Genomic DNA, 57,671 nt, shown 5'->3' with positions numbered 1-57,671 from the left:
GCTTGCGCTTGCTTACCAATTTAGAAACTGAGAAACGGAAATTGTTACAGGTGGTGATGCTAGGTCAGCCTGAGTTGGATACTTTGCTTTCTCGCCCAGATTTACGCCAACTAAAACAGCGTATAATTTTTTCGGAATATCTACGGCCATTTTCTCGAGAGGGGGTTGCCGATTATATTCGCCATCGATTAGATTCCGCAGGTGGCGATAAGCATTTGTTTAGCCCTTGGGCGCTCTGGTTATTGGGCATTGGTTCAGGCGGTATTCCACGTTTAATTAATATTCTCGCGCATAAGGCGTTGATCAGTGCTTATGGCAAGGGTTTGACGCGTGTCGGTGTTACGCAGGTGGCAGCTGCGATCGCCGATACATCTGAAACACGTATTACCGGTAAGTTCGTAGCTTGGCATTGCCGCTGGTCGAAGCTAGCTGGTGGGGTGTAATTAATGAGCCTGATAAACGAAGCTCTGAAAGATTTGGATGCGAGAAATACGGCTGCGGCCAGTGGTACACCTATTTCGCCAGCAAATAATTCAACCAACTTAACCCGTGGTATACGCATTCCTGTTATGTTTATGGTTTTACTGTTGGCGGGTTTCGGTCTTTATACCGGTTATCGTTTCTTGTTAGGTGAGCCTGGCCTCGGTGTCAATAAAGCCCAGCAGCCCCTAGGCTCGCTCGGATATAACGCGGGTTCTGCTCTAGAATCGGTAAGTGTTAGCTCGTTGAGCGTGAACGCCACTGAAAGGTTGGTCAAGGCTAACGGCAAGGCTAAAACCGGCAGCGTTCTGGTTGAGGCAAAAACAGCATCCGATGCTCTACCCATAAAAAGTCAACCCAACCCGCAATATGATACCGCAGGCGATAGCTCTAACCTTGGGGAAGGCCATGGGCAGACTTTAGTCCTTGAAGCGTTAGATAAGCAGGAGCTTGCAGAACATCAACGTGTTGAGCCGCCGCAGCGCGGGCAAGGGGATTCTATTGAGGTGCTTTTGCAAAAAATTGATTCAGCAATTGCCGCGCAACGATTAACTTTGCCAGACAAGAACAGTGCGTGGTTTTACTTGGCCGAGTTAAGAGGAATAGCTCCCAGCTCGCAGGTAGTTGACAATCGCTTGTCCTTAATTCAACAGAATTATGCGCAAATAATTGAAGCCAGTATTGCGGTTAATAATCTTACAAAGCTACAGAAGTTACTAGCGCGCGCGGATCAGCTGGGTATGCAGCTACCGCAGAACGATGACTATCAACAACAGTTGATCCAGTTAAGTGAGCGTTCAGGCGCTAATGCTGAAGTTATAGATAGTGTGGTCACTGCAGAAATACAGGGTGGTGCAACCAGCATTTCTATTCGTCGCACACTGGCAACGGTTGATAAGCAAACCTCGGAGCGTGAGCGGGAGCGTTTTATCGCCGGTGATCGTTACCTGGCGATTGCCAGCTTAGAAAAGTTTTTACTCGAGACTCCCGCAGCCGAAAAAAGTCGCCTGACTTTATTTGATTTGTACCTACAGGAAGGCAATACGGCTTCGGCTTCACGCCTTGCGGCGACGGTGCAGAGCAATACACGGTTGCAGCATTATTTGCAGGCCCGAGTGCTGGTGGCTGAAGATAATTTGGCGGCTGCGCGGTTGCTTCTTGAAGCTGACGCTACAGCTATGGTGAAAATGGGGGGCTCTTATTCGAAACAGGAGCGACAGCTCGTTGAGCAGTCGAGTAGTTTGCTCGCGGCCATATATCAACACTTTAAGGAGCACGAGTTGGCGTTAGGTCAATATAGTTACCTTCTTTCACTGGATAGGCAAAAGGTTGATTACTGGTTGGGTGCTGCGGTATCGGCCGATGCGTTGGGTATGCGGGCTGATGCGCTAACGTCATTTCAGCAGGTTTTACGGGCTAGGGATTTGGGGGCGAGTGTCGAAGAGTATGCGCGAAAGCGAGTGGAGGCTTTGCAGGTATTGGCTGAACAACAAAAAATCGCGGGGTCTATGAATAACCGATGAATGCCGAACCAAAAAGAATACGTCTGGGCGACTTGCTAGTTGCACAGCAGCTGATCAGTCAGGAACAGCTGGAGCAGGCGCTAAAGGAACAGAAGACCACCGGGCGCAAATTGGGGCGTCAATTGGTGGATATGGGCTTTGTTGAAGAAAATGCACTGCTGTCATTGTTGTCCCGCCAGCTTGATATTCCCTTTATTGAATTGAAACACTACAGCTTCGATCGTGATTTAGTTTCTTCCTTGCCAGAAACTTTAGCAAGGCGTTACCGGGTTATGATTTTACGCAGTGACGCCGATGGTTACCTGCTGGGAATGTCTGACCCCACGGATATTTTTTGTATTGACGAAATCCAAAAGGTTTTGGATAAGCCGATAAAGCCGGCGGTCGTGCGCGAATCTGAATTGCTCGATATTCTTGATATCGCTTATAGCCGAGCCGATGAAATTGCATCGCTTGCAGAACAGTTAGATGATGAACTCGAGGCTGATTCTGTTGACTTATCCGACATTGTCACAGATGCAACGGATACCGATGCGCCGGTTGTAAAACTATTGCAAAAAATATTTGAAGAGGCGATTAATACCCGTGCTTCTGATATTCACATTGAGCCCGACGAGACCGTGCTGCGTATTCGTCAGCGAATAGACGGGATGTTGGTAGAGCAGGTGATGAACGAAAAACGCATTGCCAGCGCGTTGGTGGTGCGGTTGAAATTAATGTCGAACTTAGATATCGCCGAAAAGCGTTTACCGCAAGATGGTCGGTTTAATCTGAAGGTCGGCGGCCACAACATCGATGTGCGATTGTCTACCATGCCTGTTCAGTTTGGTGAGTCGGTGGTAATGCGTGTGCTAGATCACACTCAAGGTGTTTTACCCCTAGAAAAGGTGGGTATGCCGCAACATTATATAGACCGTTTTCGTCATATTATTACTCGCCCTCATGGCTTGGTGCTGGTTACGGGGCCAACGGGTAGTGGTAAAACCACCACACTCTACGGCGCGCTTTCAGAGTTAAATACACCAGCAAATAAAATTATTACGGTAGAAGACCCCGTTGAATACCGTTTGCCTCGCATCAGCCAGGTGCAGGTGCACGATAAAATTGGTTTGAATTTTGGTACCGTACTGCGCGCCAGTCTCCGACAGGATCCGGATATTCTGTTGGTGGGAGAGATTCGAGATGCAGAGTCTGCGGAAATAGCGCTGCGGGCCGCCATGACGGGCCATATGGTGCTCTCAACACTGCATACTAATGATGCTGTGACATCGGCGTTACGTCTGGTGGATATGGGCGTAGACCCTTACCTGGTTGCTAGCAGTTTAAAGGCTATTATTGCTCAGCGCCTTGTTCGACGTGTATGTGAAAGCTGTGTTAAACCCTATGCGTTGAGCGAACAAGAGCAAAGCCTTGTTAAAGCGATGCTGCCAAGCGTCGATCTTAGCTCAGTAACGTTTAAACACGGTATGGGTTGTGCGCATTGTTATAACACTGGGTACCGAGGTCGAATTGGTGTTTTTGAATTACTGGAAATCAATTCAGTGATGGCGAATGCGTTAAGGGACAATAGCGTAAGAGAATTTAATGATGCCGCACACCGCAGTAAGCATTATCGCCCATTGAGCGCCAGTGCGCTTAACTTCGCTATTGAAGGTGTTACCACACTTGAAGAAGTACTGCGTGTATCGGCACAAATTGAGGATGAAAGCTTGTCTGAAGTGGCCGAGTATACAGAGGACGCTTAATTCGTTATGCCAGAGTTTAGATTCGAAGGCAGATCCAACCAGGGCCAGTCAATAGATGGCCAATTGACGGCGGCATCGGCTGATGCGGTAGCCGCTCAGTTAGCCGGGCGCGGAATAACGCCGTTAAAAATTTCTGAGGTTTCTCTCGGTGAGTCCTATGTAAAAAGAATTAATTCATTTTTGGGGGCCGATAAGGTCCGCGTTGTTGACCTTGTTATGTTCTGTCGACAAATGCTTACGATTACCCGCGCAGGTATCCCCCTAACCCGTGGTATGCGGGGTTTGGCGGCGAGTATTCGGCATGAACATTTTCGTGATGTGCTGAATGATATTGCCGATCGTTTGGAAGCGGGTATGAGCTTGTCGCGAGCGATGCAACACCATTCGACGGTATTTGATTCATTGTTTGTGAGCATGATAAGCGTAGGTGAAACCAGTGGTAAATTAGATGAGGTATTTCATCAAATTGGGTTTTACTTAGAGCGTGATGACGAGACGAGTAAACGGGTGAAGCAGGCGTTACGCTACCCTAGTTTTGTTGTTTTTGCGTTGGTTGTCGCTCTCGGTGTTATCAACGTTATGGTAATTCCGGCTTTTGCTGAGATGTTTAGCAAGTTTGGCGCTGACCTTCCGATCGTGACCAAAATTCTTATCGGTACGTCTAATGTGTTTATCAATTATTGGCCGTACTTGATTGTAGGCACAATAGTTGCCGTTGGCGGAATTGTTTACTACGTTAATACAGAGCAAGGCGAGCTTCAGTGGGGGCAGAAAAAATTGCAACTGCCCATCGTTGGCAGCCTCATCGAGCAGGCATCTATGGCGCGGTATGCACGAAGTTTCAGCTTGATGTTACGGGCAGGGGTACCCATAAATCAGTCTCTTGGGTTGTGCTCCGCCGCTATGGGGAACGTATACTTAGCACGTAAGGTAAATGCCATTCGCCAAGGTGTAGAGCGTGGCGATACCCTACTGAGAACACACCTGCAGGCAGACATATTTACCCCCCTCGTACTACAGATGGTCGCCGTTGGAGAAGAAAGCGGCCAAGTACAGGAGCTTTTAGCCGAGGTGGCCGAATTTTATGAGCGGGAAGTAGAGTACGATTTAAAAACCTTAACCGACCGTATTGAGCCGATACTGATTATTGTCATGGCGATATTTGTAACCGTTCTCGCGCTTGGCATTTTCCTCCCAATTTGGAGTATGTATGAAGTGCAAACGGGGGGGTGATGAAGGTGCCTAGAGTGAGCTCTAGAGAAGGCCTAGGTCTGAAGCCATTTGGGTTCAGTCTATTGGAGTTTTGCTTGGTGCTAATTCTTATAGGTTTTCTCGCAATGATAGGGTTTAGGTATTACTTCGACACAATTGAAGATTCGAAAGAGTCACTTGTCCGTTTTCAGGGGGCAACTTTCTCTCGTACTGTGCAAAACTTATATGGCGAAGGCAAGGTTCGTAAGTCGCGACAACTTCAGCTCGATGGTGTTGTCATCTATTTAAACGAAAACGGCTGGCCGGCCTCTGCGGGTGTTCGAACCTCTGTTCGGTCTACGAATCAAACCCCTAGGGAGTGCGAGGCATTATGGCACGGTGTGTTTAAGAACGCTCCTGGCACAGTTATTGCCGGTTCAATTGAGGAAGATAAAGCAAAAATAGCGAAAGATTTTCGAATTTCCTCTATAAAAGGTCGAATTTGCCGATATGAGTTAGCAAGAGGAGAAAACGAACAATATTTCTTCGACTATGATGTAACTAATGGGAAAGTTAATATTTTTAGTCCAAAAAAATAGTAGTTTAGTCGGACAAAAAGTGTCAGCTAATTGACAATGTACGGTACAATAGTGGCAATTAAATGAATGACTTGCAGTGACTTGTTCATCTAGTTTGTACAGGTTGCAGAAATAGTAATGAATAATTTTTTATTTTTTTAGAACGTGGAGACAACGCTATGCAAAAACAACAATCGGGTTTTACTCTTATTGAGTTAATCGCTGTATTGGTAATTTTGGGTATTTTGGCAGCTACCGCTGTTCCCAAGTTTATCGACCTTTCGGATGAAGCACAGACGGCCGCTACAAACAGCATTGCTGGCAGCTTAGAGAGCGCGTCGGCGCTTAACCACGCGGTGGATATTGCTCAGGAAGCGGGTTTAACGGCCGATGCTCCTGAGACGGTTACTGACTGCACACAAGCTGCGATTCTGTTAGCTGGCGAGGTGATGCCAACGGGCTATGTACTTTCCCCGGCGGGAGTAATTGCCGATAGAGAAATTGCTACTTGCACGGTAACCCACACGGCCTCAGCTGATACGGCTAATTTTGCTTTGATTTCAGCAACGCCTAATCCCTAATTAGGATTGTGATAGTGTACGTTGGAAAAACCAATATTTGAGGCAACTCACAGTTGAAACAACAGGGCTTTACATTAGTTGAGCTGATAGCTGTATTGGTTATTGTCGGAATACTTTCGGTATCAGTATTAACCCGGCTGGTGCCTAGCGACACCCTACAACTGCAAGCAAGCCGTGACACCATTGTCGCGGCTTTTTATTCTGCTCAACAATTAGCGATGACACGTCGCGCCAGCGTGGAAGTGATTACGTCGGCGAATCAGGTCGATATTCAGCTGGGCAACGCCAGCGTATCTTTTGGTGGTGTGCAGTACCCTGTGCAGCTGGTGAACGGCCAAACCTTGTCGGCGGTAACATTCGCGTATGACAGGCTAGGGCATACTACTGGCGCAGGTTTGCAGCTAAGCCAAAACGGCAGAGTTGTTTCTATTTCTGTTGATGCGTCTGGCTATGTGCGTTAACAGCGCCTGCTACATGCGAATCCCTCCACTTTTTGTGATAACGAAAGCACCATGAAAAGTTCTAACATTAACTGCGAATTCGGCGTTACCCTGGTAGAAACCATTATGTTTTTAGTGGTTATGGGGATTGCGCTGACCGCGTTGTTAATGGTGTTTAGTCAAAGCGTTGTCAACTCTGTAGACCCGGTTGTTAGGGTAAAAGCCTTAGAAGTCGCACAATCGCAACTTGACGAAATTATGTCGAGGAAGTTTGACGAAAATACGCCAACGGGTGGTTTTCCAGCATGTGGTTCTGCTGATGGACCTAGCTGTTTAGGCATTTCCCCCGATGGTGATTTTGACGATGTCGGTGATTATGCCGGGTTTTCCGATAACGCCTACCCACTTTACCCGGTTAGCGTAACCGTAGTGAACGCCGGAGATGAGCTGGGTGACCCGGTGTTACCGGTAGAGCAGGCGCGTCGTATAACCGTTACCGTGGGTATGCCTGGTGGCGACACCCTCACTCTCAGTGCTTACCGCACCAATTTTTAACGGAGCGGTGACAATGAAAATCTCCGTTATACATCAACCCCTCAGGGGGCTAGCCAGGTATAAGCAATTGGGCTTTACCTTGGTCGAATTGATTGCTGTTTTGGTTATTGTGGGGATTGTTTCTGTCATTGGCAGTCAGTTTATCGTGTCGGCTGTCGATAGCTATAACGACTCTGAGCGACGCAGTAAAATGATTTCTCGTGGGCGTGCCAGCATTGAACAGATAACGCGTCAATTGCGTAATGCGCTACCAAACAGTGTGCGTGTGAGCGGAACCGGGAATTGCTTGGAGTACCTGCCTATTATGACGGGGGCGAATTATTTAAATCCCGTTGCAGATTCAGTCAATAATGCGCCCCTTACAACCGCTATAAGCACAGCACCTTTTAGCGTTGGAAGTCGCAGCCCCAGCTATGTGGTGATTGGTGCAATGTTGCCCAATGATATTTATGTGGCTACGCTACCGGCCGCCAAAGCGACCGCAGGAACGCTAAGCGCTGGCATTCATTCGTCTGTACCCTTGGGTACTTCGCATCGTTTTATTCGAAATTCAATTAATGGTCGGTTGTTTTTGACCGACTCACCCAACCGATTTTGTTTAATGGGTGGCGGTTTGTATCAATATGGTGATTACGGCATGGACTCGGTTTTAACGGACAGTGACCCGGGCGGGTCCCGTACGTTGCTGTTGGCAGAAGATGTATCCACCAACACCCAGGCATTTTTACTTTCCCCTGGTGTTGAAGAGCGCAATACAGCGGTGATTATAGCCCTAACATTTTCCGAGCGTGGTGATCAGGTAGCGCTAGACGGTAAGGTGCTGGTGAGAAATGTACCCTAATCAAAAAGGCTTTTTAATTCCCTTGGCATTGATACTGATTGTGGGTATTTCTTTTTTGGCTATTGCCGTTAGTCGGCTGAGTGCTCAATCGGGTTCTCAGGCAACAATTGAAGGGCTTTCAGTGCAGGCCTTTTATGCAGCGGAGAGTGGTGCCCAGTACGGTGTATATCAGCTGTTTGATACTGCAAATTCCAGAGCACAAGCTGATAGTAATTGCGGAAATATATCGAGTGGCCCACAAATTGTCTTTACCGCACCAGGTTTGGATTTGTGTCGGGCGACGGTTAGCTGTAGTCGCAGTGTAAATGCTGAAGATACGATCAGTTTTTTTAACATTAGCAGTGTTGCTGGATGCGGTGCGGGCCAGCTGTTGGGTGAGCGTGAAATAGAAGTTTCAACATATTATGAATAGATGGCCTGGACTTCAGGTTTGACGTTGGGTATAGGTGGAAGTAAGACTACTAGCTTAAGTTTGAAAACCGTAATAGAGATGCCCTAAAGTGATTATGGAAATAAAGCGAAAAAAAAATGAGTTAGTACCTTTAGTGCTGATAGGGTGCGTTTGGATTTCCTTGTTATTCATATCCAATGGTGCACTTGCTCAGTATTGTAACGAAGTTTTTTATGGCGCTGCACAAAACTCAACAAACTCAGGAACGGTGACCTTTTACTGGGGTTCAAGTTTGGTAAACACCCCCGGCAATATTATTCAAAGCCAGAGCTTTACTGATTTCGCCGGGCCTAATACGAGTTGTAGTGGTGTTTCCTGTATAGAGTCTGGTAGCTCTGTGCCACAGGTTGATTACAATTCTTTTCCGAATTCAAACAACGACATTACGATAGGCGCTAATCAATCCGCGACTCTGCCGCCTGGGGACTACGATGACCTAACTTTGGGGTCAAATTCTACGCTCACTATTTTCCCCGGGGTCTATCATTTTCGGGACGATATTGTTATGCATTCAGGATCAGAAATTATTGTTTCAGGCCCAGGTACAGCGGTAATTTATGTGCGCGATCAGGTGACGCTGAACGATTCGGCCAGGATTAATACTGCGAACAGTGACCGCTACGTCTTTTTGTTTTCTCGTGATAGGGTACGGCTCGATTCCAATACTTCTGTAAACGGTATTATTTATTCGAGAAACGACATAACGCTTGGGAGTGGTGCGCAGGTAACCGGCGCGATAACGTCCGATGACGACATAGTGCTCAATAGCCCTTCAACCGTCACCTACGATGCCAATGCAGTGGCGAATACAAATTTTGATGGCTTTTGCGATCCCGCCTACACTACTCCAGATTTGATCTCTGAATGGCAGTTGGATGAATCTTCATGGAGTGGTGTAGCCAATGACGTGTTTGATAATTCGGGTAATGGATTGCACGGCCGTGCGCGTGTCGTCGATACCGGGCCACTGCCAACCACTCAATCGTTAAATCCTGCCATTACCGGTAATCCGGGAACCTGCGGTTCAGGTGATTTTAATGGAACAAGCGATGGGTTTGTTCAAATCGACGACCCAGGTACAGGTTCGATATTAGATGTTGACGAATTTTCCGTAACCGCTTGGGTTTACCCTCGTTCTTGGGCAACAGCGGATTTGGCAACCATTGTTTCGAAAGATACACATTTTGAATTTCATTTAAACGGTAGTGGCCGGATAAACTGGTGGTGGGGAGGTGGTGGCCGAGAGCTAACCTCTTCCATTGCGGTTCCACTTAACGGTTGGCACCACATTGCAATTACCTATAGGTCAGGCGAGCAGTTTCTATATATTGATGGTGTCGAGCGTGGCACGAATACGAATACGGGAGGTATAGACTTTAATGATGACCCCGTACATATTGGAACAGATTTAGATTTTCATAGCCGTCGCTTTAATGGGCTAATTGACGAAGTAAGAATGTATGCGGGCCCACTAAGTGTTACGGATGTTGTAGCGGTAATGAATGATACGCATCCTTGTACACTGCTGCCGTCACTCGATCATTTTGATATCGAGGTCGGTGCGGGTACCGCCTCAACCTGCAGCCCTTTTAATATAACCATTACCGCTCGTGACAGTAGCAATAACATATTGACTGACTACGGTGGTTCGATTGATTTGACTACGTCAACGAACAACGGTGATTGGGCTGACGTAACAACCCAGAATGCATTAATCCCTGGTGCGGCCGATTCCGGAGCGGCGAGCTATGATTTTGATTCTGATGCGGCGGATGGAGATGGCACTGACGATGGGAGTATTGTGCTATCTTTGGCAAACAGTCACGCAGAAACCCTGACGATTACCGTGGAAGACAGCGGAGGGGGGGTGATCTCCACGTCCACGGATGTAGTCTTCAGCGATAATGCATTTGTGGTAAGCAGTGTCGGGGTAGACTCTCTCGATAACGATGTGGTGGTGGGCCGTCGTCACGATTTCACTGTGGAGATGTGGCAGCGCAATCCCGCTAACCCGGCGGACGCTCAGTGCAGTGTGGCGACTGAGTACGACGTTGCAAATATAAAAGTATGGATGAACCGTGCGGCGGAAGACCCGGGTACGGCTGCACCTGAAGTGACTAACGCAACGAACACCAGTACGAAAGCTTTGACGAATAGTGCGCCGGCTACCCCTGATTTCACTTTGCCGTTTATTGATGGCTCCGCTAATTTTACCCTGCTGGCTTCTGACGTGGGCCGTTACTCCCTCAGCTTTCGAGATGATGTATCCGGATTTTCGGATGACACTATTGATGGAGCGAGTGATGTTTTTGTTGCTAGGCCATTTGGGTTCTACCTTGAGGTCGTCGCTAACCCTGGTGCTTCCGATGCTAATGGCGATATCTTTACGGTGGCGGGCGAAGATTTTGCGGCTTCCATTTGGCCTGTAGCGTGGCAAACGGCAGATGATCAGGACGATAACGGTATTGCCGATGGGCACGATGATAACGACCCCACGAATAATGCCAACCTGGCCAACAACGCTGTGGTTTCGGGTTACGGTACAGAGTTGCCAACCGGCGCGGGGGCTCAGTTGGCTGCCTATAAAGTTTTACCCGTTGGAGGAGCTGACCCCGGTCTAGGAAGCAGTGATACCCCGCCTGCCGATGGGCGCCAAATATTTTCCTTTGGCCCCGGTGGGGTACAAACCAATACGCTGTATTTTGATGAGGTAGGTATTATTGAATTATCGGCTGGCGTTTTGGCTAGTACTATGGGGATTGACTACCTAGGGGCAGGAACAGCCATTGCTTCTCGTATACAGGGCCGTTCTGGCTATGTAGGGCGTTTTACTCCAGCGCGTTTTGAGCTGTCTTCAGGTACCCTGACACCTGCCTGTAATAGCGGTGGTTTCAGCTATATGGAAGAGCCTTTTGAGGTGGAATATACCTTGTCGGCGCTTAGTGCGCTGGGTACGCAAACACAAAATTACACGGGTGCGTTTGCAAAGTGGAACCCCGGTAGCAGTGTTGGCGTATCGAGCTATGGCGCAATTGATACCGTGGTTCCTACACCGCTGTCTTCGCGCATTAGCGCGACAACATTGGTGGTATGGAATGATGGCAGTGGTGAAGTGGATGCCTTAGTTGCATTACAGCGTAATACTTCTCCAGATGGCCCCTTCAATGCCGTGAGTCTTGGGGTGGACATGGCTGATGCCGATGCGATTGGCTTCGACAGCGGTGATTTCGACCTCGACGTGGATAACGATACAACCGACGATCATGTCTTGCTCGGCCAAACCAGTGTGTATTTTGGCCGTTTGCGTTTGAGCGATGCTTTTGGCCCTGAAACAGCTAATTTACCCGTAGAGTTTGTAACTGAGTACTGGAGCGGTAGTAATTGGCTCGCGAGCGATGACGATAGCTGTACCGCGATAGATCTTACAGAAATAGCCTACCCCTCCGGCTCTATTGCGATACCGGCAAATAGCGTTGTGGCAGTGGGCGGTGGGATCACAACCGGGACTTACGCCAATATTTCCGGTAGCGCGGTTAATTTTCAAAGCGGCTCTGCCGGCCATTTTTTTACCGCTCCCGGCGCAGGTAATACCGGGGATTTTCAAGTGGATGTGGATTTAACGAATTACCCTTGGTTACGCTTCGACTGGAATAGTGATGGTGATTTTTCAGACAGTGCGTTACCCCCGGCGACCTATACCTTTGGCAGTTATCGAGGGCACGACAGAATTATTTATTGGCAGGAGGTTTTAAATTAACGCATGAGCTTTGTTGTTTTATTTCCTCTACTAAGGCCGTTGGGTGTCGGGAAATGCAGGAGGAAGTATGCAAAGCCTAATCGTGAGCAATAGAATGCTGATTCAAATTCTCATCGTACTTCTCACCGCACTTCTCTGTTCATAGAGAAGAAACCTATTGTTAACCTATGCAGAATTGTGTGGGTGATACTTACATGTTAATCCAGCTGTTCAGTGCAGGCATTTTAAATAATTGGTTTTGATAGCGTAGAATTATGCCATCTTGTAAAACGCCGTCTAGCACTAACTCTTTTTCGATTTTTTGTCCGCGCTTCCGTTTAGTGCCATTGATAACCACATAGCCCTGATTGTCTGAAATATAGACATGTTGTTCGTAATTCAGGGTTGGGATTTGTTCTTGTAATGTCCAGGGAAGGGTGCGGATAGAGCCAACTGAATCAAAGTCGGCAAGGGTTGGATGCTTTGTTGTTGCCGGAGCTGGCTTGGGTGTAGGTTTCGGCGCGGGTGGTTTTTGGGTCGTTGTGACCGTGGCTGTGGCTGAGACTTTGGGTGCGCTTGCTACAGTAGTTACCACCTGCTTTTGTTCTTCATATAGCGCACTGACTTCACCGTTGGCTTTTGCTACAGTTTTAGTCTTTGGTTCTGCTGCCGCTGGGTTTGTTTTTATTGCCGGGCTTTTTCGCTCGGCTTTTACAACGTGCTGTTGCTTACTGTTTGATGCGGGTTGCAGTGGAGGCTGTTTTTTAGTTGGGGCTTTTACCTGTTCGGCGGGAGGCGAGTTTATAGTTTGACTCTTTATAGGCTGACTGTTTGTAGCGTGACTATTTTCAGAGGGTGAGCGAACAAAAAAATACACAATTAGGCTAAGGGTTATCAGTAACGCGAGTGAAATCGCTATCGCCATTTTATGGCGAGTCGATAGGCCGCTTGGGGCTGGCGGTATGGAGTTGTGTTGGCTGTCCAAGCCAGGCCGGGTGTCTATTTTTTGGCGTTCGGTTTCAGCTTTGTTGAGTGCGTCGAGAATCAGTGACATAGATGTGGCTACAAGTCGTCGAGTGAGTTTAGAGGCTTGTCGAAGCCTAACACTTCGTTAATTTTCATCAGGGTTTGCTCACCGATAATCCCGTCATCTTTTAAACCATGACTGCGCTGAAATATTTTCACGCGCTGTTGCAGTAGCCGGGTAAAATTCGAACCGGTTAAGGGTTGCTCCCGCTGGTCGAGGGTTGCGAATTGCTCTGCAACCCACTTTACGGTTCGGCTGCGCATGCCCTGAACAATGGGTTCGGAAAAGCCTTCTGGTTTTTTCCATGTGTAAAAAGCTTTACCTGTCCACAGTGGTCCAAGCTCGGCCAGCGGAATACGCAAGCTTTCGCCGTTTTCGGTAACGACTTGCGCTTCGCGTCTACCAATGCCGGTGATAACGGCGTGGGAGGTAAATCGTTCAGGTGTTCGCAGTACAAGAACAGCTGGCCGGTTTAGCTCGGCGAGTGATTCCCAAGTATCGAGTGAAACGGTTTTACACTGAATCTGTTCATTCGCCAGCTCCCAGCATGGATGTTTTTCAGCCGAGGGATTAAAGCCAAGATAAGTAAAAAGACGAAATTGGGCTTCGGTGTAGTTATCTACATTGTAATCACGCGTATCACCAAATTGTCTTGCATGGGTTGGGTCTGTATCGTTCTCGGTTTCGAGCAAAGCGGCTATGGGCTTCGACACAGATAGCTGTTCAGTTGTGGGGGCCTCGGAAGCTGTTTTGCTGAGTGCTGTTTCGACGGCAGCAGGGTTAGCTTTCGGCCAGAACGCCCAAGTCAGCAGTGTAAGTACCAGTACGCCTACAGCACCGGCGCCAGCGGCGAGTAGCGTGGTTTGCAGTGGTGTGCGTTTTACTGGCAGGTGTTCCATACTGCCCACTACTTCACTGCAGGCGAGTTTAAATATTTGGATATCGACTATCGGTTTATTGTGACCATAGGCGCCGATTAACATCCGTTCGCAGACAATATTGATCAGCCTAGGAACGCCGCCGGTAAAGCGGTGAATTTTACGTACCATGGCCTGCGGGTAGGGGTTGCGACCTTCAGGCATCCCCGCAACTTGCAGCCGGTGGGCAATATAGTGGTGGGTTTCCTGAAGGCTTAGGGGTACCAAGTGAAAGCGCGCGGTTATGCGTTGCGATAACTGACGCATACGTGGCTGCGCCAGTAGTTCGTTTAGTTCGGGTTGCCCTACCAAAATTATTTGCAGCAGTTTTTGGGTTGTTGTTTCGAGGTTGGTCAGCAGGCGAATTTGTTCCAATGCTTCGGGCGAGAGCAGCTGGGCTTCGTCGATCAAAAGAACGGTGTTATGGCCGTTTGTATGGTTGTTCAGCAAATATTGATAGAGGGAATCGGTAAGGTCTTTAACGTTTATTTTTGAGTTGTCGTATTCAGCACCTAGCTCTTCGCAGATGGTACTAAGCATATTAGTGACATCTGCCATGGGATTGAGCACGATGGCGATGTCGGTATTGTCTGGCAGTTGCTCCAGTAAGCATTTGATTATGGTGGTTTTACCGGTACCCACTTCGCCAGATAGTAAAACGAAGCCGCCGCCTTTTACGCCATAGAGCAAATGTGCCAATGCTTCCTTATGCTGTTGGCTCATATACAGATAGCGGGGGTTTACGGCAATGGAGAATGCCTGTTCTTTGAGACCAAAGTAGTTGTGATACATCGGATTATATTATTCTGAGTTTTATAATCGGTAAAAACCGGTCCTTTAATAGGTAATAATACCGCGTTTTTACTGGGGCGACTAATGAGCACCTCTATTTATTGCTTTTAGCTTCTAGGTGGCCCGGCAAGGGTTTGAGCTAGACGTGGCGGCTGGTTGCCTTTTCAGGCCTAGCAAGGCCGTAATAAGCCTTGCTAGGCTGTACCCAAATGACGGCTTTCCGGAATGCCTGAATATAACGAGTTCGAGCCCGGTTATTACGAGAGACAACCTATGGAAATGACTATTACCACTCCCAGCCTCCTGTTTCCGGCGATTTCACTGTTGCTGCTGGCGTATACCAATCGGTTTGTGACCCTGGCCTCCGTTATTCGCCAATTGAGTAAGCTTGACGATCCGGGCTCGGACGACATCGTACGCAGGCAAATCAGTAATTTGCGGTCTCGACTACAGATTATTCGCGCAATGCAGGTGTTTGGTGTGGTGGCTTTTCTACTTTGTACCCTGTCAATGTTCTCGCTGTTTCTCAGCTGGATTATGTTGGGACATGGTTTATTTGGTGCCAGCTTAGTGTCACTTGCGGTTTCACTCATGTTTTCGCTATACGAAGTTCAGATATCTACGCATGCCATTAATATTGAAATTGAGCGGCTCGACCGCTAACTCTCTCGGGCGGTGGCAAAAACACCGCTATTCGGTACGGAACTAGCTTAGGGAGATATCCATTGCCAAGGTGTTGGCAATCTCGTCCAAGCGTTCCTCCAATTGGTGACGATCTAGCCCGGGGGGCACAGACATAGAGCCTTCGGCTTCAAAAAGAGGGTCACCGCTGTAGGGCATACTGGAAAGGCGGGTGTCGAGTTTTTCTAGGTTGATTTGATACTGCGCCAAAGTGCTGGATATTTCCCGTACAATGCCGGGGCGGTCGGGGCCTGTTGCGTGGAAGGATAGGGTGAGATTGTTAGCGGTAGAGGCCGTTTGTTCACTGCAGTCGTCTAGGTAAACGCGGATTTGCTGGCTTGAGAGTTGCTCAAGTGCTTCGCGTAACGCTTGTAGTTTTTCTTCTTCTATCTGTACTCGAATGACACCGGCGAATTTGCCGCCCAACTGAGCTAGTTGGCTCTCTAGCCAATTGCCATTGTGGCGGGTAATAACGCTTGCGATAGATTCAACAATGCCGGGTTTGTCGTCGCTTAAAAGAGTAATGATCTGATTTTTTAACATGGTGGGTCGCTCGCAGATAGAAGTGTCGTTTTTATCGTTAGTACCGTTACGTATTAGCGCCGTTTTATAATAGTGTACGCGCTCAAAAGTGCTGACACTTTAACTGGGTTCAAACTAGGTACACGTTCATGGTCATATCCCCGGAAAAACTAACAGAGGAAGTGCTAAAGGGCTTGCTCGAATCCGTTGTCACCCGGGAGGGTACCGATTATGGCGAAACCGAGCTGTCGCTGGAAGAGAAAGTATTCAATTTATTGTCTCAGGTTTATGCGGGTGATTTACTTATTACCTACGATGAAGCAACTGAAACCGTGAATTTGGTTACAGCAGAGTCTTATCGAGCGGCCAGTCAGGCCTGATCAACGCCCTTTTTTATGATTACTCCCATTGAATACTGGGCAGATATGCCCGTTCTGGTGAATCACTGTGCTGGCGAAGCTCGCGCTTGGTTCCTGTTGGCTCACGGGGCCGGTGCCTCAATGGAATCAGACTTTATGGCGGCTATGGCACAAAAGCTTGCGGGTGATATTTTTACGGTGGTGCGCTTTGAGTTTCCCTATATGCAGCAGCGTCGCATTACTGGGAAAAAGTCGCCACCCAATCGAATGCCACGCTTATTGGAGCACTGGCAAGAGGTTATAGCAATTGTTGCCGCTCGAACTGATTTGCCCCTGGTTGTGGGCGGCAAATCCATGGGCGGGCGTTCCGCCAGCTTGGTTATGGCGGATGAGCAGCAGCAATTCCGCCAATGGCGACAGCGTTTGATCGCCGGTGTGTGCTTCGGTTACCCGTTTCATCCACCAGCAAAACCCGACAATACTCGGGTCGAGCATTTAAAAACTCTGCGCAAGCCCCTGTGTATTTTCCACGGAACACGAGACCCGTTCGGCAAGCCCGAAGCAGTAAGCGGGTATGGTTTGAGTAAGGCTGTCAGCATTAACTGGCTGGAAAGCGGTGATCACGATTTTAAGCCGTTGAAGCGCAGCGGTTTAACCCAAGGACAGTTAATCGGGTGCGCAGCGGCAGGCGCGGGTGAATTCGTCAACCGTTGCTTGGGCGGTGATTGAAACGATGCGATTAGGCGTCTTCTGCTAAATCCTGTACAGCTAAGGCTAGAAAAATAAAGTAGGCACCAACGTTCACCACATATTCGTTTTCTCCCCAGAAAAAAGGCCAGTTCTCTTTGTTTTCGGGGAAGTCTGGTTTCACCATGAGCACTCCTGGCACCACACCTCCAGATATAAATGAAAAATCGGCGCGGTTCATGCCGTAGGCCACTTTTTTCGATTGTGCCCCTAGGTTTGAGACGAAGGAAATGTCGGAATAGGGGTGGTTTCCCAGCAGGTAGTTCATACCGCGAAATACGTCTTCGCGATGGAACAAATCAGGGAAAGCTCTGTGCAGCGCGTAGTGCCCCGATGCGGTGAGGAGGATAGTTCCATTACCTGCCCAGCCACCCTCAGTGATGGTGACACCGTAGGGGTTTTGCTGATGGTTTTTTCTCAAGGTTTCGGCGTAGCGTTGGGCCATTGCCCGTACTTTTTGTTGGTGTGATTTATCCATGTAGGGAAAGGCTTTTAACAGTTTATTGGCCGTAAATACGAAACGCTTTTCTATATCGATCAGCGAATGCTGCACAACCATGAGAAACTCTGGCTTGCCGTTGCTGGATATCAGCATTTCTACTGCGGCGTTGAAACGTTCGATTTCAATCGCTCCACCGGTGGTATTACCGTGATTAAACACCACCGGATCGCGGGTTTTTTCTTTTTGCCAGGCTTGCTGTGCCGTTTGCCAGCATTCCTGAGCAAGTTCATCGTTATGGCCTTTCAAGGCTCGGCTGGCGGCGGCTAGTGCGGCAATGGAGCCGTAATTCAGCTTGCTTGACTCCGAGGTAAAGGCCCAGCGGTCATCAAATTTCCCGCTTTCTAAGCCGTTGCTTTCTTCTGCTTTCATTGTCGGGTTGTAAACCTGATTGTCGGTCATGGTAAGACCGTCACCTAGGTGTGTGTATTCGGTGATTTTGGGCACGATAATTCCGGGTATTGCGTGGCCGAGGGCTCGGTGCTGTGCAATTAGCGCGAGTGTGCCATGTTCTATTTGTTGAAGAATATCGACTTTGCCATCGGGCACATGGAGGTCTACAGCCTTCTTTGTGTAGTCTACGAGGGTTACATCCCGTTGTGGGCGAAACGTTTCCCAGGCGTCTACCAGTGCGAGTACGGTTTGGTATTGGGTTTGAGTACGAATATCGTAGTCGCCGGCATCGTACCAGCCGCCAATATTTAATCCGGGAATGTGTTCTCCGGGCTTATAGGGCGTATCGGTGGTTGGCCCTTGGGCGTAGAGGTCGAAATGCGTATGGTTAACCGGTGCTTGCAGCGCATCGTCTAAATGCGACGCGCCGTGCCATACGCGGTAGGCTTCGTTTACTAACACATGATCCATTTGCACCGGAAGAAATACATCTAGGCTGGGGTGCCATGCCTTTTTGAAAACCTGCTTGTCAATAATAAAGGGTGCCGTTTTAGTCTTGCCATATTGCAGATGATAAATGCCTGGCTCGCTAATACCAGAAAAATCAAATTCTTGGTAGTTGTAGCGTTTGTAGCGCCCCCACTGTTTGGGGCGTGATTTAAGTACGACTTTATTTGTGCCGTTGTCCATTACGCGCACAAGACTTGCGCTTTGTTTACGCGTATCTCGTTTGTCTAGTTCAATCACCGCAACTTTTTTTTGGGCGGGGTGATAGCCCAGTTGCGAATGACCTATGACGGGTTTGCGCAGCCAGTTTTTTTGCACATTAGCGTTCAGTGTCCACTGTAAAACCTTGCCTTGTTTTTCGGCCGGTAATAGGCTGCGAACCACAAACCAACCGTTTTGCGCTTTACTTCGGCCGTCGAACAATTCAAGTGGTGCATCTTTAGATTCAATTGATATTTGGTAATCCGAATTTCCTGGGGCCAATACCAGCTTGTGGCCGCGAGCCATGGTTTGTGGCGACTGTAGATTGTTTTGTTCCTTGGGGCCGGAGGGGTAGAGTGGGAATAGCCCCGGAGCACCATCCATTAAGTAGGCTTGCTCGAAATAGCTGGCCGGTAAAAATTCCAGATTAAACCCGGCTTTTCCGACTAATGCCTGAGGCAAGGGCTTGGGGATGTTCACGCTAATGTGAACGCCGTTTTTTAAGGTTTGCACGCGAACGGAATAGCTAAAATTGAATTTGGGATAATGGGCGAAGGCTTCGATTACGCCCGCGGCCCTATCGACTTTACGCTCGATAAATACCGGTATTGCATCCCACTGCTCGGGGGTGGCGTTGAGGCGTACATCACCATTGGTTGCGCGGCGCTCGCCGTGGTGTATCACTTCTACACCACTGATTTTGGAGTCGTCGAATAGGCCGTTATACCAGTTGTTGAAAACCAGTACATCAAACCCCTGTGATTCAAAATATTCCTGATTGTTGAGGGTAAGTTGCGCGGGGGCAGCAAGGGTTTGTTGGGTTAGCAGCAACATCGCAAGGAGTAGCGATGAGGTGAGTTTGAGTATTTTAATAAGCAGGACGTTCATATGTTCACGCCAATCGTTTGAGGATAAGAGCAGAGCGGAAAGCAGTGATGTGCTGGAATATTACCTAACCTGGGCTGTATGAAGTAAGTGCCGAAGCCATTTTTTGCTATGAGTTTACCAATATCCTATTCTGATTATAGTCGATTTTACTATTAGGTAGGAGCCTTTGAATGAGGCCTTAGCCGAGAGGGCTACCAGGCGAGTTCGTCGATATTAACGGAACTGGTCACGCTTAGCTCTCCTTCGCTAAGGCTTCTTGCGATATTGTCTTTTTCGATGGCATCGATTTGAGCCTCTGCGGTGAGTTGGCGTGGACCTGGTTCCAGCCATACCCAGCAATCGCGACCGGAAGATTTTGCCGAGTAGAGGGCTCGGTCGGCAATTTTTATAATTTGCTCCCAATCCACCTGGGTGGGCTCTTTTGCTATGAACGGGTAGGAGGCGATGCCAATTGAGCAGGTTTGCTTGAGGGTGAGTTCGGTGTTAATAACGAACTCGTGCTGTTTAATGATGTTTCTTAAACGCTCGATTATGGTGGTGACATGCTTCCTTGGTAGGTGCCGGATAACAATCACAAATTCTTCACCACCCCAGCGCACAATATAGTCTGACTCCCGCAATACCTGCTGCAGTATGTGGCTGAGCTGCACGAGTACTTTATCGCCAGTACTGTGACCATAGCGATCGTTGACTTCCTTAAAGTGGTCGATGTCGAGAAGTGCGAAGGTTAGATCGTCCAGATTTAGTCCGTCTGGGAAATTCCGGTATTGTCGGCTAACAATTGCCGCATCCTCTTCGATGGTTTGGTAGAGAAAACGTCGATTTTTTAAACCGGTAAGCTGATCCGTTACGCTTACATCGGCCAGCTTTGTATTGAGCATTTTGAGCTCATTCTGCGTGGACAACAGCCTTTCATGCTCGCGACGCAATTCCTCTGTTCGTTTGGCGACTTTACTGTCGAGTTCGCGGTTAATCTCATCTTTCATCACGTCAATTTCTTTTAGACGTTTTACAATAGCGCGTTCATGATCGAGATTTTTTCGCTCCGTTGCCAGCTTTTCTAAACTGGTTTGCCGTACGCGCAAGGCCAGTGCTATAGCCGCTAGGATGTAGGCTAGGTACGCCCATATGGAGCGCCACCAAGGGGGTGATACGACAATGGTGAGGCGAGTGGGTTTTTCGTTCCAAATACCGCTGTTGTTCGAGGCTTTTACCTCGAAGACGTAAGTACCGGGATCTAGGTTGGTATAGGTGGCTGAGCGGCGGTTGCCTACGTAGTTCCAGTTAGTTTCGAAACCATTCAGGCGGTAGGCATATTGGTTCTCGCCGGGAGACCGATAACTTAGCGCGGCGAATTCAAATGAAAACACCGATTGCGTATAGCTAAGCTTAAGGCTTTCTGTTTTCGCAATAGATTGTGTTAGCGGACTTTTTGGCCCCATGGTTACAGGCTTGTTAAAGATGGAAAGCTCGGTAATTACAACCGGGGGAATATTTGTGTTGTTGGATAGCTGTTCGGGGTCGAAGATGGTGAGCCCGCGAGAGCCACCGAATACCAATTCGCCGGTGCTTAGCAGGGAAGGCGAGTTGCGGTTGTAAAGGTTACCCAAAGTACCGTCGAGTTTGTCGTAGGTTTGAAACTCGCCCGTATGGGGGTTGTAACGCGACAGGCCCTTGTAGGTACTGACCCACATGTTCCCGGCGCCATCAGCTATAAGCCCGGTTATGGTTGGGTTGGGCAACCCATCGCGAACACCAAAGCGCTGACTTTTACCGGTGCTGAGATTGAGTTTATTCAAACCATTACCACCGGTACCCACCCACAAAAAGCCTTTTCTGTCCTCAAGGATCGATAGAATTTGATTTGAACTCAGTGATTCTGGGTCGTCGGGGTTATGGCTGTAGTGTCCGGTATAACGTTTTGTGACTGGGTCAATGCTATAAAGGCCGTTGAACGATGCGACCCAGATAATCCCGCTGGAGTCACTGTATATATGGCGTACATACAGGCTTTGCAGTTTAGCACCGGCTTGGTCTGTGGGCATGACGCGCTCAAAGTCGTCAGTATCTGGTCGATACAGGTTTACGCCTTTTTCTGTTCCCACCCAAAGATTTCCGTACTTATCGAAGCGCACGGCCCAGGGTTCGCGACCGTAGAGGGTTTCAGCTTTGGCTGGGTCGTAGGCGTAGCGTTTAAAAACGTCGCTGTTTGGCGCTTTGTGATTTAACCCTCTGTCCCAACTTCCTACCCAGAGGCTTCCGTCTGGCCCGATATCCATATCTAGCGGGGTGCTACCGCTGAGGCTGGTAGGGTCGTTTTGGTCGTGTTCATAGCGTTTGAAGGCACCGGTTTCTCGGTCGAGCCTACCTAGGCCAAACCCACAGCCAACCCAAATGTCTCCGTCTGCTTGTTCCAGAGTTGCCAGTACGCCGCCGTCAGGCAGTGACGTACTATCGCCGGGATTGTGGCGGTAATTCAGAAATTCCGAGGCTTGTAAATCTACGGTATCGACCCCGCTTGGGAAGTAACCTACCCAAATGCCTTTGGCGTTATCGATAAAGAGGTCTCGCCCAACAAAGTTTCCAGGGCCATCCTGCGCCCCTTCTACATAGTTGTACTCGCGGAAAGCGCTGGTTTCGGGGTCATAAAGGTGAACACCTGTGCCGTCGGCAATCCAAAAAATGCCGCTTTCATCTTCAATAATGTCCCAAACGGTATCGGCCTTTTCATTGTTGCTGTGTTTGAAACGAATAAATTCGTTGGTATTACTGTTAAATCGGGCAATTCCTCCTCCAAGAGAACCCACCCAAAGGTCGCCTCTGGAGTCGATCAACAGCTCGCGAATTTTGTTTGCGGGCAGGCTGTTTGGTTCTTTGTCTTGGGAACGAAAGTGCTTAATGGCTTGGGTGGAGGGGGTATAGCGCACCACGCCATTACCTTGCAGGCCAAACCACAGGTCACCCGAGGGGTGCTGTACCATCTGGTGAACGACATTGGCCTCGGAGTTTGCGCTAGGGCTTAATATTTCGTGCAGATGTTGAGGAACGGGGTTGAACGTTCTGGAGGCGGGGTCGAGTATTTTTAACCCCTCGGAAGTGCTTACCCAGAAATTCCCCTGTGTATCTTCAAGCATAGAGAATATGGCGGCTCTGATTTTGCTGTTTACCCCCTCGCCGGTTTTTTCAATGCAGTCGAACTTGTCGATGAGCGCTTGGTAGCGGCACACACCAAACTGGGAAACAGCCCAGAGGTTGTCTTCACTATCTAGCGTTAGTTGTTTAATCCAGTTGTGACTTATAGATGTGGGGTCATTTTCGTCGTAGGTATAGGTTTTGAGTGTGTAGCCATCGTAGCGGGCGAGCCCTTGAATGGCGCCTATCCAAATAAAGCCATCTTTGTCCTGTGCGATAGCATTGACGTAGGCGAGCTTTTCGAGTTCGTTGGCTAAAATAGGTTTAAATTTCACTTGCGGGGGAATACGCGAGTGAGCCCAGCCCGAAGTAAAGCAGAGTAAAAGTAACACGGTGAGTATAAGGGGGCTTTTTTGTTTGTTGGGTATTGCCCTTGATCGATTATTAATCAACTTACTACCTAACAGTCCTTGCTTGAATAGTGTAGACAGACTTTAAATTAAAGGTGCTTTGTGAGGTTATTGCAACGCTCCAAGCCTTAGGTCGCATCTTTTTTTGATATAGAAACAACCTATAGTACTTGTTCAACGATGAGCCATGCACGTATTCTTGCGCGAATTTGATATTAACAGGGGAAATCTGTGGAAATAGTGGCTTTGTGCCGGATTGGCTTTGAGAAGGAGGTGGCAGCAGAGCTTGTCGATGTCTGTGGGTTACAAGACGTTGCTGGGTATGTAAAAGCTAAAGCAGACACAGGCTATGTGCAGTTTGTGGTTCAGCAGCCTGAGCAGGCGTTTGCCTTGTTACGTGATTACCCGTTCGAAGAACTCATTTTTATCCGGCATTGGTTTTTGTCGCCAGGACTAGAGGAAGATCTTAACCCGGCAGACAGGGTGACTCCGCTGAAATTGAGGATGCTGCCCTTTTTGGCCGACCTTGGGCAGGCCGGTCTGAGATCTATCGAGTCAATTGTACTGGATACCAACGACGGGAAAGCGCTGTCAAGACTGGCGAAAGGCGTGGCACACCACCTACATAAGGCGATGGTGGTAGATAAACCCACGGAGCATGGGTTAAGAGGTCAGCTGGTCTTCACCTCCGGGCAAGCGGCCTTTACGGGACTCTGTTTTATCCAGAATGTCAGCCCTTGGACAGCGGGTGTTCCGCGCTTGCGGCTAGCGAAGGAGGCCCCCAGTCGCGCTACCCTAAAACTGGAGGAGGCCTGGCATCACTTCATACCAGCAAAAAAATGGGATACGCGTTTAGCGCCCAGTATGAAGGCTGTAGATCTTGGTGCGGCTCCCGGTGGTTGGACATGGCAATTGGTGCGTCGCAGCATGTTTGTTGACGCCGTCGATAACGGGCCAATGGCACCGGCTCTCATGGATTCTGGCCAGGTTAGGCATCACTTGGTGGATGGTTTTGCCTATCAGCCGGCAAAACCGGTTGATTGGTTGGTGTGTGATATTGCTGATAAGCCTTCTAAGGTCGCCAGTATGATTGCTCGCTGGGGTAGAGAGCGCTGGTGCCGTGAAGCGGTTTTTAACCTTAAGCTGCCAATGAAGCAGCGCTATCAAGAAGTACACAAGTGCAAGGCTATAATCGTCGATGCGTTGGAGGATGCTGGCATTCAGCATCAATTACGTTTTAAACAGCTCTACCATGACCGCGAAGAGGTTACGGGGCACCTACAATTATTTTAGCGGCTGGCAGATAGCGCTAAGCTATCTGCGTGGCCGTTGAAGTACTAAGCGCTTGCTGTTCATAGAGCCGCTGACAAAGTTTAAGTCGAGACCCGCTAGATTTAATCAGTTACTTTCTAGTTTTCGAGCACGCAAATTTTTTCAGGCTGGCGAAGAATGGCATGAACGGCGCTGAGCACCTCTTTTCGTTCCGTACCGGTGGACCAGCGCTGCCAGTCTTCAAGGGATTTCCATTTGCATAGCAGAAAGCGGTGGTTTTCATCTTGGATATTGGCGAAGGCTTCTCCTGAAATAAAGCCCGGTACCACATAAGTTTTTTGCAGTGCAATTTTAGCTTGCTCAAGGTAGGTGGAGAGCTGACCTTCGTGCAAGCTACGCTCTATGAGTACGTGTACCATGATTTTGGCCCTGTCGGTGATTAATGGCTGTTATCTATTCAGGGGGCTACCTCGCCTAAATGCAACACCTGAATAATGTATTTGCTGGATTGGTTCCTAATATCGTTGCCTAATATAGTGCAGTAAATATTAGCGTAAACAAAGACAGGTCAATGAATTGAAAAAAAATTTTGCCAATGTAGTGCAACTCCACCAGAATTGCTCTCATGAACAAGATAGATGATGAAATATTAACCAACGTTGCGGCGGTGGTGGATGCTTGTGGCCTTACCTGTCCGGAGCCGGTGATGATGTTACATAATGCTGTACGGGATGTAGCAAAAGGCGAGCTAATCGAAGTGTTGGCAACCGATCCGTCGACCCTGCGAGATATACCCAAGTTTTGCACCTTTCTCAATCACCCTTTAGAGAAGCAGCTAGAGGAGGGTGAGCGCTACCGGTTTTGGGTACGTAAAGGCGGCGATTAAGTGAATCAAAGGGGGAAGCTAACCTGTTTCTCGTAAAGGGAGAAAACTCATAGGGTATAGCCACCGATAGATGAGCAAGCCTAAAAGTTGCCAAGCATCGGTGCGGGTGTGCCTCCAGCAATTGTGGAGTTGTTAATTGCTCATGGCCATTGGGGCCGGGCAATGGGGCTTTTATTCGCCCCGGTTCAACCGACGTTAACTAGCTGAACCCTTATGTTGACGAGGCTAAGTTACTGAAGCTGCTATCTCTGAACCCATTATTGCTGAACATATTAAGAGGACTCTTCGACTAGCATCGAAATGGCCGCCATAGCTTCTGGGTCCTGAGATTTTATTTTGTTGGCTATGTGATGTTGGAAAAAATAACGGAATCTCTCTTGTGTTTGTGCCGGATACAAGCAGCTATCTCCGGGTAGCACAGGAGTGCTTTCCACTTTGTTTTCGTCCACCAGCATGCCGCAAATAGTACCATCGAAGAACAGACGCCAGCTCACGACTTCCTGTAGGGTTAAGCTATTTTCGTTTTTGCCGGTGAGTACGGCGTGCGTGCCGATAATGTCGGGAACTTCCTGTACTACATCGTTAGCGTTTTCACATTCCAGTTCGTAGTACTCTGCAGCGGTTTCGACTTCTACTATTTTGTGAATGGGCGCATCGAAAAACATCTCGTCAATACCGGGGTCGTAATAGCCCTCCCAGGCACCGTTTAGTGGGTCTTCAATATCTGGGCAGGCGACGAGGTCGTTCAGCCAAGGTACCATCCCCACAACTTCACCATTTGCACGTAAGCCCCAGCATAGAATTTTTAGGCTGAAATACTTGTCTCCACTGGCTTCGTTGGAGTAAAGCATTTCCAGTCCATCGAGTTCGGGGGCGAGGCGAATGACACGAGAGTCGTTGACAGAGGAGTAGGGGCTCCCCGAAAAGAGATCGATCACATTATCCGAGTTGTGACCGGCGTTTGAGGTCTTCATAATACCACCTCCTGGTTGAGGTCTTTGAATGCCACATGTTGAGCCATCAATGACGGGCAGGACAGGATGATTTGATGAACCATCTCAAGATACAGTATAGGTAGTTAAATGGGAACACAACACCTAGGTACAAAATATTTTTCCGGGCTGTTCGGCTATCGAACAGGCGTTGTTGGCGGCGAGTATCGGCGTCAGTCTATTTCATTAAAGTGAACGTTTTATCCTGTGACCACTAACTTTCAGAACCCCGTACATGCCGCCGGCAATGAGCAACGGTTTTGCTGTGTTCAGCTGATTGAGCTTTTCAATAGGTGCTTTCGAACAACTGAAAAAACCTTGCTACAGGGGGGGGCAATTGAACCTTTTTATCAGCCTGCATCTGAGTATAGCGAAGCAAAGGTGATATTCACGCGAGACTACTTTGCCAGCGCCTTACACGAAATCAGTCACTGGTGTATTGCCGGTAAAGAGCGGCGAAAGCTTGCGGATTATGGCTATTGGTATGCGCCCGATGGCAGAACACATGAACAACAGGCTCTTTTCGAAGCGGTGGAAATAAAGCCCCAGGCACTGGAGTGGCTTTTTAACCGCGCCTGCGGACATCGTTTTAGCGTCAGCGCAGACAACGTAACGGCTGGGCTTGGCGCCTCCGGCGAGTTTAAATGCAATATTGTTGAACAGGCGAAAAAGTACTGTACTGAGGGCGTGAATACACGCGCGCTGACGTTTATGCAGGCGTTGTCTGATGACTATGGTATTCAAGGGTATCTCGACCTAGACAATTACACGCTGGAAGCGTTGTGAGCGCTCGCCAGCCCACAGCTTTTCTTATTGATGCTTCTATCTATATTTTTCGCTACTATTTTGCCTTGCCTGATAACTGGTGGGCCGAAAATGGTTACTCCACTTCGGCCGTGTACGGCTATAGTCAATGGTTGGTTCGGTTTTTACAAACACAAAACCCACGATACGTGGCGGCTTGTTTTGATGAAAGCTTAAAAAGTTGTTTTCGAAATGATATTTATGAAAATTATAAAGTCAGTCGTGCGCTACCAGATGAAGCGCTGGCGTATCAGTTAGAAGCCTGCAAACAGATTACCGAGCTTATGGGCGTGAGTAGCTATGCTTCGCATCGCTATGAGGCAGATGACTTAATTGCAGCTTTGGCAAAAAAATGTCGGAGAAAAAAATTGGGCGTTTGCGTTGTTTCCCGCGATAAAGATCTATCACAGGTGGTTCAGCGAGAGGGCGACAGCCTTTGGGATGCTCCAGAGGGCGAGAAAATGAATGCTTCTGCGGTAAAAACGAAGCTGGGTGTGGCGCCCCATCAAGTGGCTGCATATTTAGCGTTGGTGGGCGATAGCAGTGACAATATTCCGGGGGTTCCTGGGGTAGGGTCTAAAACAGCTGGCACGCTCCTGAGTCACTTTGATAACTGGATTCAGCTGAGGAATAACATTAGTGCAATACCCCATTTACCAATACGTGGTGCGGCTTCTCTCGCGGATAAGATTGAGCGCCATAAAACTCAGATAGAAATGGCGCTGCAATTGACACAGTTGGTAGAGAATGCTCCCTTGGGGCGGCGATTTACCGTCAATCGGAAAAAACCAAATCTCCCCGCTCTTTTTGCATTGTCCAAGGTCTTGGGCTTCGGCCAAAATTTTGAAACTTCACTGAATAGATTAACAACATGAAAATAGTTGCAGATGAAAACATACCATTGATTCAAGCATTATTTAGCCCTTTAGGCGAGGTGATTACACGGCCTGGCCGACAGATATCAGCTGATGATGTGGCAGATGCAGAAGTACTTTTGGTTCGGTCTGTAACCAACGTTAACGAGGCCTTGTTGAATAATAGCGCGGTTAAATTCGTAGGCACTTGCACGATTGGTACTGACCATCTAGATAAACAATACCTCACCGATCGAAACATTCAATTTTCTAGTGCACCGGGTTGTAATGCCTATGGTGTTGTTCAATACGTATTTGCTGCACTGGCCCATCTAGGGCTTGTCGATACCAATCTAAAAATTGGTATTATTGGCTGCGGGAATGTGGGTGGCCGACTTTACCGAGTGCTAAAATCCGCAGGTTTCCACTGTGCTTGCTATGATCCCTTTTTAACCAAAGAGAATATTGCCGACCTTTCTTCTTGGGAGTCGTTGTTTGATTGTGACATCATTTGCACCCATACCCCGCTTACGCGCGAGGGGCCTCACTCTACGTACCACATGCTCGATGGCAATTTTATCTCGCGATTAAAACAGGGTGCCGTTCTTTTAAATGCCGGCCGAGGAGAGGTGATCGACAACCAGGCATTATTAGCACATTTTGACAGTGGCAATCCTAACGGCATTCGCGCTGTGCTTGATGTATGGGAGCCCGAGCCTGAGTTGGACACGCAGTTACTAGAGTATGTCAGCGTCGCAACGCCCCATATTGCGGGGTACAGTTTTGAGGGCAGAACCAATGGTTCGTTAATGATATATCGCGCGCTCGCCGATTGGATGGGTATAGACGAAGCGACGGTGTCAGAAAAGCTAGCGCATACCAGCCGTAAAGTGTTTGGTGAACCGCAATTATTGGAGGCAATCAATATTGTCGATGCAATTTTAAAAACCCATGGCATTGAAGATGATGATCAGCATCTAAGAGAAAAGCGAAGTAATTTGGCTGTGGATTTTGACCTGCTGAGAAAACACTATCCTAAACGACGGGAATTCTCCCATTACGTTATTCAAAACGCTGCGCCCGAAGAAAAGGCTTTCTATCAGGCGTTGGGTTTTAACGTGCGATAAAGGAATTAATAAGTGCAACAGGTTTCAACGTTCGATGCGCGGGCCGATATCCGTATAGGTTTTTTGGTAAATCCTTTGGCTGGAATTGGTGGCCCAGCGGCCAATAAAGGTAGTGACGACCAGCAGATTCAGGCGCGAGCGCATTCTGGTGAGCTGCCCTTGAGGGCGCCCGCTAGGGCACAGCAGTTTTTGGCGGAACTTGTCGAGCAGCTTGGGCCGGAACAGCTGCCGCTATTTGTAAGTGCTCCGGGGGTAATGGGGCTGAATTATTTGCTAGCGTTCAATATACCCCATGAGCTTACCGTGCCATCCATTTGTGCAAAGACTACGGCCGTCGATACGCATCAACAGCTTCTTGCTATGTTAACGCTGAAACTTGATTTGCTCATATTTGTGGGTGGCGATGGCACAGCTCGGGATGTGTGCCGTGTGGTGGGTACGCGAGTGCCGGTGTTGGGTATTCCAGCGGGTGTTAAAATGCACTCCGGGGTGTTTGCGGTTGCACCTCAGCCAGCGGCAGAGATTGTGAAAAGGTTAATAACAGGGCAGTTAACCGCGTTAATTGAGGCTGAAGTACGAGATATTGATGAAGTTGCCTTTCGTGAAGGGCGGGTTAAAAGCCGACATTTTGGCGAGATGCTGGTGCCAGCTGAAAACCAATTTGTGCAAGCGGTTAAGCAAGGTGGTATGGAGTTGGAAGAGCTGGTGCTCATTAATATTGCCGACGAAATTCGCGCGCGTCTTGAAATGTTAGAAGAAAATACACTGCTGGTGTTTGGTCCGGGTTCCACTACCCAGTTTATACAAAAAGAGCTAGGGTTAGAATCGACGTTGTTGGGCGTTGATGTAGCTATTTGCGGGCCGGATAACCCTGCGAAAATGCTTGATTTAGATGTGAATGCTAGCGAGCTTTTGCAGCATGCAAAACCGTTTGGACAAAATGTTCGATTAGCGGTTACGGCGATTGGAGGGCAGGGTCATATTATTGGCAGAGGAAATCAGCAGCTATCACCTGATTTTTTATCGTTGGTGGGGAAAATTAATACCTGGGTAGTTGCAACAAAAACAAAGTTGGAACGCCTAGAAAAACGACCACTTTTAATAGACTCGGCTGACTCTGTGTTAGATACGGAGTGGGCCGGTTTTATACCGGTAATCTGCGGTTATCAAGATGTCGTACTATATCCGCTGGGTTGGCAGGGTATTGCCAAAGGGCAAGAGGCTGGCAATATCAACGATTTGGTTACTACGGTTATCGAACAATGTAAAACTAGGCTTGATAAGCTGGGGTACTCTGATAGCCACTTTGATAGCCACAGGTTATTCCATGGACGGGGTGGTAACTGGGTGGGCTTGGAATGGTGTTGTGTTGATTATTTTGCGCCTAATTTGCTGGTTACTGTATTTCGAGAGCCTCCTGCAGGTTTCATTGCCGCGCTTGTTGAGCAGATAAGTGGTTTTCGCGATCAGCTAAGTTTGGCCGCTGTGATGGTACAGCGTCGGTTTGAAACTGGCGCACCGATTTCGGTTGAATTTGGCGTTTTTGAACAGCCCTGGGTTGCGCAGCGTAAAGCGCTTCAATTTAAGTTGTCGGCCAATCAGCAAAATGTGGGTTTCTTTCTTGATATCGAACCTGCGCGAGCATGGTTGGAAGCACAGGTGGATGGAAAGCGCGTACTTAACTTGTTTTCGTATACTTGCGCTTTTTCGGTTGTGGCGTTGGCGGCGGGTGCGGATTCAGTCATTAATATTGATATGAGCAAAAAAGCGCTAGCCATAGGTCGCGATAATCATAAATTAAATAATCTTCAGGGAGCTTGTGTAAAGTTTCTGCCGCACAATATTTTTAAATCTTGGGGTAAGTTAAAAAGGGAAGGGCCCTTTGATGTGGTTATTATTGATCCGCCGAGTTATCAAAAAGGCAGTTTTGTCGCTAATGGCGATTACGTTAAGGTTCTCAGGAAGATGGATGTTTTGGTTGCCAAGGGCGGCTGCTTTCTGGCCTGCTGTAATGCGCCTGAGGTTAGCGCCAGCGATTTAAAAAACTGGGTAACCGAAAACACTGAAGCGTTTGGTTTTGAACAACGCTTGGATCAGAGCCCAAGTTTCCCCGACGTTTCTCCTGAGCGTGCGTTAAAAATGCTGGTGTTTCGAAACGTTCTGTAACGTTAAGATTGACGCTGCGTAAGGGCGTAGAACTCTTTTGCTTTATCAATAGGCTTGGGCTTGGCTAAGCCGAAGCCCTGGCCGTAGTCGATACCGAGTTCCTGAAGTTCACGCCGAATTTCTAGGTTCTCTACATATTCGGCGATTGTTGTGATACCAAGTTCTTTGCTGATGGCATTCATGGCTTTGACCATGGCGCGTCCAAGCTTATCGTTGGTGATATCTTGAATAAAAGACCCATCTATTTTTATGTAGTCGACTTCCAGTCGTTTCAGATAACCGAAAGACGAGAAACCCGTACCGAAATCATCCAGTGCAAAACGACAGCCAAGCGTTTTAAGTTCGCGGATAAATTGTTCAACCTCTTCCATATTGTGAATCGCGCTAGTTTCGGTAATTTCAAAACAAATTTTATTGAGGTCAAATTCCGCGGTCATCACCAGTTGCTTAATTGCCATACGTGATTGATGGCTAGACAGTGAGTGGCTGCTTAGGTTTATGGAACAACAGGACAGTGCCTGTGCATGGGAGGGGTTTTTATGCAAATAATCAAGCGTAGTGGTAAGCACCCATAGATCTATCTGGTTGGTGATACCGAAGCGCTCGGCTGCAGGTAAAAAATTGTCGGGCGAAATATGAGTGCCGTCGTCGTCGACATATCGCAGTAGCACTTCGTAGTGAATGTAGCCAGAGTGAATATCGTTTAACGCCAGAATGGGCTGAAAATAGAGCTCAAACCGGTCTTGCATCAAGGCGCTTTGTAATCGGCTCACCCAAAGCATTTCATTGCGATTTTCGTTGAGTACCCCAGAGGTTTCTTCGTGGACCACCACACGGTTTCGCCCGGCTTGTTTTGCGGTAAAGCAGGCGGCATCGACCGCGACGAATAATTCTCCCATATTGCGAATGTCGTGGGACGTGAGTGCAACGCCGATGCTCACAGATTGACGAAAGGTGAGTTCTTTCCATTTAAATACATGGTCTTCAATGGTGTTGCGCACAATTTCAGCCACTTCTACGGCGTTGTGAATGTCTGTATTAAGCTGAACTAAGGCAAACTCATCACCACCGGTTCGCGCAAAGAAATCGAATGCTTTGCTATGCTCATTAATTTTTTGTACCAGCTGCCTAATCAACTCGTCACCCGCTGAGTGTCCGCAGGTATCATTCACGATTTTAAGCTGATCTATATCCATATAGATTAGCGCTAACGTTTGATCAGAAGTATTCTTGGCGACGGCCTTATCGACAAAGCTTTCTAGTGCACGACGATTAAATAGCCCCGTCAGGTCGTCATGGCGGGCTTGATAGGAAAGGCTTTCGGCTAATTTTTTTGATTCGGTAATGTCCTGACAAACAATTAGCAGGCGGTCTGGTTCATTTTCATCGCGAACAATGCTGGCGGTAATTTTCACCCATAGTTTTTCGGTGTTGTCGCGGACCATACGGAGGTCAGTTTCAAGTTTGTTTTCGGTGCTGGTGAAACAGTAGTCGATGAATTCTTGCTGCTTATCGGCGTCTTCCATGGATACGATTTTTGAGAAAGGTTCGCCAACCAGTGATTTGACGTCATAGCCGAGTGCTTTTGCACCGTATAAGTTAATGTCGCTGATAACGTGTAGGCTATCGACGGTCACAAACAGCGCGGGGCTGCGATCGAAAAGTGTGTGAAATTTTGCTTCGCTCTGCAGAAGAGCTCTTCGGGAAAGCTGTTGATCTTCGAGTATTTGCCTCAGGGTTTCGGTGTTAATTTCCAGTTCCTGAGTGCGGGAGGCAATAAGTTCAGCAAGTTCGTTGTTGGAGGTCGACAATTGTTCTCGAATTTCACGTAGTTCCGTCAATTTTTGTGAGGATTTCGGAATAACGCGATTTATCAGCGCCTCCAGCCCCAGAAATAGCAGCAGAGCACCCGCCGCTATGGAAGCCAGTAGTACAACGTAATGACTATTACCTGCCCCCGGAGAGAGTGATGTGGGCGCTACGACAATCGTTTTGTACAAGTGAAAGAGGGCGCCGATAGCGACAATAGACACGCCGGTACTGATGAGCGCTACTGATCTGACATAACCGCGAGAGCGAAGGTCCATACGCCGCCTTGCCAGCAGGGCAAGTAATAAGAATGTTACGACAACCAGGGTGGCATCGGAGGCTAAGAGTGCGTAATAGGTCATCCCGGGCATTTGTTACAACCAAAGTTGGGGAAAGCGTGTCGCTAGAGGGCTAAGCGGTTCTCATTTACATCCGCATAGCCAGTTTGAGAACCGGGGCTATATTAACGTTAAGGGAGCGAATACAACGTTAATATAGATCAGGGTTCTAACAAACTTACGGGTACTACTTAAATGACTTTAGCTCAATTACTGAACGAAGGTACTGGTGTTGAAAATCGTGCCACACAAGCAGGTGGCTTGACAAGTAAAAGGCGACGCTGAGTCATTGAAAACCGACTGTTGGCTACTGAAGTAAGTTAGCGGGCTGGGGGTTATTGAAACTGCCTTGATTCTTCCATGTAGCGCAGTACAAGTGCCGTTAATTTGTCTGAGCTCATGTTGTTTAAGTGCTCACGAAGGGTATCGATACGGCGATTTAAAGTGGGGCGGGTTACATTTTCTTCACCCGCCAAGGCTTTTTTAGAATGGTCGTCTGGACCACTTAAAAAAGTGAAACAGCGATGACTGAGTGTTGCATCTTCGATGGCTTCCTGACGTATGGCTTGTAAATATTGGATGTAGTCTGTTTCAGTTAACCACAGCAACGTGTGAAATCCGGCTTGGAATCTTGAACTATGTAGGCCAAATTCATCGGGTGTGTCTGGGCCTGCAATATCCTCTACATACAGAATGATTTTTTGCGGGAAGTTCGCATACAGTTTTGACAGCGCTTTGGCTGTGTCCCGACAAAAATCATGAATATGTAAATTATCCATTTGTTAGTAAGTGCTCCTGCATATCGGTTTTAGGTTTTACGTCGTGTTTGTAGGAAACGGCCGAAACTTGCTATGGCGTGCTTGAGATCTTCCACCTGGGGGAGGAACACGATGCGGAAGTGATCGGGCTCTTTCCAGTTAAAAGCCGTTCCTTGTACCAGTAAAATACGCTCCTGTATCAGGAAATCCAGAATTAACTGTTGATCGTCTTCAAGATTGTACAGTTTGCGATCAATTTTAGGGAACAGGTAAATGGCACCTTTGGGCTTGATACAGCTAACGCCGGGTATTTTTGTGAGTTCTTGCCAGGCAATATCACGCTGTTCTCGCAAGCGCCCACCGGGGAGGATAAGCTCCTTGATGCTTTGATAGCCGCCCAACGCTGTTTGTACGGCGTACATGGCGGGCGCATTGGCGCATAAGCGCATGGAGGCGAGCATTTCGATGCCTTTCATGAAATCTGACGCTCGCTCCTTGGCTCCACTGAGAATCAGCCAGCCAGAACGGAAGCCTGCCAATCGGTAGGATTTGGATAGTCCGTTGAAAGTTACACAGATTACATCTTGGGCAATTTGCCCCATAGGAATGAATTTGGCATCGTCGTAAATGATTTTGCTGTAAATTTCGTCGGCAAAAATAACCAGGTTGTGTTCTCGGGCCAGTACAGCGATTTGCTCCAACAGCTCGCGGCTGTATACCGCGCCCGTTGGGTTGTTGGGGTTGATGATGACAATCGCTCGGGTTTTAGCGGTAATTTTTTGGCGAATATCGTTTAGGTCGGGAAACCAGTCACTTTGTTCGTCGCAGAGATAATGAACAGCATTTCCGCCAGCAAGGTTCACGGCGGCGGTCCACAGGGGGTAGTCGGGTGATGGCACTAGCACTTCATCGCCATCGTTGAGCAGCGCTTGGTTGGCCATGACAATTAATTCGCTTACACCGTTACCAAGGAAGATATCGTCAATATCCACACCTGGAACCTGAAGCCTTTGGCACTCTTGCATAATGGCCTTGCGTGCGGCAAATAAACCGCGAGATTCGGTATAGCCTTGTGCATTGCGGATATTGTGTATCACATCGGCTATGATTTCGTCCGGAGCATCAAAACCAAAAGGCGCTGGATTGCCGATGTTAAGTTTGAGGATTTTATGGCCTTCTTCTTCGAGGCGCACGGCGTGTTCAAGTACCGGCCCGCGAATATCGTAGCAAACGCCGTTAAGCTTTTCGGATTTTTTAAGTTGTGGCATCTTCATTCAACGAGGTTAACGTAATTAAGAGGAGCAGATTATGTCAGATCAGCAAAAAAATGACGATGATAAGTGGCGTACTAAGCTCACGCCAGAAGAGTTCCGTATTTGTCGAGAAAAGGGAACTGAGCCAGCATTTTCTGGAAAATATTGGGAGCACAAGGCCGAAGGAAAGTTCAATTGTAAATGCTGTGGTGAACCATTGTTCTCTTCCAGCCAAAAGTACGACTCCGGGTGCGGCTGGCCTAGCTTCTTCGCGCCGCTGGAGAAAAGCGTTGTGCGCGAGACGTTAGATCGTACCCACGGTATGGTACGTACCGAAGTTACATGTGAACGCTGTGGTTGCCACCTAGGGCATGTATTTACCGATGGACCGCAACCGACGGGGCTGCGCTACTGTGTTAATTCTACTTCAGTGAGTTTTCGAGAGGGAGACAGTGAAGCATGATCAGTTTTCGCGAGCTTTACGCTACCGCCGTTCTTCATAAAGGCGGGGAATCTGCGGTAGAGTCTTTGCTGCCCAAGGCGAAATCGGCTAGCCAGTTGCGCAAGCAGTCCGATGCGTATTATCTATCAAACCTATGTTTACGTATTTTTCGTGCGGGGCTCAAACATGACATGGTGGATAGGCGGTGGCCCGCATTCGAGCAAGCCTTCAATAATTTTGACCCTTTTTTATGCGCAATGCTAAGTGATGATGAGCTTGATGTTCATATGAGTAATAAAAGCCTTATTCGCCATTTGGGTAAGATTAAGTCCATTCGCGCTAACGGTCTATTTTTACAGGATGTGGCGAAAGAGGCTGGCAGTTTTGGTCAGTGGCTGGCAGATTGGCCGGTAGAGGATACGGTAGGCCTCTGGCTGGCGTTAAAAAAGCGAGGTAGCCAGCTCGGCGGTATGTCTGGGCCCTATTTTCTGCGTATGGTGGGTAAGGATACGTTCTTGATCACCCGAGATGTTGCTGCGGTCTTGGTGGCACAGGGCGTTGTAGAAAAAGCCCCTACCTCACAAAAGGAATTAAAGAAAGCTGAAGATACCTTTAAGCAGTGGCGAGAGGAGTGTGGCCGCCCCTATTGTGAGATTAGTCGTATAGTTTCGATGACCACATTGTAGTCAAGTAAGGTAAGCGAGGGGTTGGTGATCGAGTGGTTGCTAGTCGTATATGTGCTTTTTCTTCCAGCTTCCTTCGTCAGAATCAAACTTGTCCCATTCGTCGGCGATATCTTCCTGTTCTGCCTGCTCAGCTTCGTCAGCTGGTTGATGATCGTCGTCATCGACATCGGTGGTCAGTTGCTCCATGAGCTGCCGGTAGGTGGTTTTCAGCGATGCAACCCGCTGATCAAACTGCCCGGGACGTGCTTCACGGGCTATTAGCTTAAGTGCGAGGTCATAATAATGCGCGGCTAGCTTGATTTTACTTGCTTGGGCTGCGGCCTTTCCCTGTGCAACATAGCCGTCGACGGTCAATTGCAGGGTAAGTATTTTGATTTGATTGCGATAGTTATCGGCTTGACCTTTGTTAATAGCGCTTTTGCTTTCCTGATGGTGAATAAAGCGGTATAGCTCCTCTAGGCAAATTTTAACTTCTTTAATTTGCTGTGCACTTTCCAAGATTACCGGTTTGTTAGGTTTTGTGGTTCTCTGGGTTTCTGTCATTTGCGTGGTGATTGACTGTAAGTCCTGCATATGGCTGGGCTCACGGGGCTCTAGTTTAGCCAGCTGCTCACTTACGTCTATTAGGCAGCGTTGAACCAGCAGCGTCAGTTCACGCGGTAGAAAGCCCTCAGGAAAGCCATTTATCATAAATTTGAAACTGCGTGAACGGGCCTTCAAGGCTGTGAGCACGCGTTTTCGCTGTTCGCGTTTCTGGCGCAGGGTTTGCGCTACAAAGGCATAGCACACCAGTGTGGCAAGCAAAACAATGATAGAGGCAATAATATTGACGGATGACATGGGCGAATTCGCGAAGCGTCGGAAACCAGTTACTCTTCTATCAAGGCTAGTTGCTGATTGCCAGTTAAGCAAATTGCGCGAGCGAGGGAGGGTGCCCCAAGTCTTTGTTTTCTAGTTGTTTTTTTCTGGAGTCCGCGATTGAATAACCGCCAGATTGGTGAGAATCAGACCAATTCAGCATGATTAAATGACACTTAATGCCTCAATTGTAATTTGGTTAATACTTTTTGATACTTCTTCGGCAAAAGTGTTGACAGCCTACGACGGTCTCAATAGAATGCGCGCTCTTCTGAAATGACAAGCATGTCAGATCAGAAATTACCGATGCGTCCCCTTCGTCTAGAGGCCTAGGACACCGCCCTTTCACGGCGGTAACAGGGGTTCGAACCCCCTAGGGGACGCCACTGCGGGAATAGCTCAGTTGGTAGAGCACAACCTTGCCAAGGTTGGGGTCGCGAGTTCGAGTCTCGTTTCCCGCTCCAGTTTTGAATAGTCAGAGATGTACGCTGACTGTGAAGTCTTTAGTTTTGATTGCATCAATTGGATCAAGCGAAGCATTTTAAAAGCGCAACCTAACGGTTGCGCTTTTTTTTTGCCTACAGGATGTAGGTATGCCGTGGAGCACAGGGATGTGCGGGAACGGCGGCCACAGGATGTAGGACAGAAAATTGCTCCTGCATTTTCTGCACTTCCGCCATCCATGGCGGTCGTATGCCGTGGAGCACAGGGGCAGCTCCATTGCATCCATGCAATCGCTGCATTAGTGCGTCCGTGCACGTCATGTGCGGGAACGGCGGCCACAGGATGTAGGACAGAAAATTGCTCCTGCATTTTCTGCACTTCCGCCATCCATGGCGGTCGTATGCCGTGGAGCACAGGGGCAGCTCCATTGCATCCATGCAATCGCTGCATTAGTGCGTCCGTGCACGTCATGCGCGGGAACGGCGGCCACAGGATGTAGGACAGGAAATTGCTCGACTTTGTCTCCTGAGTCGTTCTAACGATTACATCCCTGTCATCGTCCTGTATTTTCTGCACTTCCGCCATGAGCTCGCCCCGCGAACGAAGTGAGTGCTTTGGGTGCCATGGCGGTCGTATGCCGCGGAGCACAAGAGCAGTGGCGACTGAGACCGCAGTATAAGCGTGGTACTGATATGGCGCCTTTTTGGCCTTAAAGGCCTCTGGAGAGGCTGGCGTTGGGGGGCGTCAAGGGTTTACGCTATTGCAGGTTAAATATCTGCTCGCGCATTTCTTCATAGGGGACAAAGGTTTCAGTTTCCGAGTCTTGGGTATGAAAGCTTTCGTCTAGCTTTTGAAATTTTGTAATTTCTTCGTCGCCTAAATAGTGCAGGCAATCACCACCGAAAAACCAGAATAGATCGCGAGCGACCAGAGGCGTAATGTGGGGGTAGCGGGCAACAATCGCGGTTATAATCCATTGGCCCAGAGGGTAGCCCTCTTCGCTGGCATTGAGGTCGCTGCTCAGCTTGTCGAAATATTCTATAAATTGCGTATCTTGCTCACTTGGTTCATGGTCATCGGTGCGGGTAAAGGGTAATAGCTGACGAATCTGTGTCAGCAGGTTAACTACCAGTTGCTGATGAAACTTTTGGTATTCTGAAACGGTATTTTCCACGGAGCATTTTTCCGATTATGTATGATTTAACAGAAGCAACGCCAGCAAGCGAAAAGTCCGAGCTGGCACTGGATATCAGTGGGCTGTGTAAAACCTATGGCAACGCATTTGAGGCACTAAAAGGTATAGACCTAAAAGTGGCGCCGGGTGATTTTTTTGCGTTACTGGGCCCCAACGGAGCCGGCAAGTCTACCACTATTGGCATCTTGTGTTCGCTGGTGCGAAAGTCTGCCGGACAAGTGCGTATCTTCGGCCATGATATCGACCGGGAATTCTCCGCTGCTAAGCAATTATTGGGGTTGGTACCGCAGGAATTCAACTTCAATATGTTTGAAAATATTAAAGATATTGTCACCAACCAGGCCGGTTACTACGGCTTGCCTAAGGCACTGGCAGAGGCGCGAGCAGAAAAGTATTTAAAGCATTTGGGTCTGTGGGAGAAACGGAATCAGCAGGCACGTAACCTTAGTGGCGGTATGAAGCGTCGCTTGATGATTGCGCGCGCATTGGTGCACGAGCCTAAACTTCTCATTTTAGATGAACCTACGGCAGGTGTTGATATCGAATTGCGCCGCAGCATGTGGGAGTTTTTGAAGGACATAAATGAAGCCGGTACCACCATTATATTAACAACACATTACCTAGAGGAAGCTGAGAGCCTTTGCCGGAATGTTGCTATCATCAATCACGGTGAAATTGTTGAAAACACCAGTGTCAAAGCATTACTGAAACAGTTGAATAGAGAAACCTTTATTTTGGATGTGGCGCAACCCGTGGAAAGCCTGCCACAATTTGACACCTACGCGGTGGAGCAAACGGATACCACAACACTTGAGGTTTCGGTTGCAAGTGGGACGTCGATGAACGATCTGTTTCGACAACTTTCTACCCAAGGGATAGACGTGATTAGCCTGCGTAATAAAGTGAATCGTCTAGAGGAACTCTTCGTTAGGCTGGTTAATGCGCAAAGCTCAGGAGGGGAAGAGTAGATGAATGCCCATCAGCAGCTTATTGCATTTCGAACGATCGTTACCAAAGAAATTCGCCGCTTTACTCGAATATGGGTGCAAACGCTAATTCCACCGGTCATTACCATGGCGCTTTATTTCGTTATTTTCGGCAGCCTAATCGGCGCCCGTATTGGAGAAATGGGCGGGTTTGACTATATGTCGTTTGTGGTTCCCGGGTTAATCATGATGGCTGTTATTAACAATTCCTACTCCAACGTGGTGTCATCTTTTTACTCAGCGAAATTCACTAAAAGTATTGAAGAGTTGCAGGTTAGCCCTACGCCGAATTACATTATTATGGCGGGTTATGTCTGTGGTGGTTCGTTGCGGGGCTTAGCTGTGGGTTCGGTGGTAACCTTAATTTCGCTTTTTTTTACAGATCTCAAAATTCATGATCCGTTGGTAACGGTGAGTGTGATACTGCTCACCGCGGTGCTGTTTTCGATTGCGGGTATGATTAACGCCATATTTGCGAATTCGTTTGACGATATTTCAATAATTCCAACGTTTGTACTTACGCCACTCACCTATCTTGGCGGGGTGTTTTATTCGATCAGTTTACTGCCTGAATTTTGGCAGGGGGTGTCTAAATTGAACCCGGTTTTCTACATGGTTAATGCGTTTCGCTATGGCATTCTTGGCGTGTCTGATGTCGATATAACGTGGGCATTTATAGGCATTGTTTTATTTTTGGTAGTTCTAGGCTCCTATTGCCTATATCTGCTGGAGTATGGAAAGAGGTTGCGTACCTGATGGCATCAATAAAGCTTGGCGAAACGGCTAGCTATGTATCCAACTACGACCCTTCGCTTTTAGAGCCTATCGCGAGGAGCCAATCGCGTATCCTATTGCTCGAGGGTAAAGGTGCGCCGTTTATCGGTTTGGATATTTGGACAGCGTACGAAGTTTCGTGGTTATTACCTGGCGGTAAACCCCAGGTAGCAATTGCTGAATTTGTTTTTCTCGCCGACAGCGATGCCATTATTGAATCGAAATCGCTTAAATACTATTTAAACTCGCTTAATCAAACGCGGTTTGAGTCGGTAGCGGCGGTAAAAGCACAATTACAGGCGGACCTTACAGCGGCCAGTGGTGCTGACGTACAGGTAACGCTTTACCCGGTAGACGCTTACCCAAAAGCGCTGGCGCCACCACGGGGCAGCTGTGTGGACGACCTTCAATGCAAGATAGATTCCTACCGGCCCGACAGTAATATGCTGGTGTTTAACAGCACCCAAGTGGAGGGTGTTTGCTTGTACAGCCATTTACTTAAAAGTAATTGCCCGGTTACTGGGCAGCCAGATTGGGCAACGGTGTGGATTCAATACTCTGGTCGGGAACTGTTACCAGAAAGCTACTTGCGCTATGTTATTTCCTTTCGCGAACATCAGGATTTTCATGAAAACTGCGTGGAGAAAATATTCTGTGATCTATTGGCGCAGGGAGAGTTAGATGCTTTGGCTGTTTATGCGCGCTATACCCGTCGGGGGGGCTTGGATATAAACCCATACAGAGCGACACCCAACTTAGGTAAAGACCTGCCGGCAGCACTTAACATGTGCCGTATTGCCCGACAGTAGAGGTGTGCTTTATTTAATAACTTTATCCCGCAGTTTTTCGGCAGCACTCTCGAGTGCATCAACAACGGTGTTTTTGTCGTAGTTGCGAATTTTATCGAGATCGAGATGCATGGAAAACCCCTCAGCATTTTCCTCAAAATAACTTTGGTGCCGACCAAGGTCTTTGCGAAAGTCCACCACCTGATATACCTTTATGGGGTGGCTGAAACCTTTTGCGGTTATCTCGCCCTTGTCTCGGCACATAATCACATCTTTAACCAGTGACCAGGTTTCATGGGAAATAAGAATTTCGCCGGGATCAGCGGCCGACTCTAGGCGGCTGGCAAGGTTTACGTGGGTACCCAATACGGTGTAATCCATATATTGGGTTGTGCCAAAAGACCCCACCGTGCAGTAGCCGGTATTTATCCCCATACGGATTTGTAGGGGTTTTTTTATACCTTGGTTATACCAGCGTGTTTGCAGCTCTTTCATCTTTTTACGCATATCAATCGCCATACCCAGACAACGTATGCAGTCGGCTTTTAGTCCCTCACTGCCCGTATCACCAAAAATCACCATAATGGCATCGCCCATAAACTTATCGATGGTGCCGCGATGCTTGGTGGCAATGGTTACCATCTCCGTGAGGTAGGTATTGAGTAAATCGGTGAGTGTTTCCGCTTCCAACTCTTCCGCTAGGCTGGAAAAACCACGTATATCGGAAAAAAACACGGAAACGCGTTTGCGCTCCGATGCGAGTGTTTGTTCTCTCCCCTCATTAATTGCTTTCCATACTGTAGGGGTGAGATAGCGGGCCAATTTATAGGTGCGTAATTTGTAGAGGGTTTGCTCATTTACCAATTGTTTGTTGTGCATAATAAGCTTGCGAATGCGCGTATGGACAAAAATAGCGTAGGCGCAAAAATAAGTAAAGATGCCAATAAGGCTAACGATGCTGATCTCGAGTTTGTCGGACAGCACCCAGTCGGGGTCGCGCAATAAAAAGGTACAGGTAACCCCCCCAACAAAGGCCGCGTTGTCGGCCAGCCACTTTTTAACCCCGCCATTGATCAGTCCGTTAAATTGAATCATGGTGATAAAGAGAATTGAGGGCAGCAGACTGAAGTTAGATAGGCCAAGCACTATGCCAATAATAAAGGCATCCAGCATCATTACCCGGTCGAAGATTAGGTCGCGCTGTTTGTCGAATATGCGTTTGCGCAGCCACAGGTATGAAGCAGCAGCATAGGTGAGAATACCGACGGCGATTAGCGCGTCAATGATATTGATGGCCTGCCAATTGAGGTTAACCATCAAGGTGCCCGCCGCCGCAATACAGATGAGCGTGCGAACGTCGTTTTGTCTGAGAGAAAAGTCTGCTGCGAGTTTTTCGGAAACCTGATTCGTGGGCTCAGCCATTTATTATCCTAGTAACAGTGTTTAAGGCTTGTACAGACTGTATTGGCAGTAACCAAATCGATTACATTATGCCTTAAGACAACAATAAACAGTTGTCATTGGTGGCCGCTATTCTAGCGACCCATGAGCAGTGCAACAATAGCTTTTAAAGGCTGTGAGAATGGTGTGGTCGCGTTATTGGCTCATCTTAAGGTCCAGGAACTTCTCCTCCAGCTCCGCATAGCGTGATTCCAGCTCAGACAATTCTTTTTTGAGCTTGTGGGAGTTGCCTGTATCGTTGGGGGGGGCAGCCTCGATGGCTTTTAGTTTGGAGGAGAGGCGTCGGTTTTCAGATTTGATGGCGGTAAACTGAAGTTCGTATTCGTCGTTTTGGTCGCGTAGCTCTTTTAGGCTGCCTTTAAGAGCCGGCAGTTGGGAGAGTCGAGTTTGAAGTTGCTCCACTTCTTTGTGTGCCGTTGTCAGTTCGTCTTCCAGTAGCTGGATACAGGTTTCAGACTCCTGCACAAAGCGAATTTGCTTTTGCAGTTGCCCCTGTAATTCATTTACAACTAGCTCCTTTTCTTCGGCGGTGTTTGAGTCACGCAGCTTACGCTGTAATTCGGTGATGATTTTATGCTGGTCTGCGGCAACGGCTCTCAGGTGGCGAACTTCACTTGTGGATTCTTCACCGGTTGCGCTACTGTTAAGAATGTTTTGACCCTCGACACCGGCTTCAAGTATGTCGTTAAAAACATTATAACTGGATTGGTAAGCCTTCAGAACCTGTTCGATTTCGTTGCTGTTTTCGGCTTCGGCTGTTAGCTCACTGATCTGACTCATGTGAACTTGGGCATTTTCCTTGCTGGATTCCCACTGCTGTTCTAGATCAAAGTACAGTGCCTTAAAGCGCTCGAGGTTTTGCACCCTTTTCTTGGCGGCGGTCAACTCCTGAAGTAGGGCGTCCATTTCTTCGGGGTATACACCGGCCTCAGGGGCCTGTGTGTAAACGGCTTGGTAATCGAATAGCTTCTCGTAACGGGATTGCAACACTTTCCAGTCGGCGTGGTCGTTGAGTTTGTTAGCTGTGGCTTCTTTTTCCGCCTGGAGGATGGCGTAGCGTAAAGCGGCCACACGTCTCGGTAGCGGCGTTTCGGGGTCTAGGTCGAGTACTAGGTCTTGTCCTGCATCCAGCCGGTCGTGGTGTTCTCGAATAAAATCGAGCTGTTTGTTTAGCATTTGCTTGTAGCCAACATCCTTTGCGGAAGACTCTTCCTTTGATGTTTTAGCGGCTGACCGAGCGGCCCGCAAGTCTACAACGAGCTGTTCCATTCTTAATTGTAGCTTCTTTACTAGGCCGCGTAGAGAACGGTTTTGTAGGAGCAGAAATACGCATATCAACAGAAGTAACACGGCAACTTCTGCTGTGGCGATAAGGTAGATATTGGAAGCCTGCATTCACAAACCTTTAGCCCATTTTTGTGCACGGTTTCAAACAAGTATGGACCACATACTAGTCAAAATCGATATATAGGGCTCAAAAGGCTACGTAGGGTGTTACAGGTGGTAATTTGCAGAGCACTTACCCTAGAGCTGAGTGCTTTTTAGGTGTCTGGCGAAAAAACAACCCGATGCCCGGCGAATTAGGCGGAGATAAGCTACTTTTAAAGATGCAATTGGATCACGCTTAGCTAATGTTATGACCGAAAAAATCCTAATCATTGAAGACGCTCGCTCATTCTCGCGTGTGCTCAAGAGCCTAATCGAGCAGGCGCACGGTTTTGTTGTGGATGTTGTGGAAGACTACGCTTCCGCCAGAGCGTTATTGGAGGGGGCTGGCCAGGACTATTTTGTCGCCATTGTCGACTTACACTTGCCGGATGCGGTGGATGGTAAAGCGGTAGAGTTAGTTTCTAGAGCCGGTATTCCGGCCATAGTGTTTACCGCTGTTAGTGACCGCGCGATGGAGGAGGACCTGTGGTTGCGAGGAATTGCCGATTACGCGCATAAATCCGGCGCTTTCAGCCTTGAATATGTGGTGTGGGCTGTTAATCGCATCTATCTCAATCGAAACCTTGCGGTTATGGTGGTGGACGACTCACGGGTTGCACGGCGCAATATGGAGAGGTTGCTTAAACGGCAGAACTACCAGATACATTCGGTTGCCAGCGGCGAAGAGGCTCTCGATTGCATTGAGCGAAACCCCGACATCGCTATTGCCGTGGTCGACTGTTTTATGGAGGGTATGGGCGGCTTGGCGCTAACTGGCGCGTTACGAGAAGTTAAAAGCAGTAGCGAGCTTGAAATTATTGGCGTATCGGCTCAGGGTGGTCAGAATTTGCCCGCTCAATTCATAAAAGCCGGAGCTAATGATTACCTGGTAAAGCCTTTTGTACCAGAAGAATTGCTCTGTCGTATCAATCGAAGCGCTGACCGTATTGAATCTTACATTACTCAGAAAAAACTTAACGAGGATAAAAACAAGTTGTTGGGTACTGCTGCTCACGATATACGTGGCCCGCTGGCAGCGATAAACACCGCGTCAAAAATGATACTGCATCAGCATGTAGATAATCGTCGCGTAAACGCCATGGCTGAAATGATAAACAAAAATAGCATGGGCCTGATTGAGCTATTAGAGAGCTTGTTGGATGTATCGGCTATAGAAAGCGGGCGAACGGAGCTGCATTTATCCAAGGTAGATCTAAGCAACACTTTGCAGGAGCGGGTAGAGCTGTATACAGAGCAAGCTGAGAACAAACAAATTAAGCTCAATCTTCGGCTGGATATACCCGAAGGTATGATCACTTTCTTAGATGATATAAAAATCAAGCAGGTTGTCGATAATTTGATCAGCAACGCGATCAAGTACTCCTATTCGGCCGCATCGGTTGATATTTGTTTAAGTCGAGATGGTGACCTGCTGTTACTCAGCGTACGCGATTTCGGTGCTGGAATACCTGAACCGGAAGCGGAAAAACTGTTTAAACCCTTTTCTGTTCTTAGCAGCAAATCGACGGCGGGTGAAAAACAAACAGGCCTGGGTTTGGCTATTACTAAAAATATTATCGAAGCTCATAAAGGTAAAATTTACTACAAGCCAGCCACGGGTGGAGGCTCGTATTTCTTTGTAGAGCTGCCCGTAGGCTAGTTTCGCCCCATCTTACGTGTTACCTCCAAAAACGACATTTTCCAGAGATTGCCTTTCGCTAAAGGTTTGTGTAGAGTGTGCCGCCTTCTGGAGCTCCTCGGTGAGATTCTATGAATTGCTCGGCTATAAGCTGGCGGGGCAGGCGTACTGCCTTCGAGTTAGATATTAGCTTGTAGTGAAACGCGAAATTACAATTTGGTGAGGTGTCCGAGTGGTCGAAGGAGCACGCCTGGAAAGTGTGTGTGTCGTAAGGCACCGAGGGTTCGAATCCCTCCCTCACCGCCATATACAAAAAACCCAGCCTAGTGCTGGGTTTTTTGTATATGGCGGTGAGGGAGGGTGAGAACTCTCGTGGTTCGACTAAATGCTTGGAGCATTTTGGTCCGCCGAAGGCGCCCGAAGGGGCGGGCACATGGATGTGCCTGAGACAATCCCGCCCAAATACGATGACAGTAGGTTATCCAAAACGCAGCCTAGTGCTGGGTTTTTTGTATATGGCGGTGAGGGAGGGTGAGAACTCTCGTGGTTCGACTAAATGCTTGGAGCATTTTGGTCCGCCGAAGGCGCCCGAAGGGGCGGGCACATGGAAGTGCCTGAGACAATCCCGCCCAAATACGATGACAGTAGGTTATCCAAAACCCAGCCTAGTGCTGGGTTTTTTGTATATGGCGGTGAGGGAGGGTGAGAACTCTCGTGGTTCGACTAAATGCTTGGAGCATTTTGGTCCGCCGAAGGCGCCCGAAGGGTTGGGCACATGGATGTGCCTGAGACAATCCCGCCCAAATACGATGACAGTAGGTTATCCAAAACCCAGCCTAGTGCTGGGTTTTTTTGTATATGGCGGTGAGGGAGGACGGTAACTCTCGCATAACCTTCGTACTTACTATCTGTGTTTTAATGCCTTTCCGTTTCTTTTTGGCCCTCCCCGTTGGGGTGCGGGTCATGCTTTTGTATGGCATGGGGCGAGTTGACGATTAAGCTTTGTCTCCCTGTGTAATAGCAGCGGGTTAGGAGACCAGCAGGTTTGCATTCGATGAATTCGCATATTCAAAATTGGAATGCCGAAAAGCTTGAATGGTTGACCAATTTGTGAGATTAAATAGTATGTGAGATTAAGTAGTACAAGTTGCGGTACGCGAAAAACCTGATAAATATAACAATAATTGGATGCGCGACCTTCTCTTCGGTCAGCGCTCCCGTTTCCAAGGACAACACCCATGACGATACGCCTGTGTCTAATTATGCTCCTTAGCTTTGCTCTTATTGCCTGTGACGCAGGTAACAGCGCAAAAACGCCCAATTACCGGGCTGAGGTCTTTAACCCTAAATGGATGACCGGTGAGTACGCTGAGGGAAGTGAAAGCTTTTATCTCGCAGGTGAGCAAGGGGCTATTGCATATTCGAGTGATGGCGTAGTGTGGAAGAGTAGCGATACACCGGTTACTCACACATTGCGCGACATCAGTGTGAACCCTTCGGGCAGCGTGATGATTGCGGTCGGCGAGGGTGGCACTATTTTGCGTTCCACTAATCGGGGCGAAACCTGGGGTAAAGCTAAGTTGAACCTGCCAGAGGCAGCCGATCTTGCTGAAACACGTCTAAATACGTCGCTGTATGTGGAAAGTAAAAAGACATGGGTGGCGGCGGGTACGCAAAATGCCATTCTGTATTCGTCTGATGATGGTTTGAGTTGGCGGTTGGTGTCCTATAACACGACGGAAGAGCAGGCTGAAATTCTTCAATTGTTTATTGAGGAGAAAACGGGGGATGTGTTTTTGGGTGCTCAATTTGGCACTACGGGGCGATCTACCGATGGCGGTTTTAAGTGGGAGTTTAGTCAGCATGATATGCAGCCTTCAGGCAGCTACATTCCACACGTTGTTGGTTTTCATCAATACGATGAGTTGTTGTTCGCGGCGGCGGATCATGGCCGATTACTGGTGTCTGATGATAGCGGTAAAAACTGGCGATTAACCCGTGTGCCTACCGCAGGCTATGTCACCGGCAGTGCTTACGATCCAGAGTACGACGTTATTGCACTTTCCACGCAGATGGGCGATATCCTCGTTTCAAAAGACAAAGGGCAAAGCTGGGCGCCTGTTCCCTTAAGGGTTAATAACTGGCCGAGTGATGATATTCCTTATCTTTCGAGCATTATTTACGATAGCAAAAGTAAATCACTTTTAGTGGTTGGTAGCTCTGGGGTTATGGCTCGCTCCAGTGATGGCGGGGCAACGTGGTTCGCCGATGTGTTCAAACCTTTATTTAATATGAGTATTACTACGCTGATGCACAGTGAGGCGAAGAATACGTTCGTGGCGGCCGGGCTAGGTGGCACTATCGCAACGTCTAACAGGTTAAGTATTTCGGCGTTGCCGGTGGAAAACTGGGTGTCGGTGCGACCTGGGATCGACCAATACATACGTAAGGCCATTCATATACCGGGTACCGATACTTTTGTGGCCGTTGGTCAGTTGGGTGGCATCTGGCGCTCAGAAGACGATGGCTTAAGTTGGTCTGCTATTGATGTAGATTATCCGTTTAAAAATCAACCGCCCCATTTGCGCGATATTGTTTTAGATAAAGCTACTGGTGTTCTTATTGCTGCGGGGCCAGCGGGAAGCATTATACGCTCTACGGATAATGGCCTGAGTTGGGTATCGGTGTACCAGGGAGAATTTAGTAAAGGCGAGGCATTTACACAAATTTTATACAGTGAGGACACCAATGCTTATCTTGCGATAGAGGTATTGTATCGATCTGTTTATGAATCTAAAGACGCGGGCGAGTCATGGCAAAAAATTTCGACCATTGAAAGTGTAAACCGGAATTTATGGCATAGCGCTATTTCGAAAGCAAACGCGTTAATGTTTACCGTTGGTGAGAAGGGTGGCGTTGCAGTTAGCCGGGATAATGGTCGTACGTGGTTGATGGCGGACACTCATGCATTGAATGATCTCTATGGCGCCTATGCCGATAGTGAAAGTAATGTCCTGTTAGCGGTTGGCTCCCATGGCAAAATATTGCGCTCCGAAGAGGGCAGCACTTGGGCTGCGGCAGAGTCGGCAACGGTAAATACCTTACGCAGAGTGGTAAAAGAACCTCGTTCGGGTGCGCTGTTGGCCTTTGGCCAAGAGGGTACCATCGTTAGATCTACTGATCGGGGTAAAAATTGGGCCAATGTGAGTTCGCCCGAATATACGGGTGAATTACGCAGCGCGCTATTTGAGAGTGGCTCGGCGAATGTGATTTTGGTTGGTCGAGATGGTGCCATCCTGCGCTCGCAAGATGGCGGGCAGAGTTGGGTTAGGCTGAAAAGTGGGTCTACACTGCATTTCCGTAATGCCGCGACCAACCCCGAGACCGGCACGTTAATTGTTGTAGGTCAAAGCTTGTCGCGATTGAGTGAGGTGCTATAAGCGCGTGTTACTAGGCTTAGGAAGCCCTTAATTACATCTAACTTCTAGTTTTTAGGTGGGCCAGCCGCAAGGCATGACTATACGGACGCAGACCGACGCAGGGAATCAGCGTCGGGAGGTCGGGTAAGTTTCATCAGGTATTGTTGGGTTTGAAACAATGCGGGTTTTATAAACCTGGAAAAACACGGTAGTCTTTCTTTACGTCAGGTATTAATACACACCGCGCTGTTCGGTTTTTTCGCGGTAGGCGCTTAAAAGCTCTTTGAATTCGGTATTGGTATAGTTTTCTAGCAGAGTGTACTGATCCATTGGGTAGCTGCTGTGATCCAACTCTCGGCGAATTTCCTGGAGAAAGCTATGCTTGTAGCGCATGGCGGCCATTTCGAGGTCTTTTAACAATTTTTCGCTCTGCTCTTTACTCAAAGGGTAGTCTTGATCAAAGCCCGAAGATTGCAGTTTTTCTTCGAATTGTTGCTTGCGTTTTAAGCGGGTGAATAAAACGGCTTCCTGTTGAACGTTGTCTAACGGAAATAGGCTGTTGACACCAAGAGTGTATTGATTGAAGTGTTTTTGTTCTTCATCTGAATCTTTTAGTGCCGTAAATCGCTGGCGAGTTTCATCGTCCAGCAATTCCTCAATTTGTGTGTTGACGTTTTCTAGCTCACTTTCTATATCCCAGAGGCTATCTTTATCGATACCGCTGTCATCGCCGAACTCTTTTGCGTCTTTGATTTTTAGGGCCAGCGCTTCACGTTGCTCTAGTAGTAGTTTTAGCTGCTCAAGTTGGCCTGTTGATAGGTCGAGCTTTGCGAACAGGAATCGATATTTTCGCGCAACTATGTCGCCCAGTGATTCATCGTATCGTTCATTTCGGGTTTGTCGGTTTCCGCTAGAAACTCTTCCGGTAATGTTTCTTACTCATAGGAAACCAGGGTTTCAATGGTTGGGGGTTGAACTTTTCGTTGGGCGATTTCACGTTGAATTTTGGTGATTTCGCCATCAAATTTAGTCGAAAGGTCGCTCAGGCGGTTATCGCATTGATGTGCGCTGTTAGCAAGTTTTTGACTGATGTCGATATGTTTTTGGTACGCATACCCGGCATGGGTAATGGCGGCTATACCGATAAGGGCCAAAACGATGTTCAATCGGCTGATCATGTTACAGGTTTCGCTCTTTTAAATATTCGTACCGGCTGTAGTCTATTGGGTCGGTAAGTAAGTTTTCTATGCGTTGTTCAATGCTTGCGAGTTGTTCCTGCATTTTTTCCGGCGCCGGTTGAGATGTAGAGGCGTTGTTGACTTGCTGTGCTAGCTTTTCTCTTTCGAGTAAAAGGCGGCCGAGCCTTTTCTTGTCTGAGGCTTCTATTTGCGCTGTTTTTAGTAGGAATTCATATTTGTTGCTGATGGCTCGAACTTGATGGCCGTATGAAACCATTTCTTCTAGTGGTGGGCGTTCTAATTTTTTTGTAATGGTTTTACGAATAACGCGTTGTTGTGGTACATCTGCGAGTAGCTCGTCTATTTTTGTTTGGTAGTTTTTTCCCAGCTGCGAGGCTTTTAGCTCGCACAGGGCTTTACTGGCGTGTGCAGACTTTTCCAGTGCTCGGGTTTGAAAATAGAAAAATGTCGAACTACCTAACGAGGCAATGACAAGTAGAAGTATTAAAAACCTGAAGGTCATTTGCACACCCTTTACAGTAAAAAAAGCATGGGACAGCCCTAGCAGGCTGTTGAAAACAGTTTTCCTGGCCGTTGTTGCATGTAAAAAGTTCGGATTAACCACTAGATGAAGCTTGGTATTCCACTATTTTGCTTTGCATTACTTGTTTCGAAAACGTTTTTCAACAACCCACTAAGGCTGTACCCACGCCTAGGCGTCACTCTTTAAAATACATGAATTAGTAATTAGTAATTAGTAATACCCGATGAGGTACAGCTGGACCAGGATCCAATACAAATATCGCCAGCATTACTCAGGCGGCTATTGGTAATACGTAAGCGCCAAACCAACCACACCCTAACCAAGCTGGACATTCCAAGGCAACAATCCCTCAATCTGCTCAACATTTTGCGCATTGGGTAGTTCTTCAAAAATATGTTGCAAATAGTCGTACGTATTCAGGTCGTTAGCCTTGGCTGTTTCTATCAGACTGTAAAGATTTGCGCTAGCTTTAGCGCCCGCCTGACTCTTACTGAACATCCAGTTTTTGCGACCAATAGCAAAGGGGCGTATTGCACGTTCGGCAGCATTATTATCGATGGGATAGCACCCATCTTCCAGGTAGGCGATTAATCGATCCCACTGGTTGTTCAGGTACACCAATGCTATACCGAGTTTTGTTTTCGGTGCCACCGACTGTAAGCTTTTATCCAACCATTCTTTGATTTTGTCGAGGATGGGTTTTGCCTGCTCTTGGCGAACTTGGTAGCGTTTATCCGGTGGTTCGTCCTTTATTTTCTTTTCAATCGCGTACAGCTTGTGGATATAGGCTAAGGCTTGATCAGCTTTGCCTGTTTTACCCTTTTTCTGTAAATTTTGAGCCTCTTTGAACTTTCTTCTGGCATGAGCCCAGCAACCTAAGCGGGTAATACCGTACTCATCACAGGCTTTTTGGTACCACTCGTAGCCGTCGACCATAATGGCGGTATTTTCGGCGCTAAGTAGCTCGATGGGTACCCGTTGCCCTCGGTTATCCGCATAGTGGAATACGCAAACCGACTGTGGACCTGTGCTGGTCATTACCCACATGTAGCTTTTGCTTTGTGCGGTCTTTCCCGGCTCTTCCAATACCTGTAGTGTGGTTTCATCCATGTGGATGTACGGTGGCTTGTGGAGGTAATCAATTAACAGGTTGATAAGGGGCTGTGTCAGCTCACCACACTTCACCATCCAGTTCGCCATATTAGTTCTGTCCAGCTCTATGCCGATTCGTTTGAATATCTCGCTTTGACGGTATAAAGGTAAAGCATCCGCATATTTTTGCACCGCGATGTAAGCGAGTAGACTGGGGCTGGCGATACTTTTTTCGATAGGCTGTTTGGGCTTGCCTGCCGTTACAATGTGATTGTCACAGCAGGGACAGGCATATTTTAGTCGCTTGTGGCGAACCACTTTGATTTTAGCGGGGATGATTTCCAGTTGTTCATGGTCTTCGCTGCCAATGATATTAAGAGTGCTGCCATCGTGAGGGCAGACTTTTTCCGTTTCGGTGATGTCGTGAATGATGTCTTCACGGGGAAGGTTGTCGGGTATAGTAACGCGAGGCTTACGCTTGCGAGTATAACTTTTTACAGTGGTGCTATCGCTTTCGGCGGCCTCAACTTCAACTACACATGCTTCGGCTTCGTTAAATAAGCCTAGCTGATCAGCCGATATTTTTTCACTAGAAGATCCAAAGCGTTTGCTCAGCAGGTGTTTAAGCTGTTCGTTTAATACGGCGATTTGCGTATCGCGCGCGGCAATCTTTTCGCGCAATAAATCATTTTCTTTCTGTAAAGCCGCCGCATATTTCATAGCGGCTATTATACAAAATATTAGGCCACCTCGGTGAATTTTAACTGCTTATGTGGTCTAAATTTAGCAAAGTCAAAACCCCGCAATAACCAATCCCATTGCTCGTAGGTAATTGATGCGGTTGCAAGCGGGTCTTTACTCGGCCACTTAAATTTGTCCTTCTCTAGGCGTTTCTGCCACAGGGCAAAACCCGTACTGTCCCAATAGAGCACTTTGAGCTGACTGCGGTTTCTATTGCAAAACACGAACAACGCCTGGCTGTATACATCCAACTCCATCTCCTCACTCACGATAACCGCTAGGCCATTGATCGCTTTGCGAAAGTCTACTGGGTCGCGGTGCAGGTATATGGGAATCGCATTGGACCACTGGATCATGCGAGGGACTTAATCAATGATACAAAGGAAGGAATAGACATGGCTGGTGGGCAATGAACTTTACAGTTGCCCACTTCGAGGACAAGCCCCTGCCGCGAGTAAAGTTCAGGCTGTACAACCACATGCGCGAACGCACTGTCTTCCTGCGCTTTGAGCTTGGAAAGCTTTAAGTTGAAATATTTTGGATTGAGGTCGTGTTGCTTGCAAAATTCGACTTGCGATAGGCCTGACCGCTCGAATTCTGCGAAAAGTTGGGGCCAGTTGTAGGTGCGGCGCTTGGACATGATAGCCTCCTTAGTAATGGAGACTATAGGTTATTATGTTAATGTCGCGCCTTGTAGGGTGTGGTTGGATTGGCGCTTACGGTAATACGTGCCGTACTGTTAGAGCTGTCGCTGCGGAAGATACCTTCGCCCATATTGGAAATGTCACAGTTGGACACTTCAATATGCAGCGGGAAGGTGGTGCCGCCATTCTGACGAATGAACTTACCGGCATTGTCTACACGGCAGTTGTCGACTGTCCAGGTGGCGTCGTCGTTGGCTTGCAGGAACTTATCGGCAGAGTCGTAACCTTCGATGTTGTTGGCGTAAACGCTGGCACCGTTGGTTGGGTCTTTGATGGTCATGGCATCTTCACCCACGTCGGACCAAAGCACGTTATCGACGTCGCCGCCGTTGCGGCTGTGGATACCGTCTGCACCGTTACTGCCGATGTACACATTGCGCACTAGGCCTGGGCTTACACGGAAAATGGGGTCTTGAGATTCAGACTGGCTGCCGTCACCGAGGTCACCACCACCGGTGTAGGTGTTACAACCACCGTCGAAAGTGCCGCCGTCTTCAACGCGAATAGTGGCGGTAACGCTAGTGCTACTGCCGCCGGTACAAGAAGACCCGTAACCGGTTGAAGAGCCGCCAAGGTCGGTCCACTGACCTACGTCAGCACCGGCATTAGCGTTCCATTCCCAAACATCAAGGGCTAGGCCGCTGTACTTGGAAACAATTTTGTAGTAACCGCTACCTACGCTTGCCACTAACCATTGTTGGTTATCGCCGCCCGAGTAATCCCACTGACGAATTTCACAGCCGGGGTCTACACACCAGTCGTAAACGTCCATGGATTTACCGCTATGTGCGGCAACGATGGAGTAGTAGCCATTACCTAGGTCAGTAATATCCCACTGCTGGTTCAGACCATCTAGGTCGTCCCAGAGCATGACGTGGCGCCATTTTCTTGGCTGGAGTTGTCAACGTCGATGGCTTTGCCGCTGTATACCGAAATGATCTGGTATCGGCCGCTGCCGCCGCTGAAATCGCTACCGCTAAAGGCGCTGCCAGTGTCGCCGCCAGAATCACTGCCAGCGTAAGAGCAATAACGAGGTGTGCCGACACTGGTCGACGGGAAGAGTGAAGCACTACAGTTAGCTGGGCCAGTCAAGGTGGCATATACAAATTCGCCAGACTTTCCATAGACAACTGAGCGTGTACCGCTAAAGCTAAAGGTTTCGTTATCTTTGGCGCACTTGGTGTAACCACTTGGGTAATCCGTGGCGGCTTGCAGATTTGCTGAAAAACCCAGCACGGCTACGAGCGCACCAATACCCACAAATGATTTACGGTACATAAAGGTACCCCCTTTGTTGAGATAATGTTGATTATTATTAATTTTCTAAGGCATTTGAAAAATTTTCTTTTTGCTACAGAGTTGAGAAAGATGAACAGCTTATTCTTGTTTTCTGTACATCAGCAAAAGACAGATTTAATTTAGTAGTATTAAATTATTAAAATACTTATAAGGTTGTAAGACCAAAATACAATATCGAGAGACCAATATGTAAAGCAGTATGGGTGTATGGGTAATACAGGCGTCAGATTATTGGAATTACCGTATGGTCAGGCCGCATTTTCAGCATGATGCTTTTATTGGTGTATTTTTGTTTTCCTGATTGAGGGGCTGATTTGGTTAAAAAGTGTGATTGTTTGCTTGTTTGCTTGTTTGTTTGTTTGTTTGCTTGCTTGGTTGGTTTGTTAGTTGGAATGTATTGATTGTTGGCGTATCACCGTTGTTTTAGCGGCATGCAGGTTGCGGACTAAAGCAGCGACGCAATCATGTTTAAAAGTCGTGGGAATGCGGTTCAATTCTCAATTGACGTGCTGATACTTTCGGAATTTGCAGCAATTCTTTCTTTATCCCACAGGCTAGGTGTAAAATTGGATTTCACATAGCAACAAAGTTTTAAATACAAAAATAATAACGATGTTTGCAGGGCAGCCTTCTTAGGCCCTGCTATCAGCGCCTTGTTTGTCTGCTGTTTTATTTAGGCTGCTGATGGAGTTCCTGCCGGTACTTCAATAATTAAATAATTGCCTCTGAATAAGTCGATGACGTCTCTGTGCTTTAGGATTACTTTTTTGTAAAAGTGCTGTTTGTAATAGGTTTTTGTGATGTGGTATCTCCCGTTAGTTGTGAGTGCCACTAACGTAAAATGTACCATAGGCTGATTGCCCCAGGTTTTACGTTGGGCAGCGCACAGGCTGAGATACGATTGCTTTATTTTCGCATGCTTTTAACACTATTTTCGGCTGGGTAGAACTCTAAAAACGTACACAATAATTTCACAAAAGTCTCTGGCAGAGTGTTTGCGGTTTTAAGCACGCGGTTTTGTCGTGAGTCGCTCACTTCGTTTGGAGGTTGGTATGCCTTTTTTTACTTTTTTACAGTGTTTAATGCCTAAGCGTATTGCTTGCATGGCTTTGGCCGCGCTGTTGACCATGAATGTATTTGCTGCGCCAGAAATTCCCTACAACTGGGACAATGTCGCGATTGGTGGTGGTGGTTTTGTCTCGGGTTTAATTCCCAATTCGGCGGAACCTAATTTAATGTATGCACGTACCGATGTTGGCGGTGCCTATCGGTGGGATGCGGCGGCGGGGCGATGGATTCCGTTACTCGACTGGGTTTCTGCCGATGAGCTAGGTTTTCTCGGTACCGAGTCTTTAGCAACAGATGATGCAAGCCCGAATAATGTATATATTCTTGCGGGTATTAGCTATTTCAATAATGGTCGTACCGCAATTTTAAAATCGACAGACTACGGCGAAAACTTTTCTGTCATTGATGTAAGTGATCAGTTTCGCGCGCATGGTAACGGCATGGGGCGGCAAACGGGCGAAAAACTGCAGGTTGACCCCAATAGTAATAATGTTTTGTATACCGGTACCCGCTGGGACGGTATGTGGAAAAGTACCGACGCAGGTGAAAGCTGGAGTGACTTGAGTGGCTTTCCTGTTAGCACCACCTCTAATGAAAACGGTGTAAGTTTTGTTGTGCTGGATTCACAGGGCGTTGCGTCTGGGCCTACCCAAACATTGTATGTCGGCGTTTCTCAATACAATAACAATCTTTATGTCTCCCATGATGCTGGCGCTTCGTTTACCGAAGTTACCGGCGGCCCGACTGATTTAATGCCGGCGCGTGCAGAATTGTCGTCAGATGGTTTTCTGTACGTTACCTATGGCGATGGTGGTGGCCCACACGGTCATTGGGCGTTGACAGAGCCAATGGAAATTGGCGCGGTTTATAAGTACAACACTCAATCGGGTGAGTGGATCAACATTACACCCAGTGGGTTTACCCGACCCTTCGGTGATGTGAGTATCGACCCTAATAATGCTCAACGTATTGTGCTCTCCACCATGAATACATGGCTTGAGCAAACAGTGGGCGCCTATGGAGATCGCTTTCTCATTACTGAAGATGGCGGCCTAACCTGGACCGATGTTATTGAGCGTGGTTTTCAATTGGATGATGACGGCAATGGCTGGATTAATGGTAACGCCATACATTGGACGGGCTCAATTGAATTTAACCCGTTCAATACCAGTGAGGTGTGGGTAACATCGGGTAACGGGATTTTTAGAACCGAAAATATTGATGCCGATGTTAACGTTTGGCAGTTTACTGTTCGCGGATTTGAAGAAACGGTGCCCATGGATATTGTGAGTATCGAAGGTGGGCCACTGGTGTCGGTTATTCTCGATTACGACGGTTTTGTGCACTACGACATCCGCGAATATGCTGCGATACATGAGCCTCGTATGGGGAGCACAACGGGCCTTTCGGTAGCCTCACAAAACCCTGACGTAATGGTGCGCGTTGGAGAGTCTATGTACTATTCCACCG

Annotated in this window: 50 protein-coding genes and 3 tRNA genes (2 of these 53 running past the window's edge); 31 read left to right on the top strand and 22 right to left on the bottom strand. The window is 48.0% G+C overall.

Annotation, left to right across the window (positions count from 1 at the left end; translation table 11 throughout):
* The 11 genes from H5336_RS03920 to H5336_RS03870 form a co-directional block, all read left to right on the top strand.
* Positions 1–443 carry the 3' portion of an ExeA family protein gene (locus H5336_RS03920; protein WP_185231600.1) on the top strand. 424 nt of this gene lie to the left of the window's left edge, so 443 of the gene's 867 nt are visible here — the last part of the coding sequence; its start codon lies off the left edge, out of view; its stop codon occupies positions 441–443.
* A gap of 3 nt (positions 444–446) precedes the next feature.
* Complete coding sequence (locus tag H5336_RS03915; protein ID WP_185231598.1) at positions 447–2,003, top strand: hypothetical protein; 1,557 nt, start codon at positions 447–449, stop codon at positions 2,001–2,003.
* Complete coding sequence (locus H5336_RS03910; protein WP_185231596.1) at positions 2,000–3,748, top strand: GspE/PulE family protein; 1,749 nt, start codon at positions 2,000–2,002, stop codon at positions 3,746–3,748. The genes H5336_RS03915 and H5336_RS03910 overlap by 4 nt, the downstream gene beginning before the upstream one ends.
* A 6-nt stretch (positions 3,749–3,754) precedes the next feature.
* Entirely contained in the window at positions 3,755–4,981 is a 1,227-nt protein-coding gene (locus H5336_RS03905; protein WP_185231594.1) for a type II secretion system F family protein, read from the top strand.
* 14 nt (positions 4,982–4,995) lie between these two features.
* Positions 4,996–5,538, top strand: a complete 543-nt coding sequence (locus H5336_RS03900; protein ID WP_185231592.1) for a type II secretion system protein — start codon at positions 4,996–4,998, stop codon at positions 5,536–5,538.
* A gap of 158 nt (positions 5,539–5,696) precedes the next feature.
* On the top strand, positions 5,697–6,098 hold the full coding sequence (locus H5336_RS03895) for a type II secretion system protein (RefSeq protein WP_185231590.1): 402 nt from the start codon (positions 5,697–5,699) through the stop codon (positions 6,096–6,098).
* A 53-nt stretch (positions 6,099–6,151) separates the two neighbouring features.
* Positions 6,152–6,559: a type II secretion system protein gene (locus H5336_RS03890; protein ID WP_185231588.1), complete on the top strand. Its 408-nt coding sequence runs from the start codon at positions 6,152–6,154 to the stop codon at positions 6,557–6,559.
* A gap of 51 nt (positions 6,560–6,610) precedes the next feature.
* Positions 6,611–7,093, top strand: a complete 483-nt coding sequence (locus H5336_RS03885; protein WP_185231586.1) for a type IV pilus modification PilV family protein — start codon at positions 6,611–6,613, stop codon at positions 7,091–7,093.
* Positions 7,094–7,106: 13 nt separating this feature from the next.
* On the top strand, positions 7,107–7,934 hold the full coding sequence (locus H5336_RS03880) for a PilW family protein (protein WP_185231584.1): 828 nt from the start codon (positions 7,107–7,109) through the stop codon (positions 7,932–7,934).
* Entirely contained in the window at positions 7,924–8,346 is a 423-nt protein-coding gene (locus tag H5336_RS03875) for an MSHA biogenesis protein MshP (protein WP_185231582.1), read from the top strand. Before H5336_RS03880 ends, H5336_RS03875 begins: the two co-directional genes overlap by 11 nt.
* Before the next feature lie 271 nt (positions 8,347–8,617).
* Entirely contained in the window at positions 8,618–12,142 is a 3,525-nt protein-coding gene (locus H5336_RS03870) for a LamG domain-containing protein (protein ID WP_185231580.1), read from the top strand.
* 190 nt (positions 12,143–12,332) lie between these two features.
* Here H5336_RS03870 and H5336_RS03865 read toward each other — a convergent pair whose 3' ends face one another.
* Entirely contained in the window at positions 12,333–13,175 is an 843-nt protein-coding gene (locus H5336_RS03865; protein ID WP_185231578.1) for a general secretion pathway protein GspB, read from the bottom strand.
* A gap of 8 nt (positions 13,176–13,183) precedes the next feature.
* A complete protein-coding gene (locus tag H5336_RS03860; RefSeq protein ID WP_185231576.1) occupies positions 13,184–14,857 on the bottom strand; it encodes an ExeA family protein in 1,674 nt (557 codons plus the stop codon).
* Between the two features lie 225 nt (positions 14,858–15,082).
* Between H5336_RS03860 and H5336_RS03855 the strand changes: the two genes are divergently transcribed.
* Entirely contained in the window at positions 15,083–15,520 is a 438-nt protein-coding gene (locus tag H5336_RS03855) for a DUF2721 domain-containing protein (RefSeq protein ID WP_246439019.1), read from the top strand.
* Between the two features lie 42 nt (positions 15,521–15,562).
* Here the strand turns inward: H5336_RS03855 and H5336_RS03850 are convergent, their stop codons facing one another.
* A complete protein-coding gene (locus tag H5336_RS03850) occupies positions 15,563–16,081 on the bottom strand; it encodes a glycine cleavage system transcriptional repressor (RefSeq protein WP_185231574.1) in 519 nt (172 codons plus the stop codon).
* 128 nt (positions 16,082–16,209) lie between these two features.
* Between H5336_RS03850 and H5336_RS03845 the strand changes: the two genes are divergently transcribed.
* Positions 16,210–16,440, top strand: a complete 231-nt coding sequence (locus H5336_RS03845; protein WP_185231572.1) for a YheU family protein — start codon at positions 16,210–16,212, stop codon at positions 16,438–16,440.
* Positions 16,441–16,455: 15 nt separating this feature from the next.
* Positions 16,456–17,148: an alpha/beta family hydrolase gene (locus H5336_RS03840; protein ID WP_246439018.1), complete on the top strand. Its 693-nt coding sequence runs from the start codon at positions 16,456–16,458 to the stop codon at positions 17,146–17,148.
* Between the two features lie 10 nt (positions 17,149–17,158).
* Here H5336_RS03840 and H5336_RS03835 read toward each other — a convergent pair whose 3' ends face one another.
* Positions 17,159–19,654 (bottom strand): glycoside hydrolase family 9 protein, encoded by a 2,496-nt coding sequence (locus H5336_RS03835; RefSeq protein ID WP_185231570.1) that lies wholly within the window; start codon positions 19,652–19,654, stop codon positions 17,159–17,161.
* Positions 19,655–19,845: 191 nt separating this feature from the next.
* Positions 19,846–23,238, bottom strand: a complete 3,393-nt coding sequence (locus H5336_RS03830) for a ligand-binding sensor domain-containing diguanylate cyclase (RefSeq protein ID WP_185231568.1) — start codon at positions 23,236–23,238, stop codon at positions 19,846–19,848.
* 189 nt (positions 23,239–23,427) lie between these two features.
* On the opposite strand from H5336_RS03830, the gene rlmM reads away from it, so the two are divergent.
* The gene (rlmM, locus tag H5336_RS03825; RefSeq protein WP_185231566.1) at positions 23,428–24,489 is read left to right on the top strand and encodes a 23S rRNA (cytidine(2498)-2'-O)-methyltransferase RlmM; all 1,062 of its coding nucleotides are present in this window, start codon (positions 23,428–23,430) and stop codon (positions 24,487–24,489) included.
* Positions 24,490–24,605: 116 nt separating this feature from the next.
* Here rlmM and H5336_RS03820 read toward each other — a convergent pair whose 3' ends face one another.
* Complete coding sequence (locus H5336_RS03820; protein ID WP_185231564.1) at positions 24,606–24,887, bottom strand: antibiotic biosynthesis monooxygenase family protein; 282 nt, start codon at positions 24,885–24,887, stop codon at positions 24,606–24,608.
* A 206-nt stretch (positions 24,888–25,093) separates the two neighbouring features.
* On the opposite strand from H5336_RS03820, the gene tusA reads away from it, so the two are divergent.
* Positions 25,094–25,354, top strand: coding sequence for a sulfurtransferase TusA (tusA, locus tag H5336_RS03815; protein WP_185231562.1), 261 nt, complete (start codon positions 25,094–25,096; stop codon positions 25,352–25,354).
* A gap of 272 nt (positions 25,355–25,626) precedes the next feature.
* On the opposite strand, the gene H5336_RS03810 is transcribed toward tusA, so the two are convergent.
* A complete protein-coding gene (locus tag H5336_RS03810) occupies positions 25,627–26,328 on the bottom strand; it encodes a hypothetical protein (protein ID WP_185231560.1) in 702 nt (233 codons plus the stop codon).
* A 225-nt stretch (positions 26,329–26,553) separates the two neighbouring features.
* Between H5336_RS03810 and H5336_RS03805 the strand changes: the two genes are divergently transcribed.
* From H5336_RS03805 to H5336_RS03790, 4 genes are read left to right on the top strand one after another with little or no spacing between them, the layout of a single operon-like run.
* A complete protein-coding gene (locus tag H5336_RS03805; protein ID WP_313556112.1) occupies positions 26,554–27,132 on the top strand; it encodes an elongation factor P hydroxylase in 579 nt (192 codons plus the stop codon).
* Positions 27,129–28,025 (top strand): 5'-3' exonuclease, encoded by an 897-nt coding sequence (locus H5336_RS23590; RefSeq protein ID WP_185231558.1) that lies wholly within the window; start codon positions 27,129–27,131, stop codon positions 28,023–28,025. Before H5336_RS03805 ends, H5336_RS23590 begins: the two co-directional genes overlap by 4 nt.
* Positions 28,022–29,131, top strand: coding sequence for a 4-phosphoerythronate dehydrogenase (locus H5336_RS03795; protein ID WP_185231556.1), 1,110 nt, complete (start codon positions 28,022–28,024; stop codon positions 29,129–29,131). Before H5336_RS23590 ends, H5336_RS03795 begins: the two co-directional genes overlap by 4 nt.
* Before the next feature lie 12 nt (positions 29,132–29,143).
* Positions 29,144–31,297, top strand: coding sequence for a class I SAM-dependent methyltransferase (locus H5336_RS03790; protein ID WP_185231554.1), 2,154 nt, complete (start codon positions 29,144–29,146; stop codon positions 31,295–31,297).
* Positions 31,298–31,299: 2 nt separating this feature from the next.
* Here H5336_RS03790 and H5336_RS03785 read toward each other — a convergent pair whose 3' ends face one another.
* The 3 genes from H5336_RS03785 to H5336_RS03775 all read right to left on the bottom strand — a co-directional run bounded on the left by H5336_RS03785 (position 31,300) and on the right by H5336_RS03775 (position 35,470).
* A complete protein-coding gene (locus H5336_RS03785) occupies positions 31,300–33,477 on the bottom strand; it encodes a putative bifunctional diguanylate cyclase/phosphodiesterase (protein ID WP_246439017.1) in 2,178 nt (725 codons plus the stop codon).
* Positions 33,478–33,779: 302 nt separating this feature from the next.
* Positions 33,780–34,223 carry a hypothetical protein gene (locus H5336_RS03780; RefSeq protein WP_185231552.1) on the bottom strand — a complete coding sequence of 148 codons (444 nt, stop codon included), beginning with the start codon at positions 34,221–34,223 and terminating at the stop codon, positions 33,780–33,782.
* Positions 34,224–34,252: 29 nt separating this feature from the next.
* Entirely contained in the window at positions 34,253–35,470 is a 1,218-nt protein-coding gene (locus H5336_RS03775) for a pyridoxal phosphate-dependent aminotransferase (RefSeq protein WP_185231550.1), read from the bottom strand.
* Between the two features lie 40 nt (positions 35,471–35,510).
* Here H5336_RS03775 and msrB point away from each other — a divergent pair, with 40 nt between their 5' ends.
* Together msrB and H5336_RS03765 are read left to right on the top strand one after the other, a co-directional pair.
* Positions 35,511–35,918, top strand: a complete 408-nt coding sequence (gene msrB / locus H5336_RS03770) for a peptide-methionine (R)-S-oxide reductase MsrB (RefSeq protein ID WP_185231548.1) — start codon at positions 35,511–35,513, stop codon at positions 35,916–35,918.
* Complete coding sequence (locus H5336_RS03765) at positions 35,915–36,583, top strand: DNA-3-methyladenine glycosylase I (protein WP_185231546.1); 669 nt, start codon at positions 35,915–35,917, stop codon at positions 36,581–36,583. Before msrB ends, H5336_RS03765 begins: the two co-directional genes overlap by 4 nt.
* 39 nt (positions 36,584–36,622) lie before the next feature.
* Here H5336_RS03765 and H5336_RS03760 read toward each other — a convergent pair whose 3' ends face one another.
* Positions 36,623–37,423 (bottom strand): hypothetical protein, encoded by an 801-nt coding sequence (locus tag H5336_RS03760; protein ID WP_185231544.1) that lies wholly within the window; start codon positions 37,421–37,423, stop codon positions 36,623–36,625.
* Between the two features lie 328 nt (positions 37,424–37,751).
* On the opposite strand from H5336_RS03760, the gene H5336_RS03755 reads away from it, so the two are divergent.
* Positions 37,752–37,827: transfer RNA gene (locus tag H5336_RS03755), tRNA-Glu, on the top strand.
* A 2-nt stretch (positions 37,828–37,829) separates the two neighbouring features.
* A tRNA-Gly gene (locus H5336_RS03750) sits at positions 37,830–37,905 on the top strand.
* Positions 37,906–38,642: 737 nt separating this feature from the next.
* On the opposite strand, the gene H5336_RS03745 is transcribed toward H5336_RS03750, so the two are convergent.
* Positions 38,643–39,059 (bottom strand): PA2817 family protein, encoded by a 417-nt coding sequence (locus H5336_RS03745; RefSeq protein ID WP_185231542.1) that lies wholly within the window; start codon positions 39,057–39,059, stop codon positions 38,643–38,645.
* A 17-nt stretch (positions 39,060–39,076) separates the two neighbouring features.
* On the opposite strand from H5336_RS03745, the gene H5336_RS03740 reads away from it, so the two are divergent.
* The 3 genes from H5336_RS03740 to queF are packed head-to-tail and all read left to right on the top strand — an operon-like array spanning position 39,077 to position 41,649.
* Positions 39,077–40,048, top strand: coding sequence for an ABC transporter ATP-binding protein (locus H5336_RS03740; RefSeq protein WP_185231540.1), 972 nt, complete (start codon positions 39,077–39,079; stop codon positions 40,046–40,048).
* A complete protein-coding gene (locus H5336_RS03735; protein ID WP_185231538.1) occupies positions 40,049–40,822 on the top strand; it encodes an ABC transporter permease in 774 nt (257 codons plus the stop codon).
* Positions 40,822–41,649: an NADPH-dependent 7-cyano-7-deazaguanine reductase QueF gene (gene queF / locus H5336_RS03730; protein WP_185231537.1), complete on the top strand. Its 828-nt coding sequence runs from the start codon at positions 40,822–40,824 to the stop codon at positions 41,647–41,649. Before H5336_RS03735 ends, queF begins: the two co-directional genes overlap by 1 nt.
* 9 nt (positions 41,650–41,658) lie before the next feature.
* Here queF and H5336_RS03725 read toward each other — a convergent pair whose 3' ends face one another.
* Positions 41,659–43,050 carry an adenylate/guanylate cyclase domain-containing protein gene (locus H5336_RS03725; protein WP_185231536.1) on the bottom strand — a complete coding sequence of 464 codons (1,392 nt, stop codon included), beginning with the start codon at positions 43,048–43,050 and terminating at the stop codon, positions 41,659–41,661.
* Between the two features lie 174 nt (positions 43,051–43,224).
* Complete coding sequence (locus H5336_RS03720) at positions 43,225–44,484, bottom strand: coiled-coil domain-containing protein (protein ID WP_185231535.1); 1,260 nt, start codon at positions 44,482–44,484, stop codon at positions 43,225–43,227.
* 241 nt (positions 44,485–44,725) lie between these two features.
* Here H5336_RS03720 and H5336_RS03715 point away from each other — a divergent pair, with 241 nt between their 5' ends.
* From H5336_RS03715 to H5336_RS03705, 3 genes are all read left to right on the top strand, one after another.
* Positions 44,726–46,177 (top strand): hybrid sensor histidine kinase/response regulator, encoded by a 1,452-nt coding sequence (locus H5336_RS03715; protein ID WP_185231534.1) that lies wholly within the window; start codon positions 44,726–44,728, stop codon positions 46,175–46,177.
* Between the two features lie 197 nt (positions 46,178–46,374).
* A tRNA-Ser gene (locus H5336_RS03710) sits at positions 46,375–46,462 on the top strand.
* Positions 46,463–47,394: 932 nt separating this feature from the next.
* Positions 47,395–49,596: a WD40/YVTN/BNR-like repeat-containing protein gene (locus H5336_RS03705; RefSeq protein ID WP_185231533.1), complete on the top strand. Its 2,202-nt coding sequence runs from the start codon at positions 47,395–47,397 to the stop codon at positions 49,594–49,596.
* Positions 49,597–49,806: 210 nt separating this feature from the next.
* Here H5336_RS03705 and H5336_RS03700 read toward each other — a convergent pair whose 3' ends face one another.
* From H5336_RS03700 to H5336_RS03665, 8 genes are all read right to left on the bottom strand, one after another.
* Complete coding sequence (locus H5336_RS03700) at positions 49,807–50,226, bottom strand: hypothetical protein (RefSeq protein WP_185231531.1); 420 nt, start codon at positions 50,224–50,226, stop codon at positions 49,807–49,809.
* A gap of 284 nt (positions 50,227–50,510) precedes the next feature.
* Positions 50,511–50,753, bottom strand: coding sequence for a hypothetical protein (locus H5336_RS03695; RefSeq protein ID WP_185231529.1), 243 nt, complete (start codon positions 50,751–50,753; stop codon positions 50,511–50,513).
* Between the two features lies 1 nt (position 50,754).
* Complete coding sequence (locus H5336_RS03690; protein ID WP_185231527.1) at positions 50,755–51,276, bottom strand: hypothetical protein; 522 nt, start codon at positions 51,274–51,276, stop codon at positions 50,755–50,757.
* A gap of 336 nt (positions 51,277–51,612) precedes the next feature.
* Positions 51,613–53,109 carry an IS66 family transposase gene (gene tnpC, locus H5336_RS03685; protein WP_185231013.1) on the bottom strand — a complete coding sequence of 499 codons (1,497 nt, stop codon included), beginning with the start codon at positions 53,107–53,109 and terminating at the stop codon, positions 51,613–51,615.
* Between the two features lie 20 nt (positions 53,110–53,129).
* Complete coding sequence (gene tnpB, locus H5336_RS03680) at positions 53,130–53,486, bottom strand: IS66 family insertion sequence element accessory protein TnpB (protein WP_185231015.1); 357 nt, start codon at positions 53,484–53,486, stop codon at positions 53,130–53,132.
* Positions 53,483–53,770, bottom strand: a complete 288-nt coding sequence (gene tnpA / locus H5336_RS03675; RefSeq protein WP_185231017.1) for an IS66 family insertion sequence element accessory protein TnpA — start codon at positions 53,768–53,770, stop codon at positions 53,483–53,485. The genes tnpB and tnpA overlap by 4 nt, the downstream gene beginning before the upstream one ends.
* A gap of 38 nt (positions 53,771–53,808) precedes the next feature.
* Positions 53,809–54,705, bottom strand: coding sequence for a pectate lyase (locus H5336_RS03670; RefSeq protein ID WP_185231525.1), 897 nt, complete (start codon positions 54,703–54,705; stop codon positions 53,809–53,811).
* A complete protein-coding gene (locus H5336_RS03665) occupies positions 54,687–55,112 on the bottom strand; it encodes an RICIN domain-containing protein (RefSeq protein WP_185231523.1) in 426 nt (141 codons plus the stop codon). The genes H5336_RS03670 and H5336_RS03665 overlap by 19 nt, the downstream gene beginning before the upstream one ends.
* A 1,073-nt stretch (positions 55,113–56,185) precedes the next feature.
* Here H5336_RS03665 and H5336_RS03660 point away from each other — a divergent pair.
* A protein-coding gene (locus H5336_RS03660) for a cellulose-binding domain-containing protein (RefSeq protein WP_185231521.1) crosses the window boundary here: on the top strand, positions 56,186–57,671 show its beginning. The gene runs 1,505 nt beyond the window's last position; only the first 1,486 of its 2,991 coding nucleotides appear in the window; the start codon lies at positions 56,186–56,188; its stop codon lies off the right edge, out of view.

This window comes from Teredinibacter franksiae (assembly GCF_014218805.1).
Taxonomy (GTDB): domain Bacteria; phylum Pseudomonadota; class Gammaproteobacteria; order Pseudomonadales; family Cellvibrionaceae; genus Teredinibacter; species Teredinibacter franksiae.
Note: the sequence above shows the minus strand (reverse complement) of the source record. Positions and strands in the feature narration are given on the sequence as shown.

What these genes read in the sequence shown, in the direction of transcription:
- tnpC (WP_185231013.1), bottom strand. Translation starts at nt 53,109, where the DNA reads ATGAAATATGCGGCGGCTTTACAGAAAGAAAATGATTTATTGCGCGAA.
- H5336_RS03880 (WP_185231584.1), top strand. Translation starts at nt 7,107, where the DNA reads ATGAAAATCTCCGTTATACATCAACCCCTCAGGGGGCTAGCCAGGTAT.
- queF (WP_185231537.1), top strand. Translation starts at nt 40,822, where the DNA reads ATGGCATCAATAAAGCTTGGCGAAACGGCTAGCTATGTATCCAACTAC.
- H5336_RS03895 (WP_185231590.1), top strand. Translation starts at nt 5,697, where the DNA reads ATGCAAAAACAACAATCGGGTTTTACTCTTATTGAGTTAATCGCTGTA.
- H5336_RS03785 (WP_246439017.1), bottom strand. Translation starts at nt 33,477, where the DNA reads ATGCCCGGGATGACCTATTACGCACTCTTAGCCTCCGATGCCACCCTG.
- tnpB (WP_185231015.1), bottom strand. Translation starts at nt 53,486, where the DNA reads ATGATCCAGTGGTCCAATGCGATTCCCATATACCTGCACCGCGACCCA.
- H5336_RS03820 (WP_185231564.1), bottom strand. Translation starts at nt 24,887, where the DNA reads ATGGTACACGTACTCATAGAGCGTAGCTTGCACGAAGGTCAGCTCTCC.
- H5336_RS03670 (WP_185231525.1), bottom strand. Translation starts at nt 54,705, where the DNA reads ATGCTCTGGGACGACCTAGATGGTCTGAACCAGCAGTGGGATATTACT.
- H5336_RS03860 (WP_185231576.1), bottom strand. Translation starts at nt 14,857, where the DNA reads ATGTATCACAACTACTTTGGTCTCAAAGAACAGGCATTCTCCATTGCC.
- H5336_RS03705 (WP_185231533.1), top strand. Translation starts at nt 47,395, where the DNA reads ATGACGATACGCCTGTGTCTAATTATGCTCCTTAGCTTTGCTCTTATT.
- H5336_RS03840 (WP_246439018.1), top strand. Translation starts at nt 16,456, where the DNA reads ATGATTACTCCCATTGAATACTGGGCAGATATGCCCGTTCTGGTGAAT.
- H5336_RS03850 (WP_185231574.1), bottom strand. Translation starts at nt 16,081, where the DNA reads ATGTTAAAAAATCAGATCATTACTCTTTTAAGCGACGACAAACCCGGC.
- H5336_RS03765 (WP_185231546.1), top strand. Translation starts at nt 35,915, where the DNA reads ATGATCAGTTTTCGCGAGCTTTACGCTACCGCCGTTCTTCATAAAGGC.
- H5336_RS03835 (WP_185231570.1), bottom strand. Translation starts at nt 19,654, where the DNA reads ATGAACGTCCTGCTTATTAAAATACTCAAACTCACCTCATCGCTACTC.
- H5336_RS03665 (WP_185231523.1), bottom strand. Translation starts at nt 55,112, where the DNA reads ATGTACCGTAAATCATTTGTGGGTATTGGTGCGCTCGTAGCCGTGCTG.
- H5336_RS03910 (WP_185231596.1), top strand. Translation starts at nt 2,000, where the DNA reads ATGAATGCCGAACCAAAAAGAATACGTCTGGGCGACTTGCTAGTTGCA.
- msrB (WP_185231548.1), top strand. Translation starts at nt 35,511, where the DNA reads ATGTCAGATCAGCAAAAAAATGACGATGATAAGTGGCGTACTAAGCTC.
- H5336_RS03780 (WP_185231552.1), bottom strand. Translation starts at nt 34,223, where the DNA reads ATGGATAATTTACATATTCATGATTTTTGTCGGGACACAGCCAAAGCG.
- H5336_RS03725 (WP_185231536.1), bottom strand. Translation starts at nt 43,050, where the DNA reads ATGGCTGAGCCCACGAATCAGGTTTCCGAAAAACTCGCAGCAGACTTT.
- tnpA (WP_185231017.1), bottom strand. Translation starts at nt 53,770, where the DNA reads ATGTCCAAGCGCCGCACCTACAACTGGCCCCAACTTTTCGCAGAATTC.
- H5336_RS03695 (WP_185231529.1), bottom strand. Translation starts at nt 50,753, where the DNA reads ATGATCAGCCGATTGAACATCGTTTTGGCCCTTATCGGTATAGCCGCC.
- H5336_RS03690 (WP_185231527.1), bottom strand. Translation starts at nt 51,276, where the DNA reads ATGACCTTCAGGTTTTTAATACTTCTACTTGTCATTGCCTCGTTAGGT.
- H5336_RS03775 (WP_185231550.1), bottom strand. Translation starts at nt 35,470, where the DNA reads ATGCCACAACTTAAAAAATCCGAAAAGCTTAACGGCGTTTGCTACGAT.
- H5336_RS03715 (WP_185231534.1), top strand. Translation starts at nt 44,726, where the DNA reads ATGACCGAAAAAATCCTAATCATTGAAGACGCTCGCTCATTCTCGCGT.
- H5336_RS03720 (WP_185231535.1), bottom strand. Translation starts at nt 44,484, where the DNA reads ATGCAGGCTTCCAATATCTACCTTATCGCCACAGCAGAAGTTGCCGTG.
- H5336_RS03760 (WP_185231544.1), bottom strand. Translation starts at nt 37,423, where the DNA reads ATGTCATCCGTCAATATTATTGCCTCTATCATTGTTTTGCTTGCCACA.
- H5336_RS03885 (WP_185231586.1), top strand. Translation starts at nt 6,611, where the DNA reads ATGAAAAGTTCTAACATTAACTGCGAATTCGGCGTTACCCTGGTAGAA.
- H5336_RS03735 (WP_185231538.1), top strand. Translation starts at nt 40,049, where the DNA reads ATGAATGCCCATCAGCAGCTTATTGCATTTCGAACGATCGTTACCAAA.
- H5336_RS03905 (WP_185231594.1), top strand. Translation starts at nt 3,755, where the DNA reads ATGCCAGAGTTTAGATTCGAAGGCAGATCCAACCAGGGCCAGTCAATA.
- H5336_RS03855 (WP_246439019.1), top strand. Translation starts at nt 15,083, where the DNA reads ATGCCTGAATATAACGAGTTCGAGCCCGGTTATTACGAGAGACAACCT.
- H5336_RS03740 (WP_185231540.1), top strand. Translation starts at nt 39,077, where the DNA reads ATGTATGATTTAACAGAAGCAACGCCAGCAAGCGAAAAGTCCGAGCTG.
- H5336_RS03865 (WP_185231578.1), bottom strand. Translation starts at nt 13,175, where the DNA reads ATGTCACTGATTCTCGACGCACTCAACAAAGCTGAAACCGAACGCCAA.
- H5336_RS03810 (WP_185231560.1), bottom strand. Translation starts at nt 26,328, where the DNA reads ATGAAGACCTCAAACGCCGGTCACAACTCGGATAATGTGATCGATCTC.
- H5336_RS03845 (WP_185231572.1), top strand. Translation starts at nt 16,210, where the DNA reads ATGGTCATATCCCCGGAAAAACTAACAGAGGAAGTGCTAAAGGGCTTG.
- H5336_RS03795 (WP_185231556.1), top strand. Translation starts at nt 28,022, where the DNA reads ATGAAAATAGTTGCAGATGAAAACATACCATTGATTCAAGCATTATTT.
- H5336_RS03915 (WP_185231598.1), top strand. Translation starts at nt 447, where the DNA reads ATGAGCCTGATAAACGAAGCTCTGAAAGATTTGGATGCGAGAAATACG.
- H5336_RS03875 (WP_185231582.1), top strand. Translation starts at nt 7,924, where the DNA reads ATGTACCCTAATCAAAAAGGCTTTTTAATTCCCTTGGCATTGATACTG.
- tusA (WP_185231562.1), top strand. Translation starts at nt 25,094, where the DNA reads ATGAACAAGATAGATGATGAAATATTAACCAACGTTGCGGCGGTGGTG.